The organism is Rhodococcus mengyinensis, from assembly GCF_048381435.1.
Lineage (GTDB): Bacteria > Actinomycetota > Actinomycetes > Mycobacteriales > Mycobacteriaceae > Rhodococcus_F > Rhodococcus_F opacus_D.
This window is the reverse complement of the sequence record NZ_JBLWIT010000102.1, coordinates 56,481-109,846: the sequence shown is the minus strand read 5'-3', so window position 1 is coordinate 109,846 and position 53,366 is coordinate 56,481. Positions and strand designations below refer to the sequence as shown.

The following is a 53,366-nucleotide window of genomic DNA, read 5'->3' as shown; positions in this document are numbered from 1 at the left end:
GCGGGCCGCGACGCTCAGGACGAGTGCTTCGCGCCCTGCTCGACCTGACGCCGCAGGGTGGCGTCGGTGTGGCGGATCGCCTGTGCGACGAACGGCTCGATGATCTTGCCGAGCGCCTTACCCGCGAGTCCACCGGGCAGGTCGTAGCGGAAGTCGACCGTCAGGCGGGTCTCGGTCTCGCCGACCGCCTCGAACTGCCACCGCGACTGGGTGTACAGGCCGTCGATCGATTCGAGCTCGATCACCGAATTGCGTTCCCACCCGGTGACCTTCACCACGGAGCCGAGAGTCTTGGGGCCGACCTTCATCGCGGCGTCGTAGACCGCGCCGAGGCCCCGGTCCTGGTCGCCGATCGGATCGAACTTCGTGATTCCGAACATCCAGGACGGGACGTGGCGGTAGTCGTCCACGTAGTCGAACGTGGCCGCGACCGGTGCGACGGCGACGGCAGTGTGATGGATCTCGATCATCGTGACTTTCCTGACGGGTGGAGGGCGGGGGGCTGCTCTGTCCGGTACGGCCGGATGGCGTAGTTCTCGAGGTCGAACCGGGCGAGGCGACGGCGCAGGGACCCGGTGGACCAGGGCCATGCGGCGAAGTTCCTGCCGTCGGCGTCGAGGTAGTAGCTACTGCAACCGCCGTTGTTGAAGACGGTGGGCTCCAGACCCTTCTGCACGGCGTCGTTGAACCGGCGGAACGGCTGATCGCGCACCTCGAGCACTTCGATGCCCTGCCGCTCCGCCTTGGTGAGTCCGTCGATCACGTAGTCGAGCTGGGTCTCGGCCAGTCCGAGAAACGAGTTGTACACCAAGATGTTCGGGCCCAGCATGATGTACGCGTTCGGTGCGCCGGGCGTCGTGGTGGCCAGGTAGGCCTCGGGGCTCGTCGACCACTTCTCCGACAGCAGCGTTCCGTCCCGGCCGCGGATCCGGCTCGCGATCGGTGGATGGCTCACGTCGAAGCCGGTGCCGAAAATGATGACGTCGACCTCGCGGCGGGTGCCGTCGGCTCCGACGACCACGCGTCCGTCGACCTGGGCGAGGGCGTGCGGAATCAGCTCGACGTTGCTTTTCGTCAGCGCCGGAAGATACGTGTTGGACAGCAGGAGGCGTTTGCACCCGAGCGTGAAGTTCGGTGTCAGGGCCGCGCGAAGTGCCGGGTCCGGTACCTGTCTGGCCAGCCAGCGGGTACCGATGGGGTTGAGGAGCCGGGCGGTACGTTCGCGGCGCATCACCGAAGTAAGCGTCCGCAGGATGACGTCGAGGAGCCGCCGGAACGCGCGCTGCACCGCGGGCACCCGCGCGAACACCCGCTGGGCGATGCGGGGGAACGGAAAGTCCAGGCGCGGCACCACCCAGGCCGGGGTGCGCTGGAAGACGTACAACTCCTCGACATCCGGCTGGATCTCCGGGATGAACTGCACCGCGGACGCGCCGGTGCCCACGACGGCGACCCTCTTCCCGGTGAGGTCGACGTCGTGGTTCCAGCGGGCGGAGTGGAAGATGTCGCCGTCGAAGGCGTCGATTCCAGGTACGGCGGGAGTGCTCGGTTCGGTGATGGGGCCCGCCGCGAAGATCACGTGCTGGGCGACGATCGTGCCGCGGCTGGTGTCGAGGATCCAGCGTCGGCGCTCGTCGGACCATGCGGCTTCGCGAACTTCGGTCTGCATCGAGATCCTGGACTGCAGACCGAACGTGTCGACGGTGTCCTCGATGTAGGCCAGCAGTTCCGGTTGCAGGGCGAAGTTGCTGCGCCACCGCGGATTGGGGTGGAAGGAGAACGAGTACACGGGGGCGGGGATGTCGACACCGCACCCGGGGTACGTGTTCTCGCGCCACACGCCCCCGACGCGATCGGACTTCTCCAGGACGACGAAGTCCGTGATGCCGGCGCGTTCGAGCTTGACCGCGGCGGCGATCCCGGACAGTCCGGCGCCGACCACGACGACGCGCAGGTGCCGCTCGTCTCCGCTGCCGTCGGGTGCGGCGGCGTGCTGAGTGGTTGTCGCTGTCATGGCTTCTTCCCTGGGGTGGATGCGGAACCGCCAACGCCGGTCCAGTTAACTGAGACGCCGTGTCACAGTAAAAGGAAGTATGTGCCTTGGCAAGTGCCATCGGCAACCGCGGGTGGGCGGGTCCTGGAAGAATGTCCTCCGTGACCGAGCGCAAACCTCCCGGGGTGAGCTTCGAGAGCTGGATCGACAAACAGATCCGGCTGGCTCAGGAGCGCGGCGACTTCGACGATCTCCCCGGCTCGGGTAAACCGATTCCGGCGGGCGATGTCGACGACGAACTGTGGTGGGTGAAGAACTACCTCCGGCGCGAGAATCTGCCCGCCGATTCGCTGCTTCCCACACCGCTGCAGCTGCGGAAGGAGATCGAGCGGTTGCCCGACACGATCCGCGGTCTGCCGTCCGAGCGGGCGGTGCGGGACGTGGTGGCCCAGCTCAACCTGCAGATCGTCGCCTGGTTACGGGCCCCCTCCGGCCCACGGATCCCGGTCGGTCCGGTCGACGCGGACGAGGTCGTCGCGACCTGGCGCCAGCAGAACCGGCCGGCGCGGAAGCCGAAGGTGACGGCGTCGCCGGAACCCGAGCCGGATCCGCCCCGAACGGGCACGCGGTGGTGGCGGCGGAGACGGTGACGGATCACTCCTTCCGGAAATCACCCGATTCCATCACCCGGGACACGAGCAGTCCGGCGATCAGCCCCCAGAACGCGGCCCCGATGTTGAGGAACTGCATGTTCGACACGGTCACGAGGAAGGTCACGAGCGCGCCGAGCGTGTGCCGGGAGCTGAACGCGGCGACGAACGAACCCTGCAGCGCCCGGAGCATCGCGAGCCCGCCGAGCGTCGCGACGAACGCGACCGGGGTGGCCAGCATCAGCTGCACGAACAGCGGCGCGAACAGGCCGACGACCATGGCGAGCAGCCCGCATGCGACGGCCGCCGTGTACTGCCTGGTGCGCTGCCCGGACGCCACCAGCAGGGCGTTGGTCGGACCCGTCAGGCATGTCGAGACGGCTCCGACGGCGGAGGTGGCGAGGGACCAGACCCCGCACAGGACGGTGCCGACGTTCATCGGCGGCTTGTGGCCGGCGGACGTCAACACGGCCGCGCCCTGACCGTTCTGCACGACGATGACCGTGATCGCCAGCGGCACGACCAGTTCGGTGATCGCCTGCCAGGTGAACTGCGGAGCCTGGAACATCGGCGCCGCGATCCACGGTGTACCCGAGCCGGTCGGGTGGAAGCGGCCCGTGACCGCCACCGCGGCTGCCCCGACGAGCAGTGCGCCGAGGATCGGTGGCATCCACCGGCCGAGCGCGGCGCGCGATGCCAGGGCGACGAAGGCGACGACCATCGGAACGGCCACGGCCGCATCGGTTCCCACGGCACGGACCAGGTCGGTGCCGAACTTCAGGAAGACGCCGGCCACCATGGCCATGACGATCGGCATGGGGAGCATCGCCATGACCTGACGCACCCGCCCGGTCAGTCCGAGGGCGAGGATCAGGAGCCCGGTCACCAGAAACGCGCCGAGCACTTCCGGCCACGACAGGTGGGTGAGCGAGCCGCCGACGATGATCGTGCCGGGAATCGTCCAGAAGAACGCGAGCGGCTGACGGTACAGCCAGCTGGCGAGGGCGGTCAGGATGCCGTTGAGGAAGAAGACGCCGGAGATCCACGACGCCATCTGCTGGGGCGACAGTCCGCCCGCGGAGCCGGCGGCCAGGATCACGGCCACGGGACCCGTCGCGGAGAAGATCAGCCCGATCAGCCCGTTGGCGGCGTAGGTGGCACCGAGGTCGCCGAGCAGGCGGCGCGGGCCCGCGGGCGGCCACGGCGGTCGCTCGAAGCGAGGGGGACGGGTCTGCACGTCGTCGCTGCGAGTCGGTTCCTCGGTGGTCGTCATGAGGCCTTCCTGCTCGGGCGAAACTCGCAATGTACGCAGAGCGGTCATGTCATCCGCAGTGCGTACATGCTGAGTGTGGTCTGGATCATAACCACCCGCGTCCCGGGGCCCCACGCCGGGCCGCCGAACCCTGGGTGGGGCGCTTTCCATCCCTGGGGTGAACGACACCCGGGCGGCATCACGACAGACTCGAAAGCGTCGACCCGACACCACCCGCACCGACGAACCATGCGAAGAAGGGCCACATGGCTGAACTCACCCGAATTCCCCGAGAGCGACGTGCCGTGTACGTGCGGCGCACCACGGTGACAGCGGAACGCGAACCGCGTTCCGCCGTCGAACGGACGTCGACGTTCCTGGCCTACGGACTGTTGGCGTTGTTCGGCGGGCTCGGCATCTTCGGAACGATCTGCTCGGTCGACGCCATCCCGGACGGCGCCCGGATCGCCGTCGTCCAGACGGTGCCGACGCAGACGCAACCGCTCGATCTGCCGCATCCGGCGCCGGACACTCCCGCGCCCACACCCGGCGGGGTCTGAGCCCTCAGGACGCGACGTCGTCGCGCAGTGCCGCGAGTTCGAGCAGGCGGGGCAACATGTCCGGCGACGCGATCGAGGGCAGGAGCAGCGCCCACATGTCGGCCAACCGCTCGTACAGGTCGGAACGTCCGGTCAGTGCCTCGGACACCAACTGCATACCCGTGAACGAACTGACCAGGAACCGGGCCAGTGCGGCAGGGTCGACGGTCCCGCGCAGTTCTCCCGCCTCCCGCGCCTTGCCCGCGAGCGCGACGAGGGTGTCGGTCCAGTCGATGTAGGGATCGGTGGCCGGGCCGCGGGACGTACCGAGTTCCAGGGTGAGTCGCACCCCCGCGCGCACGATGGGCTCGGTCAGCAGCTGGCGCGCCATCTCCTTGGCGCACAACAGGATCGCCTCCATCGGTGACTGCGCCGTCGCGAGCACTCGCTGCGCCGCCAGCATCGCCATGGCGTGCTGTTCCTTGATCACGGCCCAGGCGAGTGCTTCCTTGGACTCGAAATGAAAGTACAAGGCGCCCTTCGTCACGTCGGCGTAGGAGAGGATCCCGCTCAGGCTCGCGCCGCCGTACCCGAGCTTCTCGAAGCTCAGTGCCGCGCCCTCGAGTACCTGATGGCGGGTGGCTGCCGCGCGCGCCTGTTTTGCCATCACCTGTGCCTCACAATCGCGGATTGTCCGTCGCGTCCACTCTCAAGTCAACCACTCTTCGGGCCGGTAACCTCGGCACGTCCGCGAGTGTGGGAGGAAGACGTGAAGTCGAAGAACAACTGGGGTGTCGAGCACGCGGTGTTCGCCGGTGCGACACTGGCCACCGTCGTCGGGGCCGTCACCGGACGTGAACGGTGGCAGCAGGTCGCGAAACCACTGATCGCGCCCGCGCTCGCCGCCCGCGTGCTGCGGCGGCGCGCCGACACGGACCCCGCCGACGTCGTGCTCCTCCTCGCCGGTCTCACGGCCGCGACCGTGGGCGACGTCTTCATGATCGATCCCGACGACGACGCCCGCCTGGTGCGTGGCGCGTCCTCGTTCGCCGCCATGCAGGTCGGCTATTCCGCGTTGTTGCTGCGCCGAGGCGCCCGGCCCACCGCGCCCGCACTGCTTCCCCGGTTCGCCGGCTGGGCAGGCGCGGTGGCGCTGCTCCGCGGGCGGGCGAAGGAGGTCGCCGTGCCGCTGACCGCGTACGGGTCGCTGCTCGGTACCACGTCGACCCTGTCGGCCGATCCGTCCCTCGCGCCCGGCGCGGACGTCGTCGCGAATGTAGCCGTGCCGGGAACCGACCGTCGTAGCTGGCTCGGCGCGGGCGGGATGCTGTTCACCGCCTCCGACGGTCTGATCGTGGTGCGGCGCTTGTTCATCCGGGGTGAGCGGGGGAGGGCTGTGGCGGAAGGTGTGATCCTCGCCAGCTACGCTGCGGCCCAATTGCTGCTCGTCGAGGGGATGCTCGTGCTCGGGCGTCGCCGGGTCACGGGCAGAGCATGATGTGGTCCCGGTCCTTCGGGTCCACGAGAATGGTGATCGTCTCGCCGGGCACGAAGCGTGTCGCGTTCTCCCGCCGCACCTCGTAGACGACGCGTCCGACGTAACTCTCGGAACCGGGCACGGTCAGCCGCAGATCCAATTCGGTGAGTTCGCCGTTGTCGGGGGTGCGGCGAAGCGGAGTGACGTGCTCGATCCGGGCCCAGCCTTCGAGCCCGTGTCGTTCGAGTAGGCGGTCGGCGCGGCTGGGCCGTTCGGCCGCCATCATCCCGAATCCCAGCGCCGAACCGAAGGCGGCGACCAATCCCATGATCTGGTACGGGATGGTGGCGGGAGGGGTGTGTTCGATCAACCATCCCAGCCAGACGGCGAGGACGATGACGTAGCCGACCGTGACGAAGCAGACCGTCCGCACGATGCGCTGATGATTCATCGATTGCCTCCACCTCCAGGTTAGCCCGTCCCGGCGTCGCCGAGGCGGCCCCACCGCCGCACTGCCGTTAGAGTGCAGTGTCGGCAGCAGGTAAGCGTGTGTGGAGGTGGCCGTATGGCGTGGCGTCGGGTGTCGTTGGTGTGTCTGAGCATTGGCTCGGCCATGATGCTCGCAGGGTGTGGTGGGTCCTCGGACGCGGTGGCACCGCCGCCGTCCACGACGACTGTCGCGGCTCCTGTGACCACCACCACGACCACGGTTCCGCCGACGACCACCACCACGACCGTTGCGCCGCCGCCCACGACGACGGAGGCGCCGACCACGACGCTCGTCGACGTCCCCTACGAGCACAACGAGTCGTACTTCTTCACGTCCCCGGACGGCGGGTTCCAGTGCGGCATCATCAAGCTGCCGAACCGCACCGAGGCCGGATGTCAGGGGTCGACGAGCCCGGTGCCGCCGCGCCCGGCCGACTGCATGGTCGACTGGGGTCACGGGATCCGCGTCGAGAACGACGGCGAGGCGTCGTTCATGTGCGCGGGTGGCCTCGTCTACACGTCGGGCGGCGACGAACCGGACGCGGCCCTGCCCGCCGGGGCGAAACTGACCAAGCTCGGCTACACGTGCAGCACCACTGCCACGGCCGTCACGTGCACCAACGACGAGACGTCGCACGGGTTCACCGTCGCCCCCGATTCGAACGAGACGTTCTGACATCGTGAGCGGAGTCGAGACCGGCCAGGTCGAAGTCGGCGAGGCGGGGCCCACCGAATGGGGGGACAACCCGAACGGTGTGGGCCCGTGGACCGAGGAGCACGACACCCCGGTCCCTGCCGACCCGCGCTACGACCCCGAACTGCTGGCCGGCGGCGATCGCCGCAACGTGGTCGACGCCTACCGGTACTGGACGCGGGAAGCGATCGTCGCGGACATCGACAGCCGCCGCCACCCGCTGCACGTGGCCATCGAGAATTTCGGCCACGACGCGAACATCGGGACGGTGGTGCGCACCGCCAACGCGTTCGCCGCCGCCGCGGTCCACATCGTGGGACGTCGACGCTGGAACCGGCGCGGGGCCATGGTCACCGATCGGTACCAGCACGTCCTCCACCACTCGGACGTCGACGGCCTCGTCGAGTTCGCACGTGAGCGCGGTCTCACCATCGTGGCCGTCGACAACACGCCCGGGTCCGTCCCGATCGAGACGGCGAGTCTGCCCCGCGACTGCGTGCTCCTGTTCGGCCAGGAGGGGCCGGGAGTCACGGACCAGGCGAAAGAGGTTGCGGCGATGACGGTGTCGATCGCCCAGTTCGGTTCCACCCGCAGCATCAACGCGGGCGTCGCCGCAGGAATCGCCATGCATGCGTGGGTGCGTCAGCACGCCGACCTCGACCGTGCCTGGTAGCGGAACCCCCGGCGAATAGGCAAGATCAACTCTCATGCAGGACTCGTGGTCGGCGCGCGCGGACGCCGCTGAAGAAGCGGTGGTGAGCAGGCACCTTCGCCGGCTGTGGGCGCTTCCGGGCACCACGCTGGGCGTCGTCGCCTGGCCGGCGGTGCGGCGCGAGCGGCTGTTCCTCAGCTGGCACTACTGGTGGCAGGCCCACCTGCTCGACTGCGCCGTGGACGCGCTCGAACGGGACCCCACGCCGCGCCGTCGTCGGCGCATCGTGAAATTGGCGCGTAGCCATCGTTTGCGGAACCTGTCGGGCTGGACCAACAACTATTACGACGACATGGCCTGGCTGGGTATCGCCCTCGAGCGTGCCCAGCGAATGCACTTCATAGACAACAGAAGTGCGGTGCAGGCGCTCGAATCCCAGTTGTTCGACGCCTGGGCGCCCGAGGCCGGGGGCGGCATCCCGTGGCGGAAGGGCTCTGACTTCTACAACGCACCGGCCAACGGGCCCGCCGGGATCATGCTGGCCCGCACCGGAAAGCTGTGGCGCGCCCAGGCCACGGCCGACTGGATCGACGACACGCTGCGGGACGTGCACACCAACCTGATCGTCGACGGCATCCACCCGGGTGGTGAAATCGAAAGGAACGTCTACTCGTATTGTCAGGGCGTCGTTCTCGGCCTCGAAACCGAACTCGCCGTGCGCCTCGGTTCGCCGCGGCACCGCAACAGGACTCACCGGCTGGTCGACGCCATCGACGAGCACCTCGCACCCCGCGGCGTCATAAACGGCGGCGGTGGGGGAGACGGTGGCCTGTTCAACGGGATCCTCGCGCGGTATCTGGCGCTGACCGCGGTGATGCTGCCGTGGGAGTCGCCCGCCGACATCAGGGCACGGGAGATCGCCGCCCAGCTCGTGCTGAGCTCCGCGGAATCGGCCTGGGAGAACCGGCTGCAGATCGAGGGGCAGCCGCTGTTCGGCCACGATTGGACCAAGCAGGCGCAGCTGCCGGGGCTGGGCGGGGGAATCGCCACGTTCACCGGGGGCACCGTGCGGTCGTCCGGGGTCCCGGAACGCGACATGTCCGTCCAGCTCGGCGGCTGGATGCTGATGGAGGCCGCGCACATGGTTTCCGCGGCAGGGTATCCACGCCGCTAGAGCGACGGTTCGAATCACGCGAAAATTAACCGTGTCGCCCCCGATTCGGCGCTGCTAAACAGTTCGTTATGTCAGATCAACAGCGGCAGCTGAGTCTCAACGCGTTCATCTACCCGGCCGGGCACCACGAGTCGGCGTGGCGCCACCCGCTCACGACGCCCGAGCGGCTGTACGACGTCTCCTACTTCCAGGACATCGCGCGGACCGCGGAGGCGGCGAAGCTGGACGCGATCTTCTTCGCCGACGGCCCGGCCCTGCGCAGCGACGTCGAGCACGGCGCCGCCGGAGCGCTCGAACCCATCACGCTGCTGACCGCCATCGCGACCGCCACCGAACGGATCGGCCTGATCGCGACCGCGTCCACGACGTACTTCGAGCCCTACAATCTGGCGCGACTGTTCGCGTCCCTCGACCACATCTCCCGCGGCCGGGCCGGCTGGAACATCGTGACCACCGGAACCGACCTGGCGGCCGCCAACTTCGGGCTCGCCGGCCACCCCGATCACGCCGACCGCTATGCGCGGGCGCGGGAGTTCGTCGACGCGACCGTCAAGCTGTGGGACAGCTGGGAAGACGACGCCATCCTGATCGACAAGGCCGCAGGCATCTACGCGGACCCGGCGAAGATCCACGAGATCAACTACGTGGGGCGCCACCTGCGGGTGCGGGGACCGTTCAACGCGCCACGCTCCCCGCAGGGGCACCCGGTGCTGGTGCAGGCGGGTGCGTCCAACGAGGGCCGCGCATTCGCGGGCCAGTACGCCGAGGCCATCTTCACCGCGCACCAGCGGCTGTCCGACGGGCAGGCGTTCTACGCGGACGTCAAGCAGCGCGCGACGCAGTACGGTCGCAACCCCGATCACGTGAAGATCCTGCCCGGCATCAGCCCGTTCCTCGGCGACACCGAGGCCGAGGCCCGCGACCTGGAGCGGGAGTTCAACGAACTCACGTCGCCCGAGTACGGGCTCGCCCAGCTCGAGAGCCTCACGGGTTCGAGCGTGCGCCACCTCGAACTCGACGCCCCCGTGCCTGCCGGACTGTTCGGGGACGCCGGCGACGTCACGGACAACCAGCAGAGTCGCCTGCAGGTGATCGCCGGGATCGTCGAGCGGGAGAGTCCGACCCTGCGCGGATTGCTGCACCGTCTCGCCGGTGCGCGCGGGCACCGGGTGGTCGTCGGGACGCCGGTGCAGGTGGCCGACACCATCGAGGAATGGTTCACGCAGGGCGCGGCGGACGGTTTCAACGTCATGCCGCCGTACTACCCGGGCGGTCTCGAGGTGTTCGCGGAGAAGGTGGTTCCGATCCTGCAGGAGCGCGGGCTCTTCCGCACCGAGTACTCGGGCGCCACACTGCGCGACCACTTCGGTCTGCCCCGCCCCGTGAGCCAGTACGCGGACGCGTCCGGCGCCGTCGCGCTGTAGGCGCAGCCGCCGGCGTCCGCTCGCGCCCGGTGTCGCATCCGTTCCGTTCGAGTGGACGGGTGTGACATCGGGAGCCCGCGGCTGCGGATGGACCGGACGCAGGAGAAACTCGTCGAGCTCACCAACGGCTGCATCTGCTGCACCCTGCGGGAAGACCTCGTCGAGGCCGTCGCGCGGCTGGCGAAGGAGGGCCGGTTCGACCATCTCGTCATCGAATCGACCGGCATCTCCGAACCGATGCCCGTCGCCGCCACGTTCGACTGGGAGTTCGAAGACGGGTTCAGTCTCGGTTCGGTGGCCGCCCTCGACACGATGGTGACGGTGGTGGATGCGTCGACGTTCCTCGGTGAGCGAGGCCACCGTGCGCAGGCTCAACCCCACCGCGACACTGCTGCGCACCACGCGCGGCGTCGTGGATCCCGGTGAGGTTCTCGGGACCGGCCTGTACAACTCGGAGGTCGCGGCCGAGCTGCCCGGCTGGGCCGCGAGCCGCCCGGACCTCGCCGCCGTCTGGTCGCGGGCTGGTCCGAACCTCGTGATCGAGACGGCCCAGCTGTGGGCGTCCGCGACGAGACACCGGGGCAGGAGATCGTGTTCATCGGGATCCGCCTCGACCCCGGCGGTCCGCGGCGGATCCTGGAGCCGGCGCTGCTCACCGACGACGAGCTGGCGTCAGGGCCGACGGCCTGGGTTCGGTTCGACGACCCGCTGCCCGCGTGGGACGCGGTGCATCGGCACTAGTCCAGAACTTCTTCGACGGCCACTTCTTCGGGCGGCCGCGCCATCTCCTGCCGGTAGTGCCACACCCCGAGCACGGTGCCGATCACCAGCAGCGCGACCATCCCGGCGAGCACGGCCGGCATCAGCCACGACACCCGGTCCAGGAAAGAGCCGAAGTAGAAGCCGATGAGCAGCAGGACGGGTGCCCAGAAGATGGCGCCGATGGTGCTGGCGATCGTGTACTTGGTGTGGTTCATCTTGGCCGCACCGGCGACCAGCGGGCACAGGGTGCGGACCCACGGAATCCAGCGGGCGATGAGGACCGCCCAGAAGCCGTGCTTCTCCAGCAGGACGTTGACCTTGTGCAGGTTGGTGTAGTTGAGATACTTCCCGCCCTTGCGGGCGAGGATGCGGTTGCCGGTGCGGTGACCGATGACGTACCCCACCTGGTTTCCGCAGATGGCGGCGATCATCGCGCCGACCGACAACGCCCACACGTGGCCGGCGCCCGACGCATGGTTGGCCAGCACGATTCCGGCGGTGATCAGCATCGAGTCGCCGGGCAGGAACAGGCCCAGGATCACCGCGCACTCGATGAACACGAACGCGAGGACGACGATCCAGACCAGAGCCGGGCCCGCCGAGACGAGAGGCCCGAAGGTGCCTGCTGCCGTGGTGACCATCGTCAGTGCGCTACTCGATCGGTTTCAGGAGGTCGGATCGGTGGGTGTGGTGACCGGCTGCGCGTCCTCGGTCGTGGCGCCCGCGCTCTGCCGCGACTTCACGACGCGCTTGCCCACCTCGAGAACGATCGGCAGGACGGACACGAAGACGATCAGCAGGAAGATGATGTCGACGTTGTCGCGGATGAACTCGATCTGACCGAGCAGGTACCCGAGCAGCGTGACGCCGGCACCCCACAGGATGCCGCCCACGATGTTGTACGTCAGGAACAGCGAGTACTTCATCCGTGACGCACCCGCGACGACCGGCGCGAACGTGCGCACGATCGGAACGAAGCGGGCCAGGATGATGGTGATCGGGCCGTGCTTCTCGAAGAAGGCGTGCGACTCGTCGATGTACTTCTTCTTGAAGAACCGCGCGTCGTCATGCTTGAACAGGGCGGTACCGCCCTTGCTGCCGATGAAGAAGCCCACCTGGTCGCCGAGGATCGCGGCGATGGGGATCAGAACCAGTAGCGCCCAGATGGGGGCGAACGGTTCGATCTCCGTCGACTTCGACGCCGCGATGAGTCCCGCGGTGAAGAGAAGCGAGTCGCCGGGGAGCAGGGGGAACAGCAATCCCGACTCGATGAAGACGACCAGGAGAAGTCCGACGAGCACCCACGTGCCGAAGGAGTTGAGGAGGTTCACCGGGTCGAGGAATCCCGGCAACAACGCGAGGTTGGTCACGGAATCCGATGCTGCCTGCACAATCACGGCCCTCAGCGTACCGGCGTATTCCCCGACTGACGGAATACTGCAGGTCATGGAGTTTCGGCCGGGTCGTGGACCTGTCGAAACGGGGTGCCGCGACAGCCACCGGGAGACGTACGCTACCGGTATTGCCATACTGCTAGGACCACATCGCGCGCTGCGCTGATCGCGCGCGCCGAAATCGACTCTTAATGGAGGACTGCCGCCGTGCCAATCGCGACTCCCGAGGTCTACGCCGAGATGCTTGGTCGGGCCAAGGAGCACTCCTTTGCCTTCCCCGCCATCAACTGCACTTCTTCCGAAACCATCAACGCCGCCATCAAGGGCTTCGCGGACGCCGGCAGTGACGGCATCATCCAGTTCTCGACCGGTGGCGCCGAGTTCGGTTCGGGCCTGGGCGTCAAGGACATGGTGACCGGCGCGGTCGCACTCGCCGAGTTCGCGCACGTGATCGCTGCCAAGTACGACGTCACGATCGCCCTGCACACCGACCACTGCCCCAAGGACAAGCTCGACACGTTCGTCCGCCCGCTGCTGGAGATCTCGCGGCAGCGCGTCGAGGCCGGCCGCAACCCGCTGTTCCAGTCCCACATGTGGGACGGTTCGGCTGTCCCGATCGACGAGAACCTGGAGATCGCCAAGGAACTCCTCGCGAAGGCGAAGGCCGCCAACATCATCCTCGAGGTCGAGATCGGCGTCGTCGGTGGCGAAGAGGACGGTGTGGAAGCCGAGATCAACGACAAGCTGTACACCTCGCCCGAGGACTTCGAGAAGACCGTCGACGCCCTCGGCACCGGCGAGAACGGCAAGTACCTGCTGGCCGCGACGTTCGGCAACGTGCACGGCGTCTACAAGCCGGGCAACGTCAAGCTGCGTCCCGAGGTGCTCGAGACCGGCCAGAAGGTTGCCGCCGCCAAGCTGGGGCTGTCCGAGAGCTCGCAGCCGTTCGACTTCGTCTTCCACGGTGGATCGGGCTCGCTGAAGTCGGAGATCGAGGCCGCGCTGAACTACGGCGTCGTCAAGATGAACGTCGACACCGACACCCAGTACGCGTTCACCCGTCCGATCGTGGGTCACATGTTCACCAACTACGATGGCGTGCTGAAGGTCGACGGCGAGGTCGGCAACAAGAAGGTCTACGACCCGCGCAGCTACCTGAAGAAGGCCGAGGCCGGCATGACTGCCCGTGTCGTCGAGGCCTGCAACGACCTCAAGTCCGCGGGACGTTCCGTCTCCGGATAGGCGCTTCGCGCCCGTGCGCCTTTCCGGTAGCCACCGCTACCGGAAAGGCGCACAGTCGTTCATCGGGGGTCGCAGATCTTCCAGGTGCCGTCGACCTTCTCGAGGTTGAACGTGCGCCACGACTGCTCGCCGGGGTTGGCGGCCGTGTGGGCCTTCACCTGGGCGATGGCGCTGTCGCCGGTGATCTGCACGGCGTCGACGCCGCCGACCACCGGAATGTTCTGCTGGTTCACGGCGACCTGGTGGACCTCGGCGAAATCCTGATCCGAGATGCCCTGGTAGTACTCGGCGAGGCTGCCGCAGGTGCTGGTGCGCAGCGTCGCCAGATCGCCCTGGGTGAGGGCCGCGACGAACGTGTCGATCGTTCCCTGCACCTGGGCCTCGGGGGAGTTCTCGGCCTGGTTGTTGTTGTAGACGATCACGCCGGCGACCGCGATGGCGGCGACGACGATGACGCCGGCGGCGATCGCGGCGAACAGCCACGCCTTGCCGTGCTTCTTCGCAGGCTGCTGCGCCGCGGCGACGCGCTGCGGCGCGCTCTGCTGGGGCGGCAGCACCCGCTGCGGTGCGGCCTTCGGCGGGGCGGACGCCGGCCGAGGGGGAGCGGGCGGCGGGGGCACGGGCCGCGCGTTCTGAGGCTGGTTCGGCTGGGCGGCGGCAGGTCGGGGCGGCGGCGGCGTCGCCGGGACGGCGGGTTTCGTCACGCGGATCGCGACCGTCTCGTCGTCCGACGGGGGTGTCGCCTGCCCCTGCCCCTGCGGGGTCTGTGTGGTCGCTGCGCGGTGCATCTTCACGGTCGCGGCGTCGCCCGATGCCGGCACGCTCTTCTGCGTCGGGATCGCGGTGGTGGCCGCCTCGGATGCCTTGTCCACGGGTTTCGCGGCAGAGTCCGGGCCGGCCTGAGGTGTCTCGGCTCGTGGGCGCGGGGCGGGAGGCTTGGGTAGTTCGGGCTGCGGTTCGTCGGCCTTCTTCTCTGCTACCTTCTCGGGCGCCTTCTTCTGCGGGGGCTTCGGCGCGGGCGACTTCGGTGCGGCGGGCTCTGCGTCCGCCGCGGGCTGCGCGGTCTTCGCAGGCTTCGCGGTCGCGTCGGCGCCGTCGGCACCCTTGCCGGCGGTGGTGCCGGCCGCGGACGGGCCGGACGGTGTGTCCGCGGCCGGCTTCTGAGTCGATTCGTCTTTCTTCGGGTCCTGCACTCGCTGCCCCTCGGTCTGCAGAGAAATGAACGTTGGGGGCAGCCTAACGACATCCTGCGTCATCGGAGACCGCGACAGGGCGCGTCGCGGACGCGGGCCGACGCAGTGACGGCGCCGCGGCGGGGGCACAATAGGCGCATGACGTCTTTCGGTGACCTTCTCGGACCACAGCCCACGCTGCTCCCCGGGGACGACGAGGCCGAGTCGGCCCTGTTGAACCACGAGGATCCGGCTTCCGTCGCAGCCGCCCATCCCACCGCATCCATCGCATGGGCCTACCTGGCCGAGGCGGCCCTCCAGGCCGACGAGACCATCGCGGCGTACGCCTACGCGCGCACCGGGTACCACCGTGGACTGGACCAGTTGCGTCGAAACGGGTGGAAGGGTTTCGGCCCGGTTCCGTACAGCCACGAACCCAACCGTGGTTTCCTCCGGTGCGTCGCCGTGCTGGCGAAGGCGGCGAAGGCGATCGGCGAAACGGACGAGTACGCGCGGTGCCTCGATCTGCTCGAGGACTGCGATCCCCGAGCCGCCGAAGCGCTTGGCGTCGGTTAGCGCCCTCAGCTCGGCGAAAGTCCGTGGCCGGGACGGGCTGAGGACTTCGGCCCAGCGACTGCGGGTGTCGGCACTGCCGATCCTGCAGTGCGCGATCGCTGCCGGCGCCGCCTGGTGGGTGGCGACGGTGGTGATCGGTCACCCGACGCCGTTCTTCGCGCCGATCGCGGCGGTGGTGTCGCTGGGGCTGTCTCTCGGCGCCCGCCTGCGCCGTTCCGTCGAGTTGGTGGCCGGTGTCACGATCGGGATCGGGGTCGGCGACCTCATCGTCTCCGTCATCGGGAGCGGTACCTGGCAGATCACTCTCGTCGTGATCCTGGCGATGTCCGCGGCCGTATTGCTGAACAGCGGACCGATCTTCTCGATGCAGGCGGGTAACTCCGCGGTGCTTGTGGCGACGTTGCTGCCACCCGGCGGCACCGCCGGTATCGACCGCATGGTGGACGCCTTGACCGGTGGTCTGGTGGGGATCGCCGTCGTCGCGCTGATCCCCACGCATCCCGTGGGGCGGGCGCGGAAGTACGCCGCGAACGTTCTCGGGACGGCGTCCGAGGTGATGCAGCTGGTGGCAGACGGTCTGGTGGCCAACGACGACAAGCCCATCGAGAAGGCCCTCCAAAAGGCGAGGGCAACGCAGGCGTCCATCGACACGCTGCGGACCCACCTCGCCGGCGGCCGTGAGATCAGCCGAATCTCGCCGCTGTACTGGAACACCCGCGGCCGGCTCGAACGACTCACCGCGGCCGCGGACCCACTCGACAATGCGTTGCGCAACATCCGGGTTCTCGCGCGGCGTTCGCTCACGCTGGTGCGTGACGACGAGATTCTCAACCCACGGCTCGTCGACCAGGTGGAGAAACTCGCCCACGCCTTGGAAACCCTCCGGCAGATGGCGCTCGCCGACCCCGGTCAGCAACCCGATCAGGCAGAGGCGGCGCGGGTGCTGCGTTCGGTGGCGTCTGGACTGAAACCGGAACTGGTGGAGAACGCGGGCTTGTCGGCCACGGTCGTCTTCGCGCAGATCCGGTCGCTGACCGTCGACCTTCTGCAGGTTGCAGGGCTGAAACGCATCTCGGCCATCGCCACCCTGCCGCCCACCGTGGAGAAGCCGGCCTATCGTCCCGAGCTCTGACCGCCCGAGCACGCTGTTGAACATATGCGCATGTACGCATATGATCGGCACAACTCGGGAGGAGGCTCACCCATGGGAGTCGGTCACGGCCATTCGCACGGCCATACGCAAGGCAGCGGTGAGGTAGGCCCGTCGCGGGGTCGGATCCGCCGCATGGTGATCGCTCTTGTCATCCTCCTCGCGTTCCTGGTTCTCGAGGTCGTCGTCGGTCTCACCGTCAACTCGCTGTCGCTGCTCGCCGACGCCGGGCACATGCTGACCGACGTCATCGGAATGTCGATGGGTCTCGTCGCACTTCTCCTGGCACGCAAGGGCAGTGCCACCGCGGCCCGGACCTTCGGCTGGCATCGCGCCGAAGTGCTCACGGCCATGGCCAACGCCGCGATGCTGCTCGCCGTCGCGGTCTGGGTGTTCTACGAGGCGATCTCCCGCATCGGCGACGCCCCCGACCTTCCCGGCATGGCGCTGATCCTCACCGCATCCGTCGGACTCGCCGCGAACCTCGTGGTGATGCTGATGCTGCGCGCCGATTCGAAGGACAGCCTGGCCGTCCGCGGCGCCTACCTCGAAGTGCTCGCGGACGCCGTCGGCAGCGTCGGCGTGCTCATCGCCGGCGGCGTCGTGCTGGCGTTCGACTGGACCTACGCCGACATCATCGTCGGTGTCCTCATCTCGCTGTGGGTGGTGCCGCGGGCGATGAAACTCGCCGCCGCGTCGCTGCGCATCCTCACGCAGGCGTCCCCCGAGGACGTCGATGTCGAATCGGTCCAGGCCGACCTCGAAGCGCTACCCGGGGTCACCGGCGTGCACGACCTCCACATATGGACGCTCACGACGGGAATGGACGTGGCCACCGTCCACCTCACCACGGACGCCGACTCGTCCGTCGTCCTCGAATCGGCGCGGACCGTCCTCGAGAGCCACCTGCTCTCGCACGCGACAGTGCAGGTGGAATCCACCGCCAACGGACGCCACTGCGCCGAGAACGTCACCTGGTAGGCGCCCTGTCTGTTTCGTCCGGTATCGCGGCGGGAAATCGTTGCGGGACGACTCACGAAAGGGAACACCATGTCCACTCTCGCAGCGTTCGCACGACCCGTCGCCGTTGCCGCACTCGGTGCGGCCGCCCTCTTCACAGCACCGGCCACCGCCTCCGCCGCGCCGTTCATGCCCGACCCGCTGGCGAACTGTAAACCCGCCGCGACGCTCGATGTCGAAAAGGAAGGCAACCAGGTCGAGTGGGAGTTCGAGGGGCCGGAAAAGGCCACGACCGACGCTCAGGTGACCTACCTGAACATCGGCGGCCAGGCGCCGACGATCGGCTCGTCCGGGCCGTTGACGAACGGTGAGGGTGTCGAACGCGAACTGCCCGGCTTCACCGGACACCTGATTCCCGGCGGAACCTACGACCCCGACGGGCCGAAGGGGCCGCTTGAGGCCTGCACTCTCGGCTTCGGATTCGCGGTCACGCAGTAACCGTCACTTGGTGAACCGGGTGACCTCCGCACCCGGTCGCCACAGATCGACGTACAGGTGGTCGCCGTCGACGGTGGTGAGCACCACCTCGTCGAGGCCGAGTTCGAAGACGTCCGCCTCGGGGATCTCGTCGGGGTAGTGCGCGAGGATCTGCAGTTTGCGTTCCCCGAGGATCTCCTGTGCGCGGCCGCTGATCTTGGCGTCGCCGCCGTCCATCGTGTGGTGACCGGGGTTGCTGTGGAGAGAGAATCGCGGATCGCGTTGCAGGTCCTGTACTTTGCGTGCACCAACCATCGAGCCGAGCAGTAACGCGCCTTCGTAGAACTCGACCTCGGTGCCGCTCACCCTCGGGGAACCGTCCTTGCGGAGCGTCGCCAGTACGTGGTGCTTGTGCGCTTCGAAGCGTGCGGCGACAGCCTTGGCGAGGTCGGGTGCTTCGGTCTCGAACTGCGTCCAGTTGGTCATGCCGACCAGTGTGCTCTGCTATCCCTGACATCTACTGTCAGGGATTTTCACTAGAATCGGAGCATGCGTTCGAGTCGGCTCGTCGAGGTCATGCTCCGTCTGGAGGGCAGTCGCGGGGCCACCGCGCAGCAACTCGCGGACGAACTCGGGGTCTCGGTCCGCACCGTGTATCGCGACGTCACGGCGTTGTCGGCGGCCGGTGTGCCGTTGTGGACGGAGAGCGGGCCCGGCGGCGGAATCCGGTTGCTCGACGGCTGGCAGTCGAAACTCGGCGGCATGACGGGCGAGGAGACGTCCGCGTTGATGTTGCTCGGTGTCCCGTCGATCGCCGACGATCTCGGTCTTCGCGACGTCACCGCTGCGGCGCAGTCGAAGCTGTTGGGGGCGTTGCCGGTCCCGTTGCGCGCCGGGGCTCAGCTGTGGCGAGATCGCCTGTACGTCGACGCCCCCGGCTGGTTCGACGGACCACGCGACAACGGTGAGCTCCCGGTGGTGGCGTCCGCGGTGCTCGAGGGCCGGCGCCTCGGCATCCGCTACCGCAAGGGGAGCCGTTCGGCGGCAAGAACTCTCGACCCCCTGGGGCTGGTGGCGAAGGCCGGTGTCTGGTATCTCGTTGCGCAGCATCGCGGACGGACGCTGTCGTATCGCGTGTCGCGGATTAGTGACGCGACCGTGCTGAAACAAGCGGCGGTGCGGCCCGACAACTTCGATCTGGGTGCGTGGTGGTCGGCGTCGGTGGCCGAATTCGATCGTGCGCTCCTGCGTTTCCGGTGCCGGGTGCGCCTGTCGCCCGCGTCGTGGCGCCGGCTGCCCCGGGTGGTCGGTGTGGAGGCCGCACGGGTCGAAGCCGGAACGCCGGACGACGACGGCTGGGTGACCGTCGACCTGGTGCTCGAGGCCGAGGACGTGGCGCTCGAGCAGTTGACCGTTCTCGGCGGGGGAGTCGAAGTGCTCCAGCCGCACTCGCTGCGAGAGTCGCTGCGTGTGGTGGGGGACGCGATCGCCCGCCGAAACGGCTGAGGTGGACTACTGCCGCGTCACACGAGTCGTTCGAGCACCGTGGCATTGGCGAGTCCGCCGGCCTCGCACATGGTCTGCAGCCCGAACCGGGCCCCGCGCTGCTCCATCGCGTTGACCAGCGTGGTCATGATGCGGGCGCCACTGGCCCCCAGTGGATGTCCGAGCGCGATCGCGCCGCCGTGCACGTTGACGCGGTCCAGGTCGGCTCCGGTGTCTGCCGCCCAGGCCAGGACCACCGACGCGAACGCCTCGTTGACCTCGAACAGGTCGATGTCGGAGATGTCGAGTCCGCTGCGCTGCAGCACCTTGCGTGTCGCGGGAATGACGGCGGTGAGCATCATCAGCGGGTCGTCGCCGACGACGGCGAAACTGTGGAGCCGGGCCAGCGGGCGCAGTCCCAGGCGTCCCGCGATCTCACTCGTGGTGATCATCAGCGCCGCACTTCCGTCGGACAGGGGACTGCTGTTGCCCGCGGTGATCGACCAGTCGATCTGGGGGAACCGCTCCTCGTAGAAGTCGCTGCGGAAGGCCGGTCGCAGGCCGGCGAGTGCGTCGAGCGTCGTGTCCGGCCGGATGGCCTCGTCGACGCTCAGCTCCGGCAGGACGGCGAGTTCCTTCGCGAAGTTCCCGGCACTCGTTGCCGCCGCGGACTTCTGGTGGCTGCGCAGGGCGAACTCGTCGAGCTGGGTGCGGGACAGTCCCCACCGGGCGGCGATGAGTTCGGCGCTGATTCCCTGCGGGACGAGGCCGTCGGGGTAGCGGCGCTCGAAGCCCACGCCCATCGATTCGCGTCCGATGCTGCTGGATCCCATCGGAACTCGGCCCATCGATTCGACACCGGCGGCGACGACGATGTCGTAGGCACCCGACATCACGCCCTGCGCGGCGAAGTGAACGGCCTGTTGGCTGCTGCCGCACTGCCGGTCGACGGTCGTGCCGGGCACGGATTCGGGGAATCCGGCGGCCAGAAGCGCACTGCGGGTGATGTTCTGGCTCTGGTCCCCGACCTGGGTGACGGTGCCGCCGATGACGTCGTCGATCAGTGCGGGATCGATTCCCGTGCGCTCGACGAGGGTCGACAGGCTGTGGGCGAGAAGGTCGACGGGGTGCACTCCGTGCAGGACGCCCGAGGGCTTGCCCTTACCGATCGGCGTGCGGACGGCCTCGACGATGACGGCGTCTCTCATGATGGTTCCCTTTCGGTGCTGTGAGTACTTGTCAACCGCGGGCGGTTGACAAGTGCTCACGGGGTGGATTCATCCGGGTGGCGGTGAGTGCGGCGACGACGGCCACCGCGGCCACCGCCGACCAGGCGAGTTGGAAGGCGGAGTGGGTGTCTGCGTAACCTGTGGTCGTGCCGAGGATTGCGACCAGCATGCTCACGCCCAGCACGGTTCCGACCTGACGGCTCATGGTGACGACGGCGCTACCGGTGGCCGAGCGCGTCTGCGGTAGTCCGGCGGTGGCGGACGACAGGATCGTCGGCAACGCCAGTCCGACCCCGACACCCGCGATCATCCAGCCGGGCAGCAGTTCCGACGCATACTGCGGTTCCCTCCCGACGGACGAGAGGACGAGCACGGCGCCGGCCGCCCACAGGGCGCTACCCGCCGCGGTGAGCGCTGCGGCCGAGAACGTGCGGGACAGGAACTGGCCGACCACGGCGAACACCGGCACCATCAACGGGCCCGGCGCGATCGCGAGACCCGTCAGAAGCGCGGAGTAGCCCCACACCTGCTGCAGCCACAGGATGTTCGCGAGCAGACCGGCCGCGAAGGCGGCACTGAACGCGAGCGCGGTCACGTTCGACCAGGCGAACGTGCGCACCTTCAGCATGGCGGGTTCGATGAGCGGCTCACGCTGTCGGCTGTTGCTCCACCAGAACAGTGCGACGGACACGGCAGCGACGGTGAAGGCGAGCGCGATTCGGGGGTCGCCCCATCCCCAGTCGGGTCCCTGGACCAGTCCGAGTGCGAGGGCGCCGATACCGACGGTCAGTAGTGCAGCTCCGAACAGGTCGAGGTCCGCGTCGCGGGCGGTCGGGCGGAAGTCGGGGACCAACCGGACAGTGGCGATCAGGAACGCGATTCCGATGGGGACGTTGATCAGGAAGGCCCAGCGCCACGACGCCTCGACGAGCAGGCCACCCACCACGGGTCCGAAGGCCGCGGCCGCGGCACCCGACGCGGCCCAGATCCGGACCGCGCCCGCACGTCTGGCTTCGGGGACCGTGCTGATGAGCAGTCCCAGGCTGGCTGGGGTCAGGGCGGCCGCACCGACGGGCTGAAGGAGTCGGAAGGCGACGAGCAGCCACAGCGAGGGGCTCAGCGCGCATGCCGCGCTGGCCGCGGTGAACAGCGCCAGCCCGAGAAGGAATCCGCGCCGGCGGCCGACGCGGTCGGCCCAGCGTCCGAGCGGAACCAGGAGTGCGGCGAACACGATCGCGTAGCCGCCCAGCACCCAGCTGAGGTCGCCGAGGCTGTACCCGGGATAGCTCGCCGCGATGTCGCCGAACGCGACGTTGACGACGAACAGATCGAGGCTGGCGACGAACGGCGCGCCGGAGAGGACGGTGAGGAGCGGGCCGACCCGCACTTCCTCACGCACCTGACTATTGAGGGCCATAGTCAGCAATCTACACCTGACTATGACTAACGCAAGTCAGGTGTGATGGGCGCCTCGGATCGCCGGTTTGCGCTGCGAAGACCCCGCGGCGGTCCTAACGTGAGGCATGGCTGTTCTGACCCCCGGCTTCCACGGCAGACCTCGCAGCGAGCACTCTCTTCCGCCCGGGCAGTACGAGGTCGGCGATTTCCCGGTCCTCTCGGCAGGACCGACGCCCCGCGTCCCGACCGAGACGTGGACGCTGACCGTGACGGACGAGACCGGCCGGCGCCACGAGTGGTCGTGGGCCGAATTCATGAAGCTCCCGCAGGAGCGGCCGACGGTCGACCTCCACTGCGTCACGCGATGGTCGAAGTTCGGAACCTCGTGGAAGGGCGTCTCCCTCGACACCCTGTTCGCGGACGTCGAGACGTCCGCGGGATTCGTCCTCGTCGGATGCGACGGCGGCTACACCACCAACCTTCCCGTCTCCGACATCCTCGGCGGCAAGGCGTGGATCGTGCACACCTACGAGGGCGCGCCACTCGCGCCGGTGCACGGGGGTCCGGCCCGTCTGCTCGTGCCTCATCTCTACCTGTGGAAGTCCGCGAAGTGGGTTCGGTCGATCCAGCTCGTCACCCAGGACGTCCCGGGTTTCTGGGAACAACTCGGGTACCACGATCGCGGCGACCCGTGGCGGGAGCAGAGGTACCAGGGTGACCAGTGAACTTCTGGGCCGCACGGTGCTCAGCTGGCGAGTGGCGGAACTCGTCGAGTCGTGGCCCGAGACGGCGAGTGCGCGGGCCCTGGTCCTCGAGGTCCCGGAGTGGCCTGGGCATCGCGCCGGGCAGCACGTCGATCTCCGCCTGACCGGTCCCGACGGATACACCACCGAACGGAGTTACTCGCTGGCGTCGCCGGCCGAGCGTTCACCGGACGGGTGGCGACTGCAGTTGGTCGTCCAGCGGGTGGCGGACGGCGAGGTGTCTCCGTATCTGACCGACGTGTTCGCCGCGAGCAATCTGATCGAGGTGCGCGGACCGATCGGTGGCTGGTTCGTGTGGTCGCCGCGCGAGGGTGGCGGCGCGCCGGTGCTTCTCGTCGCGGGTGGGTCGGGGATCGTGCCGCTGATGTCGATGGTTCGCGAGCGCCGGTTCCGCCACGACCGCACGCCGTTCCGGCTCGTGTACTCCCTCCGGACGCGGGCCGACCAGTTGTTCGCGGACGAGCTGAACAGGCCCGGGAGCGGCGACGGGGGAGTCGAGACGTTCGTTCTCCACACTCGCGAGGACTCGCCGCGGCGCCCGGCGGGTCGGATCACTGCCGCCGATCTCGCGGAGTGGGGATGGCCGGCGGACTTCGCGCCGCGCTGCTTCGTGTGCGGGCCCACCGGATTCGTCGAGGAGGCGGCTCGCCTGCTGCTCTCGCTCGGGCACTCGCCGGACGACATCAAGACGGAGCGGTTCGGTCCCTCGGGGCCGTGACCGGAGGAAGGAATTGTCGATGAGTACGTTGCAGGGCAACGACTTCGAGGACGGGAACGTTCTCGGCGGGCCGTTCGCGGAGATCTTCGTTCACGACCTCACCGCGGCGACCGGACAGTGCCGGTTCTGCGGTCTCGACGGACCGATGGCGGCCGTGCACGTCTATACGCGCGCGCCCGGTGTCGTCGTGCGGTGCCCGGGATGTCAGGAGGTGCTGCTGCGGCTGGTGTCGACTCCGCGTGGGCTCGAACTCGACGCCAGCGGGCTGTCGCACCTGTCCTGGAAGTTGTAGCTGCTGACTATGGAATTTGCAAGTCAGCTATGCTGAGGTGCATGGACGCGGCACGGTTGGACGGCTTTCTCGCAGATCGCGACACCTGGCGGGCGACGCACTGCTCCATCGGCAAGGCGATGGACGTGATCGGCACGCGTTCGGCCGTCCTGATCCTGCGCGAGGCCTACTACGGCACCACGCGATTCGACGACTTCGCGAAACGGGTCGGCATCACCGAGGCCGTGGCGGCGTCCCGACTGCGTGAACTGACGGCCGAGGGCCTGTTCGAGCGGCAACCCTACAAGGAGCCCGGGCAGCGCACCCGCTACGAATACGTGCTCACCGAGAAGGGGCGTGACCTTCTACCTGCTGTGCTCGCGCTGATGCAGTGGGGCGACAAGTACCTCCAGGGCAAGCGCGGTGCGCCGATCGGGATGCGGGACGACGCGACCGGCGAAGCTGTGCGCGTCGAGGTCCGCAGCCCCGACCGCGAGGTGCCGTTGGCGGAACTGCGGCTGACCCCCAACTTCACCGAAGAGGATGCGTCCCGCCCGTGAGTACTTGTTAACCGCCCGCGGTTAACAAGTACTCACGGGTCAGAGCCAGAAGCGCATCAGGTAGTTGCCGTACTGCGCGTAGATCTCCGGCACCCCGGACAGTTCGAACAGCCGGTAGATGACGTCGAAGAACACCACGTTGATCGACGGCACGAACAGCAGCGCCACGAGGATCAGCAGTCCGTACGGCTTGAACTGGTCGACGGACCTCCGAGTGCGCGGCGGCAGGAACGGTTCGAGCGCGGCGTACCCGTCGAGTCCGGGCACCGGCAGGAGATTGAGCACAGTGGCCATCACCTGCAGGAACGCGAGAAAGCTCAGTCCCGTCCAGAACACCTGGTGGTCGCCGCCCAGCCCGAACCAGCGGATCACGGCGAGCAGGACGATCGCGGACACCAGGTTCACGGCGGGTCCGGCGAGCGACACCCGCGCCTGCACCTTCGGCGAGAACAGTCCGGTCCGCAGGTACACGGCGCCGCCGGGCAACCCGATCCCGCCGAGCGCGATGAACAGGACCGGCAGACCGATCGACAGCAGTGGGTGGCTGTATTTCAACGGGTTGAGCGTGAGGTAGCCGCGTACCTCGACGTCGGTGTCGCCGTGCCGCCACGCCGTGTACGCGTGCGCGAACTCGTGCAGGCAGAGCGTCACCACCCATCCCGCGACCACCAGCAGGAACACCCCGACGTGGCCGAGCGCCGACTCCAGTTCGGCGCGCCACGCGAGAACACCGCCGGCGACCGCGACGGCGACGACGAGGAGGAACACCGGACTGGGCCGGACCGCGGTGGTCCGCGCCCTGGGCAGGCTCATCGGACCAGCAACCACTCTTGATCGTGCCGGTAGAACGTCGAACGCTTGACGTCGCGGGGGTTCGGCACGCCGTCCCGGTTCAGCGCCGCCGCGGGCGACCCGAGCTGCACGGCGCGACCCTCGACCCAGCGGCGGGGGAGCCAGCGCCTGCGAGGCTCGACCGACGCCCGCAGACCGGGCATCCGTGGGGTCGGGGTGACGTTCATGCTCGTCGTCGTCCCCGAGAACAGCCGGGTGTCGTCGACGTAGGCCTCGCCGACGAGCGGACCCCCGTCCGGACCCGTGACGGTGGCGCACCCGACGAGCGCGATCCCCGCGTCGTCGCGGATGAGGGGGACCGGCTTGGCCGTCCCCTTCAGCGCGGTGCGGGCGCCGCGGGCGCCGGAGGACAGGTGGTAGGCGTCCGTCGCCTCCGAACGATGCTCCGCGACGTACGCGAGTTCGATGTGCAGGCGATCGGTGCGCATCAACCGGGTCAGGGTGGCCGCGAAGGCGGCGTCGCTGCCCACCACGATCAGTCGCGGATCCACGACGACCTGAAGTTTGGAGAAGACCTCGTCGAAGTCGTCCTTGTCCGGGACGGCAGGTGCGCTCGAGGTCGAAATGGAGCCCAGAGGCAGGGGAAGCGGCACGTCGCCGCAAATGAGCACTACGGGGGTCAACGCCACTCCTCGCCCGGATGTCCCGCCGCGATTTCCGCAGCTTCCCTTTCGGATCATCCTAGTGGCACGCCCGAGATGGCCTCCCCAGCCGTACTGTGGGGTCTGTTCTCCGTGCCCTCGGCTAGACTGTTCCCCCGGCCACTGCCTACGAACGGCAGGACCACGCAGTCGGATACGACTGTACGTCGACCGTAGGAGACAACGTCATGCCGGCAATCGTCCTGATCGGCGCCCAGTGGGGCGACGAGGGCAAGGGCAAAGCTACCGATCTACTGGGCGGACGCCTGCAGTGGGTGGTGCGCTACCAGGGCGGTAACAACGCCGGACACACAGTGGTTCTTCCGAACGGCGACAAGTTCGCTCTGCATCTGATCCCGTCCGGAATCCTCACTCCGGGCGTCACGAACGTCATCGGCAACGGTGTCGTGGTGGACCCGGGAGTGCTGCTCACCGAACTCGCCGGACTCGACGAGCGGGGCGTGGACACCAGCCGCCTGCTGCTCTCGGCCGATGCGCACCTGATCATGCCGTACCACGTGGCCATCGACAAGGTCACCGAACGCTTCCTCGGGGCCAAGAAGATCGGCACCACCGGCCGCGGCATCGGGCCCTGCTACCAGGACAAACTCGCGCGTGTCGGCGTCCGCGTGCAGGATGTGCTGGACGAGAAGATCCTCACCCAGAAGGTCGAGGCGGCACTCGAGTTCAAGAACCAGGTGCTCGTCAAGATCTACAACCGCAAGGCCCTCGACCCGCAGCAGGTCGTCGACGAGGTGCTCGAGCAGGCCGACGGTTTCAAGCACCGCATCGCGGACACGCGCCTGCAGCTCAACGAGGCACTCGAGCGCGGTGAGACGGTGCTGCTGGAGGGTTCGCAGGGCACGCTCCTCGACGTCGACCACGGCACCTACCCGTACGTGACGTCGTCCAACCCGACGTCCGGTGGCGCAGCGGTCGGTTCGGGCATCGGACCCACCAAGATCACGACGGTGCTGGGCATCCTCAAGGCGTACACCACCCGCGTCGGCTCGGGCCCGTTCCCGACCGAACTCTTCGACCAGAACGGCGAATACCTCGCCAAGACCGGTGGCGAGGTGGGTGTCACCACCGGCCGTGCCCGTCGCACCGGATGGTTCGACGCCGTGATCGCCCGCTACGCAACGCGTGTCAACGGCATCACCGACTACTTCCTCACCAAGCTCGACGTGCTCAGCAGCCTCGACACCATCCCGATCTGCGTCGGTTACGACGTCGACGGCGTGCGGTACGACGAGATGCCCATGTCGCAGACCGACGTTCACCACGCCAAGCCGATCTACGAGGAAATGCCCGGCTGGTGGGAAGACATCTCGCACGCCCGGACGTTCGAGGAACTCCCGAAGAACGCGCAGAACTACGTCCTGCGCCTCGAGGAGCTGTCGGGTGCGTACATCTCCTGCATCGGCGTCGGCCCCGGCCGCGACGAGACCATCGTCCGCCGGGACGTGGTGCGGTAGTCTGCTCGCCCGTCGCCGAATGTGACATCGGTTCAGGTGAATTGAACCGATGCGACATTCGGCGATCCGCGATACATTCGAGCCGATGATCAGGACTGTCGAAGCGAGTACCCGGGTGCCGGCCGTCCGGTGGTACGACAGCTTCCATGCAGCGGCCGCCGTCCTGGAGGCATTCGGGCACGACCGGCCGGACGCAGGCAGGTGCGTGGCGGTGGTGTCGACGGATCTCGGTGTCTGGGTGTTCGAGGGTGACCCGCGGTCGACGGTCGACGCGTTCGTTCATGCCGTGGAGCGGGCGATCGTCGCCGGCGGGCAGGCGTTCGTGCTGGGATGCGCCAGGGTGACCGGGGTCGATCAGCGGGTGGTCCGGACCCTCCGGGTTCCCGACGGCGACAGGATGGCGGCGGCCGCGGCGCTGGCGCGTGAACTCGTCGGCGACCCGCAGCCTTTGATCAGAACAGCACCGGGTCGTCGAACCCCGGAGCGTGTTCGAGGGCCAGTAATTCGCGCTTGGTGAGCGTGCCGCCACCGGCGGAGAAGCCGCCCACCTGCCCGCCTGCGGCGAGGACGCGATGGCACGGGATCACGATCGGCAGCGGGTTGCGGCCGAGGGCCTGACCGACGGCCTGCGCGGCCCCCGGCTTGCCGAGTTCCGCCGCGATGTCACCGTAGGTGAGTGTGGTGCCCGGGTCGATTGCGCGGGTGAGTTCGTATACGGTGCAGTCGAATTCGGGGACTCCCTCGAAGTCGAGATCGATCCACCGCAGATCGTCGAGTGCGCCGCCCAGATGTTCGCGTATCCCGTCGATGGCCCGCTGGACCGGCGCAGGCGGCTGGTGCTCCACCGCATCCGGGAAGCAGTGTTCGAGACGCTGCCGGGTGGATTCGGGGGAACCTTCGGGCAATTGCACACCCACGATCCCGGCGGCCCGCCATGCGATGGCGCAGGTGCCGAGGGCCGTGTCGAACAGGGCGATTCCTGTGGTCACCAATCCAGTATGCCTCCCACATCCGACGTTCACCTTCCGTTGACCACGGTTCGGCATCCTCGAAGCTCGCCGACCGAGGAGATGTTTTCGTGTATCTGTCCCGCCGTGCCCTGCTCCGCTCCACCGCACTCGGGTTGCTGGCCGTGCCCGCTGCCGCGTGCTCCGACTCCGGCAGCGCGGGTCCGTCGCTGGTCCGTGACCGACCCACCCTCACGCACGGTGTCGCGGCCGGTGACGTGCGAGCAGACGGTGCGCTCGTCTGGGCGAGGTCCGACCGTCCCGCCACGATGATCGTGGAGACCTCGGCCACCGAGTCCTTCACCGACCCGGTGCGATTCGAGGGTGGACTGCTCACCCCGGACGCGGACGGCACCGGGCGGCTGCGTGTGACCGGACTACCCGCCGGGCAGCAGGTGCACTACCGGGTGACCCTCGAAGGTGACGACGGCGCCACCTCGGAGGCGGTGACGGGTGTCTTCCGCACCGCTCCGAGCGCCGCAGGCGACATCCGGTTGCAGTGGTCCGGGGACACGGCGGGTCAGGGATACGGAATCAATCCGGACATCGGCGGAATGCGAATCTTCGACACGATGGCCGCGCGCGACCCACACTTGTTCCTGCACTCGGGCGACGTCGTGTACGCCGACGGTCCGCTGAAGGAGTCCGTCACGCTGCCGGACGGACGCGTGTGGCGGAACACGGTCAGCGAGGCGAAGAGCGTTGTCGCGCAGACGCTGGACGAGTACCGCGGCCAGTACGCGTACAACCTCACCGACGACAACTACCGCAGGTTCAATTCCTCTGTGGCGCAGATCGTTCAGTGGGACGATCACGAGACCGTCAACAACTGGTACCCCGGTGAGGTCCTCGACCTCGACGCGTACACGGAGAAGAACGTGGACGTGCTGGCGCAGAGGGCATTCCAGGCGTACCACGAGTGGCTGCCGGTGGAGCCGGCCGACGCGGTCGACGGTCGTGTGTACCGCAAGATCGGATACGGCCCACTGCTCGACGTGTTCGTCCTCGACATGCGCACCTACAAGGACGCGAACGGAGTCAACACCGGTGCGGCCGGGCAGATTCTCGGTGCGGCCCAGAAGGAGTGGCTGATCCGGGAACTCGGTGCGTCCACGGCGACGTGGAAGATCATCGCCAACGACCTCCCGCTCGGGGTGGTGGTCCCGGACGGCGACACCGCGTTCGAGGGCGTCGCGAACGGGGAGCCCGGTCAGCCGTCGGGCCGGGAATCCGAGATCGCCCAGGTGCTGTCGGCGATCAAGGCGGGACGGATCACCGGGACGGTGTGGCTCACCGCGGACGTGCACTACACCGCCGCGCACCGGTACTCGCCCGACCGCGCCGCGTACAAGGATTTCGACGAATTCTGGGAGTTCGTCTCCGGTCCACTCAATGCGGGCGGTTTCGGTCCCAACGACCTCGACGTCACGTTCGGCCCCGAGGCCGTGTTCGTGCACGCGCCGCCCGCACCCAATTCGTCGCCGCTCGACGGATACCAGCACTTCGGGGAGGTGTTCATCGACGGGCAGACGTCGGAGTTGCGGGTGGACCTCCTCGACGCGGCCGGGACGGTGCTGTTCAGTCAGCTGCTGCCGCCGCCGGCGCGCTGATCGCCTGGAGAAGGCCAGTCCGGATCTTCTGGACTGTTCGACTGGTCGGGAAAGATCCCGCCGAGTGGGGCGCCGATCCGGAACTGCTCCAGGCGAAACACGCCCTTACCTCCCTCTTTGGGACCGTAGTGCGCGACCGCCGCGGCCAGGAGAGCCATGCATGCGAGGGTGATCAGTGTCGTCATGGATTCGAGCCTCGCCAGAACTGGCTTTGAGTTGAATAGCCAAGAGGTTGATACTGGACTGCATGATGACTCGCGTACTCGGTGCACGCTCCCTGGCCAGGGACCTCGGTAACTGGCAGGACGACAGCGGCCGCCGGTCGGCCGCGAGGCCCGCCTACCGGGCGCTGGCCGACGGGATCCGGTTACTCGTGCACGACGGCCGCATCCCGCTGGGGGTCGCGCTGCCGAGCGAGCGCGAACTGGCGTCGATGCTGGAGTTGAGCCGGACCACGATCACGTCATCGTATTCGGTACTCCGGGACGAGGGGTATCTCATCAGCCGTCAGGGGTCGCGCAGCACCGTCGCGCTGCCGCTGGGGGCACGGCAGAACGGGCTGATGTTCCGGGCGCACCAGCCCGGTTCCGACAGCTCGGTGGTCGACCTCAGCTACGCCGCGATGGCCGCGCCCGCGGAAGCGGTCGAGCAGGCCTACGCCTATGCGTTGCAATCGCTTCCGCAGTTCCTGCCGACTCACGGGATGGAGCCGGTGGGGATCGGCGCGTTGCGGGACGTCATCGCGGCGCGTTACCGGGCGCGGGGGCTGGAGACCTCGCCCGAGCAGATCATGGTCACCTCCGGTGCTCAGCACGCGCTGCGGCTGCTCCTCAACGTGCTCACGGCGCCGGGGGAGCGGGTGCTGGTCGATCACCCCACGTACCCCAACGCGCTGGAGGCGATCCGCAGGGTCGGTGCGCGTCCGGTCCCGGTGCCCGTCCGTCCGGAGGGCGGTGCGTCCGGGGCGTGGGATCTCGACGGAATCCGCAGCGCCGCCCGGCAGACCGCGGCCCGGATGGCGTACCTGATCCCGGACTTCCACAACCCCACCGGACTGTGCCTCGACGCGTCCGGGCGGGCCGAACTGGCGCGGATCGCGCGCGACACCCGCATGACCCTGGTGGTGGACGAGACGATGGTCGACCTGTGGCTGGACGAACCGTCACCGGGGCCGGTCGCGGCGCACGGCAGGGGAGCCGCGAAGTCGGAGGTCGTGACGATCGGGTCGGCGGCGAAGTCGTTCTGGGGCGGGCTGCGCGTCGGCTGGATTCGCGCCGATCCGGCGCTGATCACCCGGCTCGCCGGGGCGCGGGCCGCGGTCGATCTGGGCACGCCGGTGATGGACCAGCTCGCGGCGGCGCATCTGCTGTCCGACGACGAACTCGTCCTCGCCCGGCGCCGGGCGGAACTGCGGGAACAGCGGAGCGCGATGCTCGACGCTCTCGCCGACCGCCTGCCGGACTGGGTCCCGACCATCGGTTCGGGAGGAATGTCGCTGTGGCTGCGCATGCCCGCGCCGGTGTCGACGGCGCTGGCCGCGACGGCCCCCAACTTCGGGGTGCTGCTGGCGGCGGGACCGCGGTTCGGGGTGGAGGGCGCGTTCGAGAGGTTCGTCCGGCTCCCGTACGCGCGGACGTCCGACGAACTGCGCCGCGGTGTCGACTGCATCGCGGCAGCGTACGAGACGCTGGCCGTCGACCGAGAGCTCGCGGAACCGTCCCTCGTCGTCTGAGCACGTGAGTGGCGAAGCGTGCCGGAACACGCATCGCCACTCACGTGGGGGTCAGGTCCAGACGGTGTCGATGTCGACGCCCTCACGGGCAGGCGGGGTGGGTGCGCCGGCCGGGGTGCGGGAGAACCGCGGCGCCGGGGCGTGCTGCGTGACGCCGTCGAGGTCGATCAGCGATCCGCGGGCGGCGATGTGCTCGTTGGACGGCGCCTCCGCGAACGTCAGCACGGGCGACACGCAGGCATCGGTGCCGAGGAAGATAGCGGCCCACTCGTCGCGGGTCTTCGACAGGAACTTCTCCGCGAAGACCTTCTTCACCTGCGGCCACGCCGAGATGTCCATCTGCTGCGGCAGTTCGGCGGGGTCGAGTTCGAGGCCCTGCAGCAGCAGAGCGTAGAACTGCGGCTCGATCGAGCCGACGGCCATGTACTTGCCGTCGGACGTCTCGTAGGTGTCGTAGAACGGCGCGCCGGTGTCGAGCAGGTTGACACCCCGCTCGTCGGACCAGACGCCGCGGCCGCGGAACGCCCACATCATGTGCGAGAGGGCCAGCGCGCCGTCGACCATGGCCGCATCCACGACCTGGCCCTTGCCGGACGACTGGCGTTCCACCAGCGCCGACAGAATCCCGAAGATCAGGAACATCGAACCGCCGCCGAAGTCGCCGACCATGTTCAGCGGCGGCACGGGACGTTCACCCTTGCGGCCGATGGCGTGCAGGACACCGGTCAGCGAGATGTAGTTGATGTCGTGCCCGGCCGCGCTGGCCAGCGGGCCCTCCTGGCCCCAGCCCGTCATCCGTCCGTACACGAGTCGCTCGTTGCGCCCGAGGCAGACGTCCGGGCCCAGGCCCATGCGCTCGGTGACACCGGGGCGGAAGCCCTCGATCACGACGTCCGCGCGCTCGATCAGACCGAGAACCTTCTCCACCTGCTCGGGGTCCTTCAGATTGGCCTCGACGACGCGACGACCCCGCTGGATCTGGTCGTACGGGCCGTCCGGCGGAATCACCCCGGGACGCTGGACACACACCACGTCGGCGCCGAGATCGGCCAGGAGGGCGGCGGCGTGCGGGCCCGGTCCGAGGCCTGCGAATTCGACGACGCGAATGCCCGCGAGGGGGCCCTTCTTCTCTGTAACTGGAGCAGACACGCGAGTTCCTCATTCCGGTACGAGACAACCTGTCGAATCGACGTTAACTTGCGACCCTCGGTCCGTGTGCCCCGGGTCACGGGATACCGCCGTCAGTGAGCCCGCGCTCTTGCCTGCCCGCGGGTGCGCGGGGCACAGTTGATTCATGAGTCTTCAGGGTGAGCTCGTGAGTTTCGTGGCCAGCACCGATCTGGACGTCTCGGAGATGTTCTACGTGGAGACCCTGGGGCTGACGCTCGTCTCACGGGACGAGTTCGCGTTGGCCCTCGATTGCAACGGCTCCCTGCTCCGGGTCACGCTGGTGCAGGCGAAGGCCGACACCGGGTACACGGTGCTGGGGTGGAAGGTCGGCGACCTGAACAAGGTCGTCGAAACACTGCGCAGCAAGGGCATCGAGTTCACCGAGTACCCGGGCATGGATCAGGACGAGCACGCCGCCTGGCGCGCCCCGGACGGCATCCGCGTCGCGTGGTTCCGGGACCCGCACGGCAACGTGCTGTCGCTCTTCGAGGAACCGAACTGACCGGCGTCAGCGGCGGGCCGCACCGCGGCCGGCGAGCAGTGCCTCGGTGGCGTCCCACAACCGCGCGGCGAGTTCGGCGTCACGTGCGTCCTTGCTCGGGTGAACAACCTTGCAGCCCTTGACGTATTCGCCGGTGAACTTGCCGCTCTCCGTCGCGGTGGCGGTCCAGACCACCGTGTCCGCTGCCTTCGCGACGTCCGACGCGAACGGGGTCAGGAGTGTCCCCACCACCTGGTAGCCGAACAGACCCCGCCCGAGGGAGGTGCCGCGGACGAACCCGGGGTCGGCGCAATTGACGACCAGCCTCGCAGGATCGGACCGGCGCGCCAACTCGCGGGTGAACAGGGTCAGGGCGAGTTTGGAGTTGTTGTACGCACGCTGGCCGTGGAACGTGTCCTTCGTGCCGTCGAGGTCGTCGAAGTCGAGGTGCCCGCCGCGATGTCCCGACGAGCTGACGTCGACGATGCGTGCCGGATGCCGGTAACCGGCGGCGTCGGCGGTCGACGCCTGCGCCATCGCCGGAGCCAGCGACGTCGCCAGCACGAACGGCGCGAGATAGTTCACGGCGAACATCTCTTCGAAGCCGTCCACCGTCAGTTGACGATGCCCCACGTCGATGCCCGCGTTGTTTACCAGCACATCGATCCGCGGGAACCGGTGCAGCAGTTCCTCCGACAGCCTGCGTGCACGGTCGAGCGAGGACAGGTCGGCGAGCGCCGAGTTCAGCCGGTCGCGGTCGGTGCTCTCGGACAGCTCGGCGATCACCGCGTCGATCCTGTCCTGGTCCCGGCCGACCAGAACGACGGTGGCCCCGCGGTGTGCGAGTTGGCGGCAGGTCTCCAGGCCGAGCCCCGAGGTGGCACCGGTGACCACCATGGTGCGGCCTGCGAGATCGTTCGACTCGGTCATTCTCGCCTCCCGAATGCAGGTCTCTACGAGACTAGGGCAACCGGGAGGGTCGCACCGTGGAACGAAAACACCGCGAATCCGCCCGCTAGCGTCGGTGCTCGTACCCCAGCCAGGCGCGTCGACGCTCACCGAGCGGATCGTTCTCCACGCGGCTCGTGGCGTCGATGATGAGCGTCTCGCGGCGCTCCGGCGAGTACCGGGGCCATCCGGGTGCCGGGGTCCCGTGCCGGGCGAAATGCAGCCAGTGCGACTGAACGGTGTCGGTGACGGCCCGCAACCCGCGGCGGCCCCCGAGCGCGGTGAGCAGCCGCGCCCACGGCCCGGTCAGCCCGAACACCGCGTACATCTCCGTCGCGTGGGTGGCGCCCAGCCCGAGGATGTGAAGCAACCGGGGTGCGAAGTCGTACCGGTAACTGTAGGTCGGTGCGACGGTCGTGTGACCCTGCGCGCACAGGACGGACGGTTCCCAGAACGTCACGTCGCCGCCGAGGTCCGCGGCCGCACGCCTCCCGGGATAACCGGGGTAGGCGGCGATGGCCCGTTCCTTCACCGACGCGTCCACGTGCGAGAACATCTTGTCGATCCGGGCGGGATCGGTGGGCAGGATGTTCAGGAACCGGGGAAAGACCCTGCCCTCGTGGCGGTTCGTGCCGATGATCAGCGGAACCGGGTGCCCGGAACCGGACGCGAAGCAGTCGAGCGGATGCGTGGGAAGGAAGAAGCCGTCGACGACGGGCGCGAACGCGCGGGTTCCCGGTTCCTCGTCGGCGCCCCGGTGCGCCAGTGTCGTCCCCGCTTCGACGAAGTCTGCCGGGTCGGCGGTCTCGAGCCACGTCGCGGCCTCGGAGAGCGGGACCCCGGCGATCTCGAGGAATTCGCGCGACCACCGCGCCGCCCGCTCGGGGTGGTACGCCGACGCCACCGGAGGGCTCTCCGCGATGGCCCGCGCGAACAGTCCTTTCGCGGCGGGGGTGGTCATGAGTGTGGTGACGGCGTTGGCGCCTGCGGATTCGCCGAAGACGGTGACGTTGTCGGGGTCGCCGCCGAATTCGGCGATGTTGCGTTGCACCCATTCGAGTGCGGCGACCTGGTCGCGGAGTCCGAGGTTGGAGTCGAAAGGTCGTTCGGGGGTGGAGAATTGGGTGAAGTCGAGGTATCCGAGCGATCCGAGGCGGTAGTTGATCGACACGTACACGATGTCGCCGCGGCGGACCAGCGATTCGCCGCTGTAGAGCGCCGAGGACGAAGACCCACCGGAGTAGGCGCCGCCGTGGATGAACACCATCACCGGTCGCGGCGACTCGGATGTGGACCCGGGGGCGAGCACGTTGAGGGTGAGACAGTCCTCGTCGGTCCCATCGCCCTGCGGTGCGGGGGACCCGAAGTGGAAGGCCCGCCGGACCCCCGACCACGGTTCGACCGGGTGCGGGGCCCGCAACCGCAGCGGCCCGACGGGGGGAGCGGCGTAGGGGATACCCCGCCAGGCAGTCAGGTCGTCGATCCGGCGTCCTCCGACGGCGCCGGCTTCGGTGTGGACCTCGAGAGCGCTCACAGGCCCTGCCCGTAATAGCCCCGGTACCCCTCCCAGGCCAGCCTGCGCTCCCGGCGCGGATCGTCCTGGACGGTGGTGACGGTGTCGAACACGAGTGTTGCCCTCCTATCGGTGTCGTACTGCGGCCACGACGCCAACGGTGTTCCCTGCGAGGCGAAGTGCAGCCAGTGCCGCTGCACGGTGTCCGTCACGTCCTTGAGCCCGCGACGACCGCCCGGCAGGGTGAGGCCGCGGCCGATCAGGGTGTCGGCGATGTCGAACACCGCGAACAACTCGAATCCGTGTGTGGCGTCCAGTCCGAGCCATTTCATGGCGCGCGGAGCGAAGTCGAAACGATAGCTGAAGGTGGGGGCGAACGCGGAATGGGCCTCGGCCAGTTCGATCGACGGCTTCCAGAACGTGAGGTCGCCGCCCAGGTCGGTGGCCGCGTCCGGCGCCGGGTAGCCGGGATACGCGGCGGTGACGCGGGCCTCGGCGCCGGGGTCGGTGAGTGCGAACATCCGCCCGATCCGGTCGGGGTCGGTCGGCAGCGCGTCGAGGAGTTTCGGGAACAGGGTGCCCTCGCGGGCGTTGGTACCGATGATCAGCGGTACCCGGTGCGCCGAGCCGTCGGCGAACGCGTCGAGCGGCGGCTTCGGCAGGAAGTCGCCGTCGATCACGGGTCCGAACGGGTGCAGTCCCGGCGTCTCCGACAGCACTTTCGCGCCGAGACGATTTCCGGCCCGGCCCAGTGCGCCGACCGGTGACGAGGCGAGGGCCTCTGCGGCGGTGTCCGGTTCGGCCCCGAGCAGCGTCACGTAGTCGGATGCCCACCGGGCGGCGCGGTCGGCGGTGGTGACGAGGCCGGGGGCGGAACTCTCCGAGATGGCCCGCGCGAACAGTCCTTTCGCGGCGGGGGTGGTCATGAGTGTGGTGACGGCGTTGGCGCCCGCGGATTCGCCGAAGACGGTGACGTTGTCGGGGTCGCCGCCGAATTCGGCGATGTTGCGTTGCACCCATTCGAGTGCGGCGACCTGGTCGCGGAGTCCGAGGTTGGAGTCGAAAGGTCGTTCGGAGGTGGAGAATTGGGTGAAGTCGAGGTATCCGAGCGATCCGAGGCGGTAGTTGATCGACACGTACACGATGTCACCGCGGCGGACCAGCGACTGTCCGCCGTAGAGCGCGGTCGCCGACATGCCCAGCGTGTACGCGCCGCCGTGGATGAACACCATCACCGGGCGTGCCCCGGACGTGCCGGGCGTGGCCAGCACGTTGAGCGTCAGGCAGTTCTCGCTGGACGGCTGATACTTGCCTGGCCGGAGAGCGGTGAACTTCTTGTGCTGCACGGCGGCGTCGCCGAATTCGGAGGCGTTGAACTCACCGGACCACGGCGTGACCGGCTGGGGTGCGCGCAACCGCAGCGGCCCGACCGGGGGAGCCGCGTAGGGAATTCCCCGCCACGCGACCAGGTCGCCGACGCGCCGGCCACGGACCACCCCTGCGGCCGTCCTCACCAGCGTGTCGGTTGTGAGAGTGTCAGACGCCATGTCGGAAACTATACGGAGACCGCCTGAGGGGGCTTTTACCTCCGCCGACGGTGTTCCGTTCAGCTCAGCGCCGCGCCTCCAGCAGCCGCAGCCACACCTCGCTCACCGTCGGGTACGACGGGACCGCGTGCCACAGCGTGTCCAGCGGCACCTTCCCGACCAGCGCGATGGTGGCGGCGTGGATGAGCTCGCCGACATCCGTGCCCGCGAACGTCGCCCCGACCAGGGTGTCGGTGGCCCGGTCGATCACGAGCTTGGCGTGACCACTGAAATCGTCGCGCGCCAGTGACGAGCCGGCGACGGCGATGTCGACCTCGACGGTCTCCACGTCCACGCCGGCGTCGCGTGCCTCCTTCTCGGTGATCCCGACGGCCGAGACCTCCGGGTCGGCGAACACCACCTGGGGAACCTGGCCGTGATCGGCGGTCGCCCGGAAGCGGGCCCCCTCCAGCGGCCTGCCCTCGGCGCGCGCGGCGATCACGTCGCCGCAGACGCGGGCCTGGTATTTGCCCATGTGAGTGAGCAGCGCGCGGCCGTTGGCGTCGCCGACGGCGTACAACCATTCGTCCGCCGTCGTCAGGTGGTCGTCCGTGGTGAGGTATCCGTGGGAGTTCAGCAGTCGCGCGTCGAGGCCGAGCGCCGCCGTCGCCGGCGTTCGCCCGGTCGCGACGACGACCTCGTCGACGACGAGCGGATCCTGTCCCGCCACGTCCAGCGTCACCGGGCCGCCGTGGATGCGGCCGATCCCCGTGTCCCGGGCGTCGGCCCGCTCGACGCCGCGAAGGTCCGCGCCGAACAGGACCCGCGCACCCTTCTTCTCCAGCGAGCGGGCCACCCGCTCACCGGCGAACGGCTCGTTCTTGGGGAGCAGCGCCCGGCCGCGCACCACCATCGTCAGTTCCTCGACACCGAGGTCCAGCAGCCACGTCGCGCTCTCACATGCCACGACGCCGCCGCCGATCACGGCCACCCGGCGCGGAATCTCTCTCAGGTTGGTGGCGTCCCGCGAGATCCACGGCAACGCCGCTCGCAGGCCGGGGGTGTCGGGGACCGCGGCGGTCGTCCCGGTGGCGACCACGACGGCGTGCCGGGCGCGCAGCCGGCGGGAATCGCCGACCGTCACCGTGCGGTCCCCGGTGATGCGTGCCGATCCGCGGATGACGTCGATCCCCTGCGAGTCGGCCCACATCACCTGCGAGGAGTCGTCGTGGTTGCCGGTGAACGAGTCGCGTCGCGCCAGCACGGCGTCCACGTCGAGCGGACCGGCCGACACCCCGGGCATGTTGCGCGCCGCCCCGAGGACCTCACCGGGACGCAGCAGTGCCTTGCTGGGCATGCACGCCCAGTAGGAGCATTCCCCGCCGACGAGTTCGTGTTCGATCAGTGCCGCGGTGCGGTCGCTGCCCGCGATGGCGTAACTCGCCGCGTTCTCACCGGCGGGGCCGCCTCCGATCACGATGACATCGAACTCTTCCGCGCCGCTCCCCGAGTCAGTCATACCTGTAACCGTAAGCCGGTCGGTGGTGGATGTCAGAGGTTCAGGCGGGCCCCTCGCGTTGTTACCCGCGGGTAGATAGTGTGGCGGAATGAGACGGCAGAAGATTCTGATCACCGGGGCCAGCTCGGGACTCGGCGAGGAGATGGCTCGCCGGTTCGCCGCCCAGGGACGAGACCTCGCGCTGTGTGCGCGACGCGTCGAGCGGCTCGAGTCCGTGCGTGACGAGTTGCGGGCGGCGCATCCCGGGATCACCGTCGCCATCCGCGAACTCGACGTCACCGACCATGACGCGGTGATCCGCGTTTTCGGGGAACTGCGCGCCGAGCTGGGCGGGCTCGACCGCGTCGTCGTCAACGCCGGACTCGGCAAAGGGGCCCGGATCGGAACAGGCCGGGCCGACGCCAATCTCGCCACCGTCCGCACCAACTTCGTCGGTGCCCTGTCGCAGTGCGAGGCGGCGCTCGGCATCTTCCGCGAACAGAACGCCGGGCACCTGGTGCTCGTGTCCTCGATCAGTGCCGATCGTGGTCTGCCCGGCCCGAAGGCGGCGTACTCGGCGAGCAAAGCCGGAGTGTCGGCCCTCGGCGAGGCGCTCACCGCGGAGCTGGCGAAGAGTCCGATCGTGGTGACCACGCTGCTGCCCGGGTACATCGCCACCGACATGTCGGGCCGGGCCGGCGACACTGCCAAGATGACGGCCACCCTCGACGACGGCGTCGATGCGATGGTCGCGGCCATCGAGAAGGAGACGAACCGCGCTGCGCTACCCGGAATCACATGGCGAGGAATCGACCTCGCATTGAGATTCCTTCCTCATGCATGGACATCCCGGTTCGTGTAGGACTGACCTATGACGACCGCCCAGGAATCCTCGTCCCTCGGCCTGCAGCGTTCGAGGCCGCGTGTCGTCATCGTCGGGGGAGGGTTCGGCGGAATCCACGCCGCCCGGCGGCTCCGCGACGTCGACGTGGACGTCACCCTGCTGGACCGGGGAACCAGCCACCTCTTCCAGCCGCTGCTCTATCAATGCGCGACGGGGTTGCTCTCCGAGGGCGAGATCAGCAGCCCGCTGCGGCACCTGCTGCGCGGCAACCGCAACGTGCACGTCGCCCTCGGGGAGGCGCACGCGATCGACGCCGTCAGCAGGGTCCTGACCGCCAGTCGCTTCGACGGATCCACATTCGACCTGCCCTACGACTACCTGATCGTCGCCGCGGGCATGCGACAGACGTACCACGGGCACGAGGAGTACATCGAATGGGCGCCGGGGATGAAGACCCTCGACGACGCGCTTGCCATTCGCCGGAAGCTGATCTGCGCCTTCGAGATGGCCGAATCGCTGCCCACCGCGGAGGAACGCAGGCCGTGGCTGACCTTCGCCGTCGCGGGCGGTGGGCCCACCGGGGTCGAACTGGCGGGTCAGATCCGGGAACTCGCCGTGCACGCTCTCGCCCACGAGTTCCAGTCCATCGACCCCTGCGAGGCCCGGGTTCTGCTGTTCCACGGCGGCGACCGCGTTCTCCCGTCGTTCAATCGGAAACTGTCCGCGGCGGCGCAGCGCACCCTCGACAAGATCGGCGTCGAAACGCACCTCGGGGTGCACGTCACCGACGTCTGCGAGACCAGCATCGAGACGACGGCCAAGAATGCTGCGCGCACCAAGAAGCGCTACGGGGCTCGCACGATCCTCTGGACCGCGGGCGTCGAGGCCGTGCCGTTCGCGGAAGCTCTCGCGAATGCGCTGGGCGTGAAGCAGATTCAGGGCGGGCGCATCGCCGTCGAACCCGACCTCACCGTGCCCGGACACCCGAACGTCTGGGTGATCGGCGACCTGATGTCGCTGAACGACCTCCCCGGCGTGGCCGAGGTCGCGATGCAGGGCGGCAGGCACGTCGGTGGGTGCATCGCCCGCACGGTCGCGGGGGGAACGCCCGACCGCAAACCCTTCAAGTACCGCGACCTGGGGAGCGCGGCGTACATCGCCCGCAGGCATGCGCTGCTTCAGGCGGGCCCGATCCGGATGTCCGGGTTCCTGGGCTGGGTGTCGTGGGGCGCCATCCACATCGCGTTCCTCGCCGGGTACCGCAACCGGTTCGGCACCCTGCTCAACTGGGCCGTCACGCTGGCGTCGCGGACGCGCCGGGAGCGGGCGATCACCTACGGCGATCCGCAGTCGGCGCGTCAGCCCTACGCCGAACCCGCGTCCGAGTCCTGACTCACCAGCCGCGGGCATCGAGACCGTGCCGGGCGAGGACGGTCGTCGCCCGCTCCCGGAGTTCCGCGCGGTCCGGACTGTCCAGCGATTCGAGCGCGAGGGTGTAGCTGCCGCCGAATCGGCTGAGATAGGCGGACAGCCGGGTGCGGCTGGTCACGACACCCGGATGCACGGCCCGGGTGGCGATGCCCGTGGCGCGGTGACCGCCGATCGAGACGAGCGCCTCGGGTAGCGGTCCGATGTTCGAACACAGCACGTCCCGTTCGCCGGGGTTACCCGTGAGGGCGTGCGCCACCCGGTCGGGGACCAGTTGCAGCATTTCCTCCGGGAACCCGGCCGGGCTCGTCATCGCGGGCGCGGAGAACGCCGCGCGGCTCGCGGCCCGCACATCCGCGACGGTGTCCTGCGGGCCGACATCCACCTCGACCATGGCGACGGAGTTCGCGGTACCCGACGAGGTGGCCGCGCCCCGCAGGTCCATCGGCACACTGATCGTGAGCGGGCGGGACTCGCCGTCCCGCCGCGCCAATTCGGCCACCACGGCCAGGAACAGGCTGTTCGGGGTTCCGCCTGCCTGCTCCGCGGCGGCATCCCACCGTTCGGTGTCCACGTCCAGCACCGCCGACGCAGGTGAGTGGCAAAATGTGGCGGGGGACGCTTTGCCACTCACGTGCAGGAAGCGGCGGAGTTCCGCGCGACGGGCCCCGCTCACCACGAGACCGGCGACCGCACGCGCGGTTCCCTCGGTCACGCGGCGGGCGAGCCGGGTGGCGTCCCACATGTCCGCGACAGCGCCTTCCGCACCTCCCTGATCCGACGGGGGCAGCCCCCGCAGCGCCGCCGCGATGGCGGCCGCCAGTCCGCGCGCATCCGCGAGCACGTGTGAACACACCAGCGACAGCACCGTGCCGCCGCCGGCCGGTCGTGCGCACGCCAGACGCCAGGCGGGACCTCGCTCGGGGTCCACCGACAACGAGCCCTGCTCGTCGGCCCACGCGAGGACCGCCCCGGCCTCGATCTCCGCGTCTTCGACGGGAAAGGCGTCGGTACTCGGCTCGAACCGGGGCCGCGCGCCGGGAATCCGCGGACGCACCACCCGCCTTCCCAGCGGTCCGCGGGCGAAGTCTGCGCTCAGGGCATCGAGGGTCGAGGCGGTCACCTCCCCGTCGGTACGCCACAGGCCCTGCATCACGATCGGCGTTCCCCACCCCCGATGGGTGCGCAGGAACATCTCGTCGACGACGCTCAATCGGGCGCTCACCAGCGAAGTGTACGACCGGTCGAGGTGGTCGCAGGAGGCCGACCTCTGGACAGCCGGCGCATACTGGAAGTGCAGCGCTGTACGGACCGCACACGGAGAACACCATGGTTAGCGTCGAGAAATGGAAGGTGTGGGGTTCCGTCGTGGAAGTCGACGTCACCGAAGGCGCCGCCCTACCCGAGGCTGCAGCGCTGATCGCGGCCGTCATCGACGAGACCGAATCGGTCTGCGACATCCACCGCGGCGACGCCGAGATCCACGCCGTCAACCTCTCGCAGGGCGCGCCGGTGAAGGTCAGCCGGCGGATGTCCGCACTGCTGCGGTCGGCGCTCTGGGCCGCCCGGATGACCGACGGGGTGGTGAACCCGCTCGCCACCGAATCTCCCGACGAGGACCTGATCCCCACCGTGCACCCGGCACCCAGCTTCCTCGACGTCCAGATCGACGACGACGTCGTGTTCGCGCCGTGGGGCGCCTCGTTCGACATCACCGACACCGCCAAGGCCGACACGGTGGACCGGGCGGCGGAACTGGTGGCCCGCCAACTCGAGTGCGGGGCCGCCGTGCGTATCGGCGACGTCGTCGCGACGGCCGGGCACTGTCCCGCCGGCGGCTGGCAGATCCCGGTGCCCGGCGACGGCGAGGTCGAACTGGTGAACGGGACGGCGATGGCGACGGCGTTCGCGCCCCCGGCTGCCGAACCACCCACCGCCACCGAGTGGGAGACCGTGTCGGTGATCGCCGACGACGCGCTCTGGGCATACGCGGCCAGCGTCGCTGCCCTCGCCCGCGGCATCGGTGCGATCCGCTGGATCGAACAGCACGAATTGCGCGCCCGGCTGGTGGACCGGTCGGGCCGGGTCTACACCACCGAGAGCTGGTGAATCAGGCCCGTCCGCGCTGACGGCGGTACCAGCGCACCAGGCTGTCCGTCGACGAATCGCTTTGCGTGGCCGGTTCTTCCGCCGCGGTGAGCACCGGCTGCAACTCGACGGCCTGCGTCTTGCCGAGCTCGACACCCCACTGGTCGAACGAGTCGATGCCCCACACGACGCCCTCGACGAACACCTGGTGCTCGTACAGGGCGATCAGCTGTCCGATCACCGACGGGGTGAGCTTCGGCGCGAGGATCGTGGTGGACGGCCGGTTGCCGGGCATGACCTTGTGCGGCACCAGATGTTCGGGCGTTCCCTCGGCCGCGATCTCCTCGGCCGTCTTGCCGAACGCCAGGACCTTCGTCTGGGCGAAGAAGTTGCTCATCAGCAGGTCGTGCATGCTGCCGGTGCCGTCCGCCGTGGGCAGGTCGTCGGTGGGTTCGCCGAAACCGATGAAATCGGAGGGGACGAGCCGCGTGCCCTGGTGCAGGAGCTGGTAGAAGGCGTGCTGCCCGTTGGTTCCGGGTTCGCCCCAGAAGATCTCACCGGTGGACGTGGGGACGGGTGTGCCGTCGGCGCGCACCGACTTGCCGTTCGATTCCATCGTCAACTGCTGCAGATAGGCCGCGAACCGCACGAGGTCGTTGGAATAGGGCAGCACGGCACGGGATTCGGCGCCGAAGAAGTTCGAGTACCAGAGGCCGATCAGGCCGAGCAGGACCGGCGCGTTCTCCTCGAGCGGCGCCGTCCGGAAGTGTTCGTCCACGGCGTGGAAGCCGGCGAGGAACTCCGCGAAACGCTCCTTGCCGATCGCCGCCATCACCGACAGCCCGATGGCGGAATCGACCGAGTACCGGCCACCCACCCAATCCCAGAATCCGAACATGTTGGCCGTGTCGATTCCGAACTCCGACACCCGATCCGCGTGCGTCGAGACGGCGACGAAATGCTTTGCGACCGCTTCGTTTCCGAGGCCGAGACCGCCCAGCAGCCACCGGCGCGCGGCGGTGGCGTTGGTGAGCGTCTCGAGCGTCGAGAACGTCTTGGACGCCACGATGAACAGGGTGGTGGCCGGGTCGAGGCCCTGCAGGCTGCGCACCAGGTCGGCGGGGTCGACGTTGGAGATGAACCGGACGCTGATGCCCGCGTCGGCGTAGTGCCGCAGCGCGCGGTACACCATCACCGGACCCAGATCCGATCCGCCGATACCGATGTTGACGACGGTCTTGATTCGCTCGCCCGTCGCGCCGCGCCATTCACCGGAGCGCACCCGATCCGTGAAGTCGCCCATGCGGTCGAGGACCTCGTGGACGTCGGCGACGACGTCCTGCCCGTCGACGACGAGAGACGCGTCGGCGGGGAGCCTCAGCGCCGTGTGGAGGACGGCGCGGTCCTCGGAGGTGTTGATGTGCTCGCCCGCGAACATCGCGTCCCGGCGTGCCTCCAGGTCGGCACTGCGGGCCAGTTCGAGGAGCAACCCGATGGTGTCGCGGTCGATGCGGTGCTTGCTGTAGTCGATGTACAGGTCGCCGGCCGAGACGGTGAGCTCCTGCCCGCGTGCCGGGTCCTTCTCGAAGAGTTCTCGAAGATGGACGGACTGAATCTGAGCGTGATGATCACGCAATTTCTGCCAGGCAGCGGTTCCGGTGATGTCTGAGCTCACGAGATTTGAGCTTAATGCCCGCGCGTCGAAACTTCCGTGCGAACTTCGGTGCGGCGCATGATGGACGTCATGGATGCTGTCGAACTCATGCGAACCGTTCCCACAACCCTCTTCCTCGGCGGCGAGAAGCGTGACGCCGAGAACGGCGCCACGTTCACCGTTTTCGACCCCGCCACCGGTGACGCGCTCACCGAGGTCGCGGACGCCAGTCCCGCCGACGCGATGAAAGCGCTCGACGCCGCGGTCGCGGTGCAGCGGGAGTGGGCGGCGACGCCGGCACGTGAGCGCGGCGAACTGCTCCGCGCGGTGTTCGAGAAGATCACGGCCCGGGCCGACGACTTCGCGCTGCTGATGACGCTGGAGATGGGCAAGGCGCTGCCGGAGAGCGCGGCGGAGGTCAAGTACGGCGCCGAGTTCTTCCGGTGGTTCAGCGAGGAGGCCGTGCGTATCGCCGGCCGCTACACACCGGCACCCGCGGGGAACGGACGCATCCTGGTGACCAAGCAACCCGTCGGGCCGTGTCTGGCGATCACACCGTGGAACTTCCCGCTCGCGATGGGCACCCGCAAGATCGGACCCGCACTGGCGACCGGGTGCACGATGATCGTCAAACCCGCCTCCGAGACTCCGTTGACGATGCTCCTGCTCGCCGAGGTGATGGCCGACGCGGGGCTCCCGAAGGGCGTGCTGTCCGTGCTGCCGACGTCGAAGTCGGGGGAGCTGACCGGTCCACTGCTCGACGACCCCCGGCTACGGAAGCTCACGTTCACCGGCTCGACCGGGGTCGGCCGGATGCTCGTCGAGAAGTCGGCGAAGGGGCTGCTGCGCACGTCCATGGAACTCGGCGGGAACGCGCCGTTCGTGGTCTTCGACGACGCCGACGTGGACAAGGCGGTGGCGGGCGCCGTCCTCGCCAAGATGCGCAACGGCGGCGAGGCCTGCACCGCGGCCAATCGCTTCCACGTCGCGAACAGTGTGCGGGAGGAGTTCACCGCGAAGCTCGTCGACAAGCTGTCCTCGTACACGCTCGGACCCGGCACGGATTCCGACACGACGCTCGGCCCGCTGATCAACGCGGACCAACTCGAGAAGGTCGGGGAACTGGTGCAGGACGCCGTCGGCGCCGGTGCCCGGGTGCGGCTCGGCGGGGTCGCACCGGAAGGTCCCGGATACTTCTACCCGGCGACCGTGCTGGACGAGATCCCCGCGCAGGCTCGGATCCTGAAGGAGGAGGTGTTCGGGCCGGTGGTCGCGATCGCCGGGTTCGACACCGAGGAAGAGGGCATCGCCGCGGCCAACGACACCGAGTTCGGCCTGGCGTCGTACATCTTCACCCGGGATCTGGACCGTGCACTCCGGGTGGCCGACGCCCTCGAATCGGGCATGGTCGGCATCAACCGGGGAGTCATCTCGGACACCGCTGCCCCCTTCGGCGGCGTCAAAGCGTCAGGCTTCGGGCGCGAAGGGGGCAGTGAAGGCATCGAGGAGTACCTGGAGACCAAGTACGTGGCACTCGAGCCGTAGCGACCGCCGTCGGGGGACGGGCGGGCCGCTTCGGGAAATCAGTGACCGAGGCGGCCGCGCCCGAGGCGCAGCAGCAGCATGGCGAGTGTGTGGCCTTCCTGGCCGAGCTCGTTGAACCGCTCGAGCACCTTCATCTCACGGCTGTGGACGAGGCGGGGACCGCCGGACGCCATCCGGGTGCGCCCGATGAGCTGCGAGACCTCAGCGCGGCGCTTGATAGCGGCGAGAATCTCGGCGTCGAGCTTGTCGATCTCCTGGCGGAGAACCTCGATCTCGGCCTCGCTGGTGGGCACAGCGGTTTCCTTGGCGGCTGATGCGACGGTCTGAGTGCTCATTGGTTCGTCTCCCTCTTGTCAGAACTTGGATCGTTGTTTTGGCTCGAGTCGTTACCGATCCAGGCTCGTTTGACGAAAAAAGCCCCGGATCCGGTGCGGACCTCGGGGCTCGTGAGCTGTTCAGTTCACGGGCACCGGAGGTCGGTACCCGTAAAAAAATCGCCACAGGGGGCGCGACGGCGGACTGAACATGTGTACCAGTTTGCCATGGCGGTACCGCGCAGGCCAAGCGGCTGTGACGCTGTCGGTACACGCCGGTAAGTTTGATAGTTGATGAACACTATCTCCGGCACCGCTTCTCCCCTGAGCGCCACGTCGACTCCGCACGCCGCTGCACCGGCGCGCGCAGGGTCCGATGCGCTCCTCCAGGGCCTCAACCCACAGCAACGGGAAGCGGTCGTGCACGCCGGTTCTCCGCTGTTGATCGTCGCGGGTGCGGGCTCGGGCAAGACGGCTGTGCTCACCCGCCGCATCGCATATCTGCTGGCCGAGCGGGGGGTGATGCCCGGTCAGATCCTGGCCATCACGTTCACCAACAAGGCTGCCGCGGAGATGCGGGAACGCGTCGCCCACCTCGTCGGCCCCAGGGCCAACAGCATGTGGGTGTCCACGTTCCACTCGAGCTGCGTGCGGATCCTCCGGGCCCAGGCGGCGCTGCTCCCCGGCCTCAACTCGAACTTCTCCATCTACGACGCGGACGACTCGCGGCGACTGCTGACGATGATCGCCAAGGATCTCAACATCGACACCAAGCGCTACTCGGCTCGGCTGCTCGCCACCCACATCTCGAATCTCAAGAACGAGCTCGTCGATCCCGAGCAGGCGAGCGCCGACGCCGACAAGGATCCGGCGGAACTGCCTCGGCTGATCGCCAAGGTGTACGGGCACTACCAGCAGCGGTTGCGTTCGGCGAACGCGCTGGACTTCGACGACCTGATCGGCGAGACGGTCGCGATGCTGCAGGCGTTCCCCCAGGTGGCCGAGTACTACCGTCGACGGTTCCGCCACGTGCTCGTCGACGAGTACCAGGACACGAACCACGCCCAGTACATGCTGGTGCGCGAGCTGGTCGGCGGAACCGCGGACGGCGAGGACGCGGACCACCGGGTCGCCCCGGCCGAGCTGTGTGTGGTGGGCGACGCGGATCAGTCGATCTACGCGTTCCGCGGGGCCACGATCCGCAACATCGAGGAGTTCGAGCGCGACTACCCGGACGCCCGCACCATCCTGCTGGAGCAGAACTACCGCTCCACTCAGAACATCCTGTCGGCGGCCAACTCGGTGATCTCGAAGAACACCGGCCGGCGTGAGAAGCGGCTGTGGACCGATTCGGGTGTGGGTGAGCTCATCACCGGCTACGTCGCGGACAACGAGCACGACGAGGCGTCGTTCGTGGCGTCCGAGATCGACAAGCTCGTCGATTCCGGCGACGCCAAGTTCGGTGACGTCGCCGTGTTCTACCGCACCAACAACTCGTCCCGTGCCCTCGAAGAGATCTTCATCCGGCTCGGCGTTCCGTACAAGGTCGTCGGCGGAGTGCGGTTCTACGAGCGCAAGGAGGTGCGCGACATCGTCGCATATCTCCGTGTCCTCGCGAACGAGGACGACACCGTCAGCCTGCGCCGGATCATCAACACACCCCGCCGCGGCATCGGCGACCGCGCCGAGGCGTGTGTGGCCGTCCATTCCGAGCAGCGGGGCATCAGCTTCGCGGAGGCACTGCGGGATGGCGGTGAGGGCCGCGTACCGCTGCTGAACACCCGTTCCCAGAAGGCCATCGCGTCGTTCCTCGAGCTCATGGACGGACTGCGGGTGATGCTCCCGCCGGAGACCACTGCGGATGACGTCGTCCCCGACCAGCTCGGCGACATCGGCGACGTCGTCGAGGCGGTCCTGGAGCGGACGGGCTACCGCGCCGAGCTCGCGGCGAGCAGCGACCCTCAGGACGGGGCGCGTCTCGACAACCTCAACGAACTCGTGAGCGTGGCGCGTGAGTTCAGCTCCGACGCGCGGAACGCGGCCGGCCTCGTGGAACCGCCGGAGGACGGCGACGTCGACGCCCGGGACGGTGAACCCGATCCCGGTTCCCTCGCCGCGTTCCTCGAACGGGTGTCCCTGGTCGCGGACTCCGATCAGCTACCCGACAACGACGAGGGCGTCGTCACGCTGATGACCCTGCACACCGCGAAGGGGCTCGAGTTCCCCGTCGTCTTCGTCACCGGGTGGGAAGACGGTCAGTTCCCGCACATGCGGGCTCTCGGCGACCCCACGGAACTGTCGGAGGAGCGCCGGCTCGCATACGTGGGCATCACTCGTGCCCGGCAGCGGCTGTATCTGACGCGGGCCGTCATGCGGTCGGCGTGGGGCCAGCCCATCCAGAACCCGGAGTCGCGGTTCCTGCAGGAGATCCCGTCGGATCTCGTGCACTGGCGTCGTGAGGACCCGGGCACCGGTATCGGTTCGGGGGGTGCGATCGGCGGTGGCCGTGCGCGTGGATCGGGATACGGCGGCCAGGGCTTCGGTGGCGGTTCCGGTTACGGCGGCGGGTCGGCGGGCACGCCGAGCTTCGGCGCCGCCCGCTCCCGCAACAACAACCTGGTGCTCAGGGTCGGCGACCGTGTCAGTCACGACAAGTACGGCCTCGGCACGGTCCTCGAGACCAAGGGCGCAGGGCCGACCGCGACGGTCACCATCGACTTCGGCAGCGCGGGCAAGGTCCGGCTGATGCTGATCGGTGGCGTCCCGATGGTCAAGCTGTAGAGACACGAAAGACGACTGCGGCGCATGCAATGCATGCGCCGCAGTCGTGTGTTCAGGTGGTGCCGAGAGGTTTCGGTCAGTCCATCTCGGGGCCGAGGCTGATGCCGCGGGAGGCCAGCCAGGGGAGGGGATCGATCTTGTTCTCGCCGGCGAGGTGAACCTCGAAGTGCAGGTGCGGGCCGGTGGAGAAGCCGCGGTTGCCGACGGTCGCGATCTGGTCGCCCGCCATGACCTTCTGGCCGACGGTGACGGTGGAGGTGTTGATGTGGCCGTAGACGGTGATGGTGCCGTCGGCGTGCTTGAGGCGGACCCACATGCCGAACCCGGAAGCCGGACCCGAGTCGATGACCTCGCCGTCGGCGACGGCCACGATGGGGGTGCCGATGGGGGCGGCGATATCGACGCCTGCGTGCAGGGTGCCCCAGCGGCTTCCGAAGTTGGAGGTGAAGGTTCCCACGGCGGGGAGGACGAACAGGGGGCGGCGGGCAGCGGCTTCGCGGGCGGCGCGCTCTTCGCTGAAACGCTGTCCCTTGGCGAGCAGGTTGCTGAACTGCGACAGGTCGGTCGGGTTCGCGATGTTGAGGACCTGCGGGGCGTTCGAATCGGACGCGGCGGTGTCGGCGACCGTGGAGAACTGGGCGGCCTGTGGCTCGGCGGTGGTTCCGATGGTGCTCGACTCGTCACTGGCGAGGGCGACCTCGGAGTGGTCGGAGGAGCTGGACGATCCGCTGGTGACGGCAGCCTGGCCTGCGGCGACTACGGCGCCCGCTGCGACGGCGAGGACTGCGGCGCGACCTTTGAGAGCTGAGGGGGGAGTCGGGATGCGGTGGGCTCCGCGGCGGGAGTGGGAGGGTGCGCCCCCGAAGGACTCGGAACCGCTGCGGGGAGTGAAGCCGGGAATCTCGGACTCGGTGTCGATGGTCTCGAAGCCGTTGCCGGCGTCGACGCTGTCGGGGGTGGAGCGTGTGGACTGCGAATTGCGGAAGAGCATGCGTGAAATCTCAGAACTATCGGTCTCGGGATAACGCTCGACCGACCTCGAGGGGTACGTGGGCGCGACTTCGTCGTTGTGACCCCGCAACTCGTCATCGTGGTGACTCACAAAACGGCTGGCCGTGAACTGGCTGCGATGGTGCATACGCCCGTCCCCCTCCTGCTCGTGACCTGCCTGTGACTTAGACCTTGGCGACGGTAACGAAACGGTTGCGATGCGCGCAACCTGTAACGCGGAGGAACGGCTACATGTGACGGGCATCACAAACTGAGCTGGGGAAACGTCGAACCCACTTTTCGTCTCGGTTCAATCTCGCCCCTGAATACGCGTGTCACAACGTGGGGGAGGCAGTGGGTTAGCGCTAGCGTCGGCCTGTGGCGTCATCAACTCGATCTCCGGACGGGCGTAGGGCCGAGCCCGAACGTATTCCCTCGTCCGGCGGCACCGGTCTGACGGCCGTCGAGGAGCCCGATCCCGCCCGTGCGCGCCGGGGGTGCGTGCTCGCGGTCGTCCTGGGTCTCGTCGGGGGAGTGGGAGTGGCCTCGGCGCCCGTCCTGCACGCCGTCCGTTCGGCCGACGGGGTGGCCGCGCCGTCCGCGATCGGCGCGGCCGCGCTGTGGGCTGCCGTCTTCGCCCTCGCCCCATCCGTTCTCGCCGTCCTCGCGCTTCTCGCCCGGCGCACCGCGGTGGCGGGTGCGCTGCTGGCCGGTGCCGGTGCGATGTCCCTCGGCGCCGCCGTGCTCGACACGCAGCTGTGGACGGACGCCATCGACGCCAATCGACTCGAATTGTTCCGGCCCGAGACGGCGGCCGAGCTCGCCGCCGGGTCCGGCGCGTACGCCGCCCTCGGCGGACACCTGCTGATCGCCTTCGCCGGCCTCCTCGGCATGGTCGCGGTCCACCGGGAATCGCTGATGGACGGTTACGGCGACGCCCGCAGCTCCGAACAGGTCGGACGGGCGACCGGCGCCCGTGTCGGATTCCTGCCGTCCGCGGTCGCGGTGGTCGCCGCCGTGGTGCTCGTCGGCGCGCTGTTCGCTCCTGCCTTCGTGTCCGAGGATCCGGTCATCCTCGTCCCGACGGTCGTGGAGTCGGACCTCGCCGCGTCCGCAGGCGCCGGGCTGCTGGCGGCGGCCGTTCTGATCGTGGTCGCCTCCGCACTGGCGTCCATCTCGCCGCCCGTCGCGTCCGGTGCGCTCGTCGGGGCCGGTCTGGCCGCGCTCGGCGTGGTCGGGACGCGCCTGGTGGCCGGACTCGCCGCGGGCGAACGGATCCAGCCCGGGCCCGGCGCGGTGTGGGGGACCGTCGGCGCCGGTGTCCTCGTACTCGTCGGGGTCTGCATCCCGATGGTCGACCGGGCTCGCGACAGCAGGATCCTGAAGACGCTCGCCACCCCCTCGTCGTCCGCGCCGGCTCAGGGCGGCCCGGCGAAGAAGGGGGCCGTCGCCCCGTCCGCGAAGGGCGTCGCCAAGGCGGCGCTGCGAGCCGAGGCCGCCGCGGCCCGCGCTCGAATCGCCCGCTGGCACGTCGCCGCCGGGACCACCGGAATCGTCACCGCCGTGCTCGCCGCCGCCGGTGCCCTGCTCCCCGTCCTCGACATCCCGGCCGACGCCGTGCGCCCCGATGTCTACGCCACCCGGGTCGTGCTCGTCGCCGCCCTCGTGCTCGTCGTCGGCTGCGTCTGGCTGCTGCTGTCGGAGTTCGCCTCCACCGTCCGGCCGGCGGTCGGAGTGCTGTGGGTGACGATCCCGTTCTCCGTCGCCTCGGTGTCGCAGTCCGTCGTGCTCGCCACCGACGTTCCCGGAATCGGCGTCGGAATCGGCGCGGCGCTGCTGTGGTGTGCGGCCGTCACCGCCGGCGTCACCGGCGTGCTGACGTGGTTCGCCGGTTCGGCGGAACGCGAGGAGATCGACACGTCCGAAGAGCCCTCCACCTCGATCGCGGTCCTCGCGGTCGGTGGCCTCGGGGCGGTCGCCGCGTTCGTCGGACTGGGACTGCCGCTCTTCCACGGGACCGACGCACGCGGCGACGAATACGCGCCCGCGTCGTTCGCGGAGTTCCCGTGGAACCTCGACGTGTGGGGGCGCGTCGTACTGGGCGTCGCGGTGGTCCTCGCAGTGATCGTCGCCTCACGTGCCCGGCCGGCCCGGGCGGTGGCACTCCTGCTCGGTTCGGCCGTTGTGGTGGGGGTATACCTCCTGTCGTGGCCGCTCACCGCGGCCCGGGTGACCGATCCCTCAATGGGGGCCGGTGTCGTCCCGACAACGGTGGGCATAGTGTTGATTGCGGCTGCCGCGGCCCTCACGACACGCAGCAGAAATCGGTGAGGTCCGCCCCGTCGACGGCGGTGAGGCCCGCCTCAATACGTGAGATCGCGTGATGTGGACCACATAGCAGACACGCGGGCGCAGACCGGGCCCGGCAACTGGTTAAAGTCCAAAACAGACCCGCTCCTACCCCTCGAGCGGGTGTCAACGCAGACGAGACGGTGAGCAGATGGATCTCTTCGAATACCAGGCGAAGGAACTCTTCGCCAAGCACGAGGTGCCGACTTCGGCTGGGCGTGTTACCGACACGGTCGCCGGCGCACGCGAGATTGCCGAAGAAATCGGCAAGCCCGTGATGGTCAAGGCGCAGGTCAAGGTCGGAGGCCGCGGCAAGGCCGGTGGCGTCAAGTACTCCGCCGACGCCGATGCCGCCCAGGCCAACGCCGAGGCGATCCTGGGCCTCGACATCAAGGGTCATGTCGTCAAGAAGCTG

The 53,366-nt window shown here is 68.7% G+C and carries 55 protein-coding genes (1 of these 55 only partly in view); 31 read left to right on the top strand and 24 right to left on the bottom strand.

Annotated elements, in window-relative coordinates; translation table 11 throughout:
* Window positions 1-14: 14 nt before the first annotated feature.
* Both ACNJ7E_RS20525 and ACNJ7E_RS20520 read right to left on the bottom strand, forming a co-directional pair.
* Entirely contained in the window at window positions 15-470 is a 456-nt protein-coding gene (locus tag ACNJ7E_RS20525; RefSeq protein ID WP_418340848.1) for an SRPBCC family protein, read from the bottom strand.
* Window positions 467-2,014, bottom strand: coding sequence for a flavin-containing monooxygenase (locus ACNJ7E_RS20520; RefSeq protein ID WP_418340847.1), 1,548 nt, complete (start codon window positions 2,012-2,014; stop codon window positions 467-469). The genes ACNJ7E_RS20525 and ACNJ7E_RS20520 overlap by 4 nt, the downstream gene beginning before the upstream one ends.
* 131 nt (window positions 2,015-2,145) lie before the next feature.
* On the opposite strand from ACNJ7E_RS20520, the gene ACNJ7E_RS20515 reads away from it, so the two are divergent.
* A complete protein-coding gene (locus tag ACNJ7E_RS20515; protein ID WP_280784158.1) occupies window positions 2,146-2,643 on the top strand; it encodes a DnaJ family domain-containing protein in 498 nt (165 codons plus the stop codon).
* Window positions 2,644-2,647: 4 nt separating this feature from the next.
* On the opposite strand, the gene ACNJ7E_RS20510 is transcribed toward ACNJ7E_RS20515, so the two are convergent.
* On the bottom strand, window positions 2,648-3,916 hold the full coding sequence (locus ACNJ7E_RS20510; RefSeq protein WP_280784157.1) for a benzoate/H(+) symporter BenE family transporter: 1,269 nt from the start codon (window positions 3,914-3,916) through the stop codon (window positions 2,648-2,650).
* Window positions 3,917-4,161: 245 nt separating this feature from the next.
* On the opposite strand from ACNJ7E_RS20510, the gene ACNJ7E_RS20505 reads away from it, so the two are divergent.
* A complete protein-coding gene (locus ACNJ7E_RS20505) occupies window positions 4,162-4,455 on the top strand; it encodes a hypothetical protein (RefSeq protein WP_280784156.1) in 294 nt (97 codons plus the stop codon).
* A 4-nt stretch (window positions 4,456-4,459) separates the two neighbouring features.
* Here the strand turns inward: ACNJ7E_RS20505 and ACNJ7E_RS20500 are convergent, their stop codons facing one another.
* The gene (locus ACNJ7E_RS20500) at window positions 4,460-5,101 is read right to left on the bottom strand and encodes a ScbR family autoregulator-binding transcription factor (RefSeq protein WP_280784155.1); all 642 of its coding nucleotides are present in this window, start codon (window positions 5,099-5,101) and stop codon (window positions 4,460-4,462) included.
* A gap of 102 nt (window positions 5,102-5,203) precedes the next feature.
* Between ACNJ7E_RS20500 and ACNJ7E_RS20495 the strand changes: the two genes are divergently transcribed.
* Window positions 5,204-5,932: a lysoplasmalogenase family protein gene (locus tag ACNJ7E_RS20495; RefSeq protein WP_418340846.1), complete on the top strand. Its 729-nt coding sequence runs from the start codon at window positions 5,204-5,206 to the stop codon at window positions 5,930-5,932.
* Here ACNJ7E_RS20495 and ACNJ7E_RS20490 read toward each other — a convergent pair.
* A complete protein-coding gene (locus ACNJ7E_RS20490; RefSeq protein ID WP_280784153.1) occupies window positions 5,916-6,362 on the bottom strand; it encodes a hypothetical protein in 447 nt (148 codons plus the stop codon). The genes ACNJ7E_RS20495 and ACNJ7E_RS20490 overlap by 17 nt on opposite strands.
* 114 nt (window positions 6,363-6,476) lie before the next feature.
* On the opposite strand from ACNJ7E_RS20490, the gene ACNJ7E_RS20485 reads away from it, so the two are divergent.
* The 6 genes from ACNJ7E_RS20485 (at window position 6,477) to ACNJ7E_RS44005 (ending at window position 11,085) form a co-directional block, all read left to right on the top strand.
* On the top strand, window positions 6,477-7,076 hold the full coding sequence (locus tag ACNJ7E_RS20485; protein WP_280784152.1) for a hypothetical protein: 600 nt from the start codon (window positions 6,477-6,479) through the stop codon (window positions 7,074-7,076).
* Between the two features lie 4 nt (window positions 7,077-7,080).
* On the top strand, window positions 7,081-7,767 hold the full coding sequence (locus ACNJ7E_RS20480; protein ID WP_280784151.1) for a TrmH family RNA methyltransferase: 687 nt from the start codon (window positions 7,081-7,083) through the stop codon (window positions 7,765-7,767).
* Between the two features lie 34 nt (window positions 7,768-7,801).
* Entirely contained in the window at window positions 7,802-8,920 is a 1,119-nt protein-coding gene (locus ACNJ7E_RS20475; RefSeq protein ID WP_280784150.1) for a glycoside hydrolase family 76 protein, read from the top strand.
* A 68-nt stretch (window positions 8,921-8,988) separates the two neighbouring features.
* A complete protein-coding gene (locus ACNJ7E_RS20470; protein WP_280784149.1) occupies window positions 8,989-10,344 on the top strand; it encodes an LLM class flavin-dependent oxidoreductase in 1,356 nt (451 codons plus the stop codon).
* A gap of 87 nt (window positions 10,345-10,431) precedes the next feature.
* Window positions 10,432-10,770: a GTP-binding protein gene (locus ACNJ7E_RS44010; RefSeq protein ID WP_489686843.1), complete on the top strand. Its 339-nt coding sequence runs from the start codon at window positions 10,432-10,434 to the stop codon at window positions 10,768-10,770.
* A 129-nt stretch (window positions 10,771-10,899) separates the two neighbouring features.
* Complete coding sequence (locus ACNJ7E_RS44005; protein WP_489686842.1) at window positions 10,900-11,085, top strand: hypothetical protein; 186 nt, start codon at window positions 10,900-10,902, stop codon at window positions 11,083-11,085.
* Here ACNJ7E_RS44005 and ACNJ7E_RS20460 read toward each other — a convergent pair.
* Entirely contained in the window at window positions 11,082-11,747 is a 666-nt protein-coding gene (locus ACNJ7E_RS20460; protein WP_005260048.1) for a DedA family protein, read from the bottom strand. The two genes, ACNJ7E_RS44005 and ACNJ7E_RS20460, sit on opposite strands and share 4 nt — an antisense overlap.
* Window positions 11,748-11,771: 24 nt before the next feature.
* Window positions 11,772-12,503, bottom strand: coding sequence for a VTT domain-containing protein (locus ACNJ7E_RS20455; protein WP_280784148.1), 732 nt, complete (start codon window positions 12,501-12,503; stop codon window positions 11,772-11,774).
* 204 nt (window positions 12,504-12,707) lie between these two features.
* On the opposite strand from ACNJ7E_RS20455, the gene fbaA reads away from it, so the two are divergent.
* Entirely contained in the window at window positions 12,708-13,742 is a 1,035-nt protein-coding gene (fbaA, locus tag ACNJ7E_RS20450; protein ID WP_280784147.1) for a class II fructose-bisphosphate aldolase, read from the top strand.
* Window positions 13,743-13,801: 59 nt separating this feature from the next.
* Here the strand turns inward: fbaA and ACNJ7E_RS20445 are convergent, their stop codons facing one another.
* Complete coding sequence (locus tag ACNJ7E_RS20445; RefSeq protein ID WP_280784146.1) at window positions 13,802-14,935, bottom strand: Rv0361 family membrane protein; 1,134 nt, start codon at window positions 14,933-14,935, stop codon at window positions 13,802-13,804.
* Window positions 14,936-15,073: 138 nt separating this feature from the next.
* Here ACNJ7E_RS20445 and ACNJ7E_RS20440 point away from each other — a divergent pair, with 138 nt between their 5' ends.
* From ACNJ7E_RS20440 to ACNJ7E_RS20425, 4 genes are all read left to right on the top strand, one after another.
* Window positions 15,074-15,490, top strand: a complete 417-nt coding sequence (locus ACNJ7E_RS20440) for a DUF3151 domain-containing protein (RefSeq protein ID WP_005260038.1) — start codon at window positions 15,074-15,076, stop codon at window positions 15,488-15,490.
* Window positions 15,491-15,554: 64 nt separating this feature from the next.
* Window positions 15,555-16,622 carry an FUSC family protein gene (locus ACNJ7E_RS20435; protein ID WP_005260036.1) on the top strand — a complete coding sequence of 356 codons (1,068 nt, stop codon included), beginning with the start codon at window positions 15,555-15,557 and terminating at the stop codon, window positions 16,620-16,622.
* Window positions 16,623-16,694: 72 nt separating this feature from the next.
* A complete protein-coding gene (locus ACNJ7E_RS20430; protein WP_280784145.1) occupies window positions 16,695-17,621 on the top strand; it encodes a cation diffusion facilitator family transporter in 927 nt (308 codons plus the stop codon).
* A gap of 69 nt (window positions 17,622-17,690) precedes the next feature.
* A complete protein-coding gene (locus ACNJ7E_RS20425; protein ID WP_418340845.1) occupies window positions 17,691-18,098 on the top strand; it encodes a hypothetical protein in 408 nt (135 codons plus the stop codon).
* A gap of 3 nt (window positions 18,099-18,101) precedes the next feature.
* On the opposite strand, the gene ACNJ7E_RS20420 is transcribed toward ACNJ7E_RS20425, so the two are convergent.
* On the bottom strand, window positions 18,102-18,563 hold the full coding sequence (locus ACNJ7E_RS20420) for a pyridoxamine 5'-phosphate oxidase family protein (RefSeq protein ID WP_280784143.1): 462 nt from the start codon (window positions 18,561-18,563) through the stop codon (window positions 18,102-18,104).
* 63 nt (window positions 18,564-18,626) lie between these two features.
* Between ACNJ7E_RS20420 and ACNJ7E_RS20415 the strand changes: the two genes are divergently transcribed.
* Entirely contained in the window at window positions 18,627-19,583 is a 957-nt protein-coding gene (locus ACNJ7E_RS20415) for a helix-turn-helix transcriptional regulator (RefSeq protein WP_280784142.1), read from the top strand.
* Between the two features lie 17 nt (window positions 19,584-19,600).
* Here the strand turns inward: ACNJ7E_RS20415 and ACNJ7E_RS20410 are convergent, their stop codons facing one another.
* Together ACNJ7E_RS20410 and ACNJ7E_RS20405 are read right to left on the bottom strand one after the other, a co-directional pair.
* Window positions 19,601-20,770: a thiolase family protein gene (locus ACNJ7E_RS20410; protein ID WP_418340844.1), complete on the bottom strand. Its 1,170-nt coding sequence runs from the start codon at window positions 20,768-20,770 to the stop codon at window positions 19,601-19,603.
* A 31-nt stretch (window positions 20,771-20,801) separates the two neighbouring features.
* Window positions 20,802-22,208: an MFS transporter gene (locus ACNJ7E_RS20405; RefSeq protein WP_418340843.1), complete on the bottom strand. Its 1,407-nt coding sequence runs from the start codon at window positions 22,206-22,208 to the stop codon at window positions 20,802-20,804.
* Between the two features lie 106 nt (window positions 22,209-22,314).
* Between ACNJ7E_RS20405 and ACNJ7E_RS20400 the strand changes: the two genes are divergently transcribed.
* Genes ACNJ7E_RS20400 through ACNJ7E_RS20385 form a run of 4 tightly spaced genes read left to right on the top strand, consistent with a single transcriptional unit; the run spans window position 22,315 to window position 24,502 of the window.
* The gene (locus ACNJ7E_RS20400) at window positions 22,315-22,914 is read left to right on the top strand and encodes a sulfite oxidase-like oxidoreductase (RefSeq protein ID WP_418340842.1); all 600 of its coding nucleotides are present in this window, start codon (window positions 22,315-22,317) and stop codon (window positions 22,912-22,914) included.
* Window positions 22,904-23,671: a ferredoxin reductase gene (locus ACNJ7E_RS20395; RefSeq protein ID WP_418340841.1), complete on the top strand. Its 768-nt coding sequence runs from the start codon at window positions 22,904-22,906 to the stop codon at window positions 23,669-23,671. Before ACNJ7E_RS20400 ends, ACNJ7E_RS20395 begins: the two co-directional genes overlap by 11 nt.
* Window positions 23,672-23,690: 19 nt before the next feature.
* Window positions 23,691-23,963: a DUF6510 family protein gene (locus ACNJ7E_RS20390; protein ID WP_005238458.1), complete on the top strand. Its 273-nt coding sequence runs from the start codon at window positions 23,691-23,693 to the stop codon at window positions 23,961-23,963.
* A gap of 41 nt (window positions 23,964-24,004) precedes the next feature.
* Complete coding sequence (locus ACNJ7E_RS20385) at window positions 24,005-24,502, top strand: winged helix-turn-helix transcriptional regulator (protein WP_095867104.1); 498 nt, start codon at window positions 24,005-24,007, stop codon at window positions 24,500-24,502.
* 39 nt (window positions 24,503-24,541) lie between these two features.
* Here ACNJ7E_RS20385 and ACNJ7E_RS20380 read toward each other — a convergent pair whose 3' ends face one another.
* On the bottom strand, window positions 24,542-25,315 hold the full coding sequence (locus tag ACNJ7E_RS20380) for a site-2 protease family protein (protein WP_418340840.1): 774 nt from the start codon (window positions 25,313-25,315) through the stop codon (window positions 24,542-24,544).
* Window positions 25,312-25,965 (bottom strand): hypothetical protein, encoded by a 654-nt coding sequence (locus ACNJ7E_RS20375; protein ID WP_241962211.1) that lies wholly within the window; start codon window positions 25,963-25,965, stop codon window positions 25,312-25,314. Before ACNJ7E_RS20375 ends, ACNJ7E_RS20380 begins: the two co-directional genes overlap by 4 nt.
* A 218-nt stretch (window positions 25,966-26,183) precedes the next feature.
* Between ACNJ7E_RS20375 and ACNJ7E_RS20370 the strand changes: the two genes are divergently transcribed.
* On the top strand, window positions 26,184-27,473 hold the full coding sequence (locus ACNJ7E_RS20370; protein ID WP_005260012.1) for an adenylosuccinate synthase: 1,290 nt from the start codon (window positions 26,184-26,186) through the stop codon (window positions 27,471-27,473).
* 85 nt (window positions 27,474-27,558) lie between these two features.
* Window positions 27,559-27,990 carry a racemase gene (locus ACNJ7E_RS20365; protein ID WP_418340839.1) on the top strand — a complete coding sequence of 144 codons (432 nt, stop codon included), beginning with the start codon at window positions 27,559-27,561 and terminating at the stop codon, window positions 27,988-27,990.
* Here ACNJ7E_RS20365 and ACNJ7E_RS20360 read toward each other — a convergent pair.
* The gene (locus ACNJ7E_RS20360; RefSeq protein ID WP_411194565.1) at window positions 27,926-28,519 is read right to left on the bottom strand and encodes a methylated-DNA--[protein]-cysteine S-methyltransferase; all 594 of its coding nucleotides are present in this window, start codon (window positions 28,517-28,519) and stop codon (window positions 27,926-27,928) included. The two genes, ACNJ7E_RS20365 and ACNJ7E_RS20360, sit on opposite strands and share 65 nt — an antisense overlap.
* 32 nt (window positions 28,520-28,551) lie before the next feature.
* Between ACNJ7E_RS20360 and ACNJ7E_RS20355 the strand changes: the two genes are divergently transcribed.
* The gene (locus tag ACNJ7E_RS20355; protein WP_418340838.1) at window positions 28,552-30,090 is read left to right on the top strand and encodes an alkaline phosphatase D family protein; all 1,539 of its coding nucleotides are present in this window, start codon (window positions 28,552-28,554) and stop codon (window positions 30,088-30,090) included.
* Here ACNJ7E_RS20355 and ACNJ7E_RS20350 read toward each other — a convergent pair.
* Window positions 30,063-30,275, bottom strand: coding sequence for a hypothetical protein (locus tag ACNJ7E_RS20350; RefSeq protein ID WP_418340837.1), 213 nt, complete (start codon window positions 30,273-30,275; stop codon window positions 30,063-30,065). The genes ACNJ7E_RS20355 and ACNJ7E_RS20350 overlap by 28 nt on opposite strands.
* 62 nt (window positions 30,276-30,337) lie before the next feature.
* Here ACNJ7E_RS20350 and yczR point away from each other — a divergent pair, with 62 nt between their 5' ends.
* Complete coding sequence (gene yczR / locus ACNJ7E_RS20345) at window positions 30,338-31,822, top strand: MocR-like transcription factor YczR (protein ID WP_280784133.1); 1,485 nt, start codon at window positions 30,338-30,340, stop codon at window positions 31,820-31,822.
* A 51-nt stretch (window positions 31,823-31,873) separates the two neighbouring features.
* Here the strand turns inward: yczR and ACNJ7E_RS20340 are convergent, their stop codons facing one another.
* Window positions 31,874-32,971 carry a CaiB/BaiF CoA transferase family protein gene (locus tag ACNJ7E_RS20340; protein WP_280784132.1) on the bottom strand — a complete coding sequence of 366 codons (1,098 nt, stop codon included), beginning with the start codon at window positions 32,969-32,971 and terminating at the stop codon, window positions 31,874-31,876.
* Window positions 32,972-33,116: 145 nt separating this feature from the next.
* Here ACNJ7E_RS20340 and ACNJ7E_RS20335 point away from each other — a divergent pair, with 145 nt between their 5' ends.
* On the top strand, window positions 33,117-33,494 hold the full coding sequence (locus ACNJ7E_RS20335) for a VOC family protein (protein WP_280784131.1): 378 nt from the start codon (window positions 33,117-33,119) through the stop codon (window positions 33,492-33,494).
* A 6-nt stretch (window positions 33,495-33,500) separates the two neighbouring features.
* Here the strand turns inward: ACNJ7E_RS20335 and ACNJ7E_RS20330 are convergent, their stop codons facing one another.
* The 4 genes from ACNJ7E_RS20330 to ACNJ7E_RS20315 all read right to left on the bottom strand — a co-directional run bounded on the left by ACNJ7E_RS20330 (window position 33,501) and on the right by ACNJ7E_RS20315 (window position 38,979).
* A complete protein-coding gene (locus ACNJ7E_RS20330) occupies window positions 33,501-34,403 on the bottom strand; it encodes an SDR family oxidoreductase (RefSeq protein WP_280784130.1) in 903 nt (300 codons plus the stop codon).
* Between the two features lie 85 nt (window positions 34,404-34,488).
* A complete protein-coding gene (locus ACNJ7E_RS20325; protein ID WP_418340836.1) occupies window positions 34,489-35,955 on the bottom strand; it encodes a carboxylesterase/lipase family protein in 1,467 nt (488 codons plus the stop codon).
* Window positions 35,952-37,481: a carboxylesterase/lipase family protein gene (locus ACNJ7E_RS20320; RefSeq protein WP_418340835.1), complete on the bottom strand. Its 1,530-nt coding sequence runs from the start codon at window positions 37,479-37,481 to the stop codon at window positions 35,952-35,954. The genes ACNJ7E_RS20325 and ACNJ7E_RS20320 overlap by 4 nt, the downstream gene beginning before the upstream one ends.
* Window positions 37,482-37,545: 64 nt before the next feature.
* Window positions 37,546-38,979 (bottom strand): dihydrolipoyl dehydrogenase family protein, encoded by a 1,434-nt coding sequence (locus tag ACNJ7E_RS20315; RefSeq protein ID WP_280784126.1) that lies wholly within the window; start codon window positions 38,977-38,979, stop codon window positions 37,546-37,548.
* A gap of 88 nt (window positions 38,980-39,067) precedes the next feature.
* Between ACNJ7E_RS20315 and ACNJ7E_RS20310 the strand changes: the two genes are divergently transcribed.
* Window positions 39,068-39,820 (top strand): SDR family oxidoreductase, encoded by a 753-nt coding sequence (locus tag ACNJ7E_RS20310; protein ID WP_280784125.1) that lies wholly within the window; start codon window positions 39,068-39,070, stop codon window positions 39,818-39,820.
* A 9-nt stretch (window positions 39,821-39,829) separates the two neighbouring features.
* Window positions 39,830-41,194 carry an NAD(P)/FAD-dependent oxidoreductase gene (locus tag ACNJ7E_RS20305; protein ID WP_418340834.1) on the top strand — a complete coding sequence of 455 codons (1,365 nt, stop codon included), beginning with the start codon at window positions 39,830-39,832 and terminating at the stop codon, window positions 41,192-41,194.
* Window position 41,195: 1 nt separating this feature from the next.
* On the opposite strand, the gene ACNJ7E_RS20300 is transcribed toward ACNJ7E_RS20305, so the two are convergent.
* A complete protein-coding gene (locus ACNJ7E_RS20300; RefSeq protein WP_418340833.1) occupies window positions 41,196-42,455 on the bottom strand; it encodes a hypothetical protein in 1,260 nt (419 codons plus the stop codon).
* 104 nt (window positions 42,456-42,559) lie between these two features.
* Between ACNJ7E_RS20300 and ACNJ7E_RS20295 the strand changes: the two genes are divergently transcribed.
* A complete protein-coding gene (locus tag ACNJ7E_RS20295; protein WP_009478830.1) occupies window positions 42,560-43,339 on the top strand; it encodes an FAD:protein FMN transferase in 780 nt (259 codons plus the stop codon).
* 1 nt (window position 43,340) lies between these two features.
* Here the strand turns inward: ACNJ7E_RS20295 and pgi are convergent, their stop codons facing one another.
* Complete coding sequence (pgi, locus tag ACNJ7E_RS20290) at window positions 43,341-44,993, bottom strand: glucose-6-phosphate isomerase (RefSeq protein WP_280784122.1); 1,653 nt, start codon at window positions 44,991-44,993, stop codon at window positions 43,341-43,343.
* A 69-nt stretch (window positions 44,994-45,062) separates the two neighbouring features.
* On the opposite strand from pgi, the gene ACNJ7E_RS20285 reads away from it, so the two are divergent.
* Entirely contained in the window at window positions 45,063-46,517 is a 1,455-nt protein-coding gene (locus tag ACNJ7E_RS20285; protein ID WP_418340832.1) for an NAD-dependent succinate-semialdehyde dehydrogenase, read from the top strand.
* Window positions 46,518-46,555: 38 nt separating this feature from the next.
* Here ACNJ7E_RS20285 and ACNJ7E_RS20280 read toward each other — a convergent pair whose 3' ends face one another.
* Window positions 46,556-46,852: a chorismate mutase gene (locus ACNJ7E_RS20280; RefSeq protein ID WP_005238528.1), complete on the bottom strand. Its 297-nt coding sequence runs from the start codon at window positions 46,850-46,852 to the stop codon at window positions 46,556-46,558.
* Window positions 46,853-47,125: 273 nt separating this feature from the next.
* On the opposite strand from ACNJ7E_RS20280, the gene pcrA reads away from it, so the two are divergent.
* Entirely contained in the window at window positions 47,126-49,612 is a 2,487-nt protein-coding gene (gene pcrA, locus ACNJ7E_RS20275) for a DNA helicase PcrA (protein ID WP_418340831.1), read from the top strand.
* Between the two features lie 76 nt (window positions 49,613-49,688).
* Here pcrA and ACNJ7E_RS20270 read toward each other — a convergent pair whose 3' ends face one another.
* On the bottom strand, window positions 49,689-50,750 hold the full coding sequence (locus ACNJ7E_RS20270) for a M23 family metallopeptidase (protein WP_418340830.1): 1,062 nt from the start codon (window positions 50,748-50,750) through the stop codon (window positions 49,689-49,691).
* 230 nt (window positions 50,751-50,980) lie between these two features.
* On the opposite strand from ACNJ7E_RS20270, the gene ACNJ7E_RS20265 reads away from it, so the two are divergent.
* The gene (locus ACNJ7E_RS20265; RefSeq protein WP_418340829.1) at window positions 50,981-52,933 is read left to right on the top strand and encodes a hypothetical protein; all 1,953 of its coding nucleotides are present in this window, start codon (window positions 50,981-50,983) and stop codon (window positions 52,931-52,933) included.
* A 169-nt stretch (window positions 52,934-53,102) separates the two neighbouring features.
* Window positions 53,103-53,366 carry the 5' portion of an ADP-forming succinate--CoA ligase subunit beta gene (sucC, locus tag ACNJ7E_RS20260; RefSeq protein ID WP_005238541.1) on the top strand. Its footprint extends 906 nt past the window's final position, so 264 of the gene's 1,170 nt are visible here — the first part of the coding sequence; it begins with the start codon at window positions 53,103-53,105; its stop codon lies off the right edge, out of view.

Excerpts from the sequence above, each read along its gene's own strand:
- ACNJ7E_RS20525 (WP_418340848.1), bottom strand. The coding sequence starts at position 470 with ATGATCGAGATCCATCACACTGCCGTCGCCGTCGCACCGGTCGCGGCC.
- ACNJ7E_RS20520 (WP_418340847.1), bottom strand. The coding sequence starts at position 2,014 with ATGACAGCGACAACCACTCAGCACGCCGCCGCACCCGACGGCAGCGGA.
- ACNJ7E_RS20515 (WP_280784158.1), top strand. The coding sequence starts at position 2,146 with ATGTCCTCCGTGACCGAGCGCAAACCTCCCGGGGTGAGCTTCGAGAGC.
- ACNJ7E_RS20510 (WP_280784157.1), bottom strand. The coding sequence starts at position 3,916 with ATGACGACCACCGAGGAACCGACTCGCAGCGACGACGTGCAGACCCGT.
- ACNJ7E_RS20505 (WP_280784156.1), top strand. The coding sequence starts at position 4,162 with ATGGCTGAACTCACCCGAATTCCCCGAGAGCGACGTGCCGTGTACGTG.
- ACNJ7E_RS20500 (WP_280784155.1), bottom strand. The coding sequence starts at position 5,101 with ATGGCAAAACAGGCGCGCGCGGCAGCCACCCGCCATCAGGTACTCGAG.
- ACNJ7E_RS20490 (WP_280784153.1), bottom strand. The coding sequence starts at position 6,362 with ATGAATCATCAGCGCATCGTGCGGACGGTCTGCTTCGTCACGGTCGGC.
- ACNJ7E_RS20485 (WP_280784152.1), top strand. The coding sequence starts at position 6,477 with ATGGCGTGGCGTCGGGTGTCGTTGGTGTGTCTGAGCATTGGCTCGGCC.
- ACNJ7E_RS20475 (WP_280784150.1), top strand. The coding sequence starts at position 7,802 with ATGCAGGACTCGTGGTCGGCGCGCGCGGACGCCGCTGAAGAAGCGGTG.
- ACNJ7E_RS20470 (WP_280784149.1), top strand. The coding sequence starts at position 8,989 with ATGTCAGATCAACAGCGGCAGCTGAGTCTCAACGCGTTCATCTACCCG.
- ACNJ7E_RS44010 (WP_489686843.1), top strand. The coding sequence starts at position 10,432 with ATGGACCGGACGCAGGAGAAACTCGTCGAGCTCACCAACGGCTGCATC.
- ACNJ7E_RS20460 (WP_005260048.1), bottom strand. The coding sequence starts at position 11,747 with ATGGTCACCACGGCAGCAGGCACCTTCGGGCCTCTCGTCTCGGCGGGC.
- ACNJ7E_RS20440 (WP_005260038.1), top strand. The coding sequence starts at position 15,074 with ATGACGTCTTTCGGTGACCTTCTCGGACCACAGCCCACGCTGCTCCCC.
- ACNJ7E_RS20430 (WP_280784145.1), top strand. The coding sequence starts at position 16,695 with ATGGGAGTCGGTCACGGCCATTCGCACGGCCATACGCAAGGCAGCGGT.
- ACNJ7E_RS20425 (WP_418340845.1), top strand. The coding sequence starts at position 17,691 with ATGTCCACTCTCGCAGCGTTCGCACGACCCGTCGCCGTTGCCGCACTC.
- ACNJ7E_RS20420 (WP_280784143.1), bottom strand. The coding sequence starts at position 18,563 with ATGACCAACTGGACGCAGTTCGAGACCGAAGCACCCGACCTCGCCAAG.
- ACNJ7E_RS20415 (WP_280784142.1), top strand. The coding sequence starts at position 18,627 with ATGCGTTCGAGTCGGCTCGTCGAGGTCATGCTCCGTCTGGAGGGCAGT.
- ACNJ7E_RS20410 (WP_418340844.1), bottom strand. The coding sequence starts at position 20,770 with ATGAGAGACGCCGTCATCGTCGAGGCCGTCCGCACGCCGATCGGTAAG.
- ACNJ7E_RS20405 (WP_418340843.1), bottom strand. The coding sequence starts at position 22,208 with ATGGCCCTCAATAGTCAGGTGCGTGAGGAAGTGCGGGTCGGCCCGCTC.
- ACNJ7E_RS20400 (WP_418340842.1), top strand. The coding sequence starts at position 22,315 with ATGGCTGTTCTGACCCCCGGCTTCCACGGCAGACCTCGCAGCGAGCAC.
- ACNJ7E_RS20390 (WP_005238458.1), top strand. The coding sequence starts at position 23,691 with ATGAGTACGTTGCAGGGCAACGACTTCGAGGACGGGAACGTTCTCGGC.
- ACNJ7E_RS20385 (WP_095867104.1), top strand. The coding sequence starts at position 24,005 with ATGGACGCGGCACGGTTGGACGGCTTTCTCGCAGATCGCGACACCTGG.
- ACNJ7E_RS20380 (WP_418340840.1), bottom strand. The coding sequence starts at position 25,315 with ATGAGCCTGCCCAGGGCGCGGACCACCGCGGTCCGGCCCAGTCCGGTG.
- ACNJ7E_RS20370 (WP_005260012.1), top strand. The coding sequence starts at position 26,184 with ATGCCGGCAATCGTCCTGATCGGCGCCCAGTGGGGCGACGAGGGCAAG.
- ACNJ7E_RS20365 (WP_418340839.1), top strand. The coding sequence starts at position 27,559 with ATGATCAGGACTGTCGAAGCGAGTACCCGGGTGCCGGCCGTCCGGTGG.
- ACNJ7E_RS20360 (WP_411194565.1), bottom strand. The coding sequence starts at position 28,519 with ATGCCGAACCGTGGTCAACGGAAGGTGAACGTCGGATGTGGGAGGCAT.
- ACNJ7E_RS20350 (WP_418340837.1), bottom strand. The coding sequence starts at position 30,275 with ATGACGACACTGATCACCCTCGCATGCATGGCTCTCCTGGCCGCGGCG.
- yczR (WP_280784133.1), top strand. The coding sequence starts at position 30,338 with ATGATGACTCGCGTACTCGGTGCACGCTCCCTGGCCAGGGACCTCGGT.
- ACNJ7E_RS20335 (WP_280784131.1), top strand. The coding sequence starts at position 33,117 with ATGAGTCTTCAGGGTGAGCTCGTGAGTTTCGTGGCCAGCACCGATCTG.
- ACNJ7E_RS20330 (WP_280784130.1), bottom strand. The coding sequence starts at position 34,403 with ATGACCGAGTCGAACGATCTCGCAGGCCGCACCATGGTGGTCACCGGT.
- ACNJ7E_RS20320 (WP_418340835.1), bottom strand. The coding sequence starts at position 37,481 with ATGGCGTCTGACACTCTCACAACCGACACGCTGGTGAGGACGGCCGCA.
- ACNJ7E_RS20315 (WP_280784126.1), bottom strand. The coding sequence starts at position 38,979 with ATGACTGACTCGGGGAGCGGCGCGGAAGAGTTCGATGTCATCGTGATC.
- ACNJ7E_RS20310 (WP_280784125.1), top strand. The coding sequence starts at position 39,068 with ATGAGACGGCAGAAGATTCTGATCACCGGGGCCAGCTCGGGACTCGGC.
- ACNJ7E_RS20305 (WP_418340834.1), top strand. The coding sequence starts at position 39,830 with ATGACGACCGCCCAGGAATCCTCGTCCCTCGGCCTGCAGCGTTCGAGG.
- ACNJ7E_RS20295 (WP_009478830.1), top strand. The coding sequence starts at position 42,560 with ATGGTTAGCGTCGAGAAATGGAAGGTGTGGGGTTCCGTCGTGGAAGTC.
- ACNJ7E_RS20285 (WP_418340832.1), top strand. The coding sequence starts at position 45,063 with ATGGATGCTGTCGAACTCATGCGAACCGTTCCCACAACCCTCTTCCTC.
- ACNJ7E_RS20280 (WP_005238528.1), bottom strand. The coding sequence starts at position 46,852 with ATGAGCACTCAGACCGTCGCATCAGCCGCCAAGGAAACCGCTGTGCCC.
- pcrA (WP_418340831.1), top strand. The coding sequence starts at position 47,126 with ATGAACACTATCTCCGGCACCGCTTCTCCCCTGAGCGCCACGTCGACT.
- ACNJ7E_RS20270 (WP_418340830.1), bottom strand. The coding sequence starts at position 50,750 with ATGCACCATCGCAGCCAGTTCACGGCCAGCCGTTTTGTGAGTCACCAC.